Source organism: Arthrobacter sp. PGP41 (genome assembly GCF_002953935.1).
Classification (GTDB): Bacteria; Actinomycetota; Actinomycetes; order Actinomycetales; family Micrococcaceae; genus Arthrobacter.
Window position 1 is genome coordinate 2,917,932 of the sequence record NZ_CP026514.1, and the last position, 55,550, is coordinate 2,973,481.

Annotated in this window: 56 protein-coding genes and 1 riboswitch (2 of these 57 cut by a window edge); of the genes, 25 read left to right on the plus strand and 31 right to left on the minus strand. The window is 66.6% G+C overall.

Annotation, left to right across the window (positions count from 1 at the left end):
* On the plus strand, positions 1-312 hold the end of the coding sequence (locus C3B78_RS13250) for a macrolide 2'-phosphotransferase (RefSeq protein WP_104999787.1). It extends 921 nt beyond the left edge of the window; 312 of the gene's 1,233 nt are visible here — the last part of the coding sequence; its start codon lies beyond the left edge, outside the window; its stop codon occupies positions 310-312.
* Here C3B78_RS13250 and C3B78_RS13255 read toward each other — a convergent pair.
* The 3 genes from C3B78_RS13255 to C3B78_RS13265 form a co-directional block, all read right to left on the minus strand.
* Complete coding sequence (locus C3B78_RS13255; RefSeq protein WP_104999788.1) at positions 290-3,841, minus strand: ATP-dependent DNA helicase; 3,552 nt, start codon at positions 3,839-3,841, stop codon at positions 290-292. The genes C3B78_RS13250 and C3B78_RS13255 overlap by 23 nt on opposite strands.
* 38 nt (positions 3,842-3,879) lie before the next feature.
* Entirely contained in the window at positions 3,880-7,080 is a 3,201-nt protein-coding gene (locus C3B78_RS13260; RefSeq protein WP_234005607.1) for an ATP-dependent helicase, read from the minus strand.
* A gap of 164 nt (positions 7,081-7,244) precedes the next feature.
* The gene (locus C3B78_RS13265) at positions 7,245-7,661 is read right to left on the minus strand and encodes an MGMT family protein (protein WP_104998482.1); all 417 of its coding nucleotides are present in this window, start codon (positions 7,659-7,661) and stop codon (positions 7,245-7,247) included.
* 63 nt (positions 7,662-7,724) lie between these two features.
* Here C3B78_RS13265 and C3B78_RS13270 point away from each other — a divergent pair, with 63 nt between their 5' ends.
* The 4 genes from C3B78_RS13270 (at position 7,725) to C3B78_RS13285 (ending at position 11,218) form a co-directional block, all read left to right on the plus strand.
* Positions 7,725-8,435, plus strand: a complete 711-nt coding sequence (locus tag C3B78_RS13270; RefSeq protein WP_104998483.1) for a 3'-5' exonuclease — start codon at positions 7,725-7,727, stop codon at positions 8,433-8,435.
* Positions 8,436-8,767: 332 nt separating this feature from the next.
* Positions 8,768-9,703 (plus strand): substrate-binding periplasmic protein, encoded by a 936-nt coding sequence (locus tag C3B78_RS13275; protein WP_104998484.1) that lies wholly within the window; start codon positions 8,768-8,770, stop codon positions 9,701-9,703.
* Positions 9,704-9,719: 16 nt separating this feature from the next.
* Positions 9,720-10,484, plus strand: coding sequence for an amino acid ABC transporter permease (locus C3B78_RS13280; RefSeq protein WP_104998485.1), 765 nt, complete (start codon positions 9,720-9,722; stop codon positions 10,482-10,484).
* Positions 10,481-11,218: an amino acid ABC transporter ATP-binding protein gene (locus tag C3B78_RS13285; protein WP_104998486.1), complete on the plus strand. Its 738-nt coding sequence runs from the start codon at positions 10,481-10,483 to the stop codon at positions 11,216-11,218. The genes C3B78_RS13280 and C3B78_RS13285 overlap by 4 nt, the downstream gene beginning before the upstream one ends.
* Before the next feature lie 81 nt (positions 11,219-11,299).
* Here the strand turns inward: C3B78_RS13285 and hemL are convergent, their stop codons facing one another.
* From hemL to hemE, 10 genes are all read right to left on the minus strand, one after another.
* Entirely contained in the window at positions 11,300-12,631 is a 1,332-nt protein-coding gene (gene hemL, locus C3B78_RS13290; protein WP_104998487.1) for a glutamate-1-semialdehyde 2,1-aminomutase, read from the minus strand.
* A gap of 36 nt (positions 12,632-12,667) precedes the next feature.
* On the minus strand, positions 12,668-13,765 hold the full coding sequence (locus tag C3B78_RS13295; RefSeq protein WP_104998488.1) for an LLM class flavin-dependent oxidoreductase: 1,098 nt from the start codon (positions 13,763-13,765) through the stop codon (positions 12,668-12,670).
* A complete protein-coding gene (gene hemB, locus C3B78_RS13300; protein WP_104998489.1) occupies positions 13,765-14,745 on the minus strand; it encodes a porphobilinogen synthase in 981 nt (326 codons plus the stop codon). The genes C3B78_RS13295 and hemB overlap by 1 nt, the downstream gene beginning before the upstream one ends.
* A gap of 60 nt (positions 14,746-14,805) precedes the next feature.
* Positions 14,806-15,675, minus strand: a complete 870-nt coding sequence (locus C3B78_RS13305; protein ID WP_104998490.1) for a uroporphyrinogen-III synthase — start codon at positions 15,673-15,675, stop codon at positions 14,806-14,808.
* Between the two features lie 8 nt (positions 15,676-15,683).
* The gene (gene hemC, locus C3B78_RS13310) at positions 15,684-16,682 is read right to left on the minus strand and encodes a hydroxymethylbilane synthase (RefSeq protein WP_104998491.1); all 999 of its coding nucleotides are present in this window, start codon (positions 16,680-16,682) and stop codon (positions 15,684-15,686) included.
* Positions 16,679-17,887 carry a ferrochelatase gene (locus C3B78_RS13315; protein ID WP_199775420.1) on the minus strand — a complete coding sequence of 403 codons (1,209 nt, stop codon included), beginning with the start codon at positions 17,885-17,887 and terminating at the stop codon, positions 16,679-16,681. The genes hemC and C3B78_RS13315 overlap by 4 nt, the downstream gene beginning before the upstream one ends.
* 56 nt (positions 17,888-17,943) lie before the next feature.
* On the minus strand, positions 17,944-18,645 hold the full coding sequence (gene hemQ / locus C3B78_RS13320; RefSeq protein WP_104998493.1) for a hydrogen peroxide-dependent heme synthase: 702 nt from the start codon (positions 18,643-18,645) through the stop codon (positions 17,944-17,946).
* Positions 18,646-18,760: 115 nt separating this feature from the next.
* Positions 18,761-19,669: a hypothetical protein gene (locus tag C3B78_RS19710; protein WP_158677249.1), complete on the minus strand. Its 909-nt coding sequence runs from the start codon at positions 19,667-19,669 to the stop codon at positions 18,761-18,763.
* A 106-nt stretch (positions 19,670-19,775) separates the two neighbouring features.
* A complete protein-coding gene (gene hemG, locus C3B78_RS13335; protein ID WP_104998495.1) occupies positions 19,776-21,230 on the minus strand; it encodes a protoporphyrinogen oxidase in 1,455 nt (484 codons plus the stop codon).
* 4 nt (positions 21,231-21,234) lie between these two features.
* Positions 21,235-22,329: a uroporphyrinogen decarboxylase gene (hemE, locus tag C3B78_RS13340; RefSeq protein ID WP_104999791.1), complete on the minus strand. Its 1,095-nt coding sequence runs from the start codon at positions 22,327-22,329 to the stop codon at positions 21,235-21,237.
* A 158-nt stretch (positions 22,330-22,487) separates the two neighbouring features.
* Between hemE and C3B78_RS13345 the strand changes: the two genes are divergently transcribed.
* Positions 22,488-23,804, plus strand: coding sequence for a glutamyl-tRNA reductase (locus C3B78_RS13345; RefSeq protein WP_104998496.1), 1,317 nt, complete (start codon positions 22,488-22,490; stop codon positions 23,802-23,804).
* Positions 23,805-24,025: 221 nt separating this feature from the next.
* On the opposite strand, the gene moeB is transcribed toward C3B78_RS13345, so the two are convergent.
* Positions 24,026-25,225, minus strand: a complete 1,200-nt coding sequence (moeB, locus tag C3B78_RS13350) for a molybdopterin-synthase adenylyltransferase MoeB (RefSeq protein ID WP_104998497.1) — start codon at positions 25,223-25,225, stop codon at positions 24,026-24,028.
* 83 nt (positions 25,226-25,308) lie between these two features.
* Between moeB and C3B78_RS13355 the strand changes: the two genes are divergently transcribed.
* The 3 genes from C3B78_RS13355 to C3B78_RS13365 all read left to right on the plus strand — a co-directional run bounded on the left by C3B78_RS13355 (position 25,309) and on the right by C3B78_RS13365 (position 26,605).
* Positions 25,309-25,974: a TetR/AcrR family transcriptional regulator gene (locus C3B78_RS13355; RefSeq protein ID WP_104998498.1), complete on the plus strand. Its 666-nt coding sequence runs from the start codon at positions 25,309-25,311 to the stop codon at positions 25,972-25,974.
* Positions 25,975-26,037: 63 nt separating this feature from the next.
* A complete protein-coding gene (locus tag C3B78_RS13360; protein ID WP_104998499.1) occupies positions 26,038-26,262 on the plus strand; it encodes a DUF3107 domain-containing protein in 225 nt (74 codons plus the stop codon).
* A 40-nt stretch (positions 26,263-26,302) separates the two neighbouring features.
* Positions 26,303-26,605, plus strand: a complete 303-nt coding sequence (locus C3B78_RS13365) for a hypothetical protein (RefSeq protein ID WP_104998500.1) — start codon at positions 26,303-26,305, stop codon at positions 26,603-26,605.
* A gap of 89 nt (positions 26,606-26,694) precedes the next feature.
* Here the strand turns inward: C3B78_RS13365 and C3B78_RS13370 are convergent, their stop codons facing one another.
* The 4 genes from C3B78_RS13370 to thiO form a co-directional block, all read right to left on the minus strand.
* Positions 26,695-27,036, minus strand: a complete 342-nt coding sequence (locus C3B78_RS13370) for a 4a-hydroxytetrahydrobiopterin dehydratase (protein ID WP_234005392.1) — start codon at positions 27,034-27,036, stop codon at positions 26,695-26,697.
* Between the two features lie 43 nt (positions 27,037-27,079).
* A complete protein-coding gene (locus tag C3B78_RS13375; protein ID WP_104999792.1) occupies positions 27,080-27,892 on the minus strand; it encodes a thiazole synthase in 813 nt (270 codons plus the stop codon).
* 8 nt (positions 27,893-27,900) lie between these two features.
* Complete coding sequence (gene thiS, locus C3B78_RS13380; RefSeq protein WP_104998502.1) at positions 27,901-28,137, minus strand: sulfur carrier protein ThiS; 237 nt, start codon at positions 28,135-28,137, stop codon at positions 27,901-27,903.
* Positions 28,134-29,462, minus strand: a complete 1,329-nt coding sequence (thiO, locus tag C3B78_RS13385; RefSeq protein WP_104998503.1) for a glycine oxidase ThiO — start codon at positions 29,460-29,462, stop codon at positions 28,134-28,136. Before thiO ends, thiS begins: the two co-directional genes overlap by 4 nt.
* Positions 29,457-29,574, minus strand: a riboswitch (TPP riboswitch). It overlaps the preceding gene by 6 nt.
* 28 nt (positions 29,575-29,602) lie before the next feature.
* Between thiO and thiE the strand changes: the two genes are divergently transcribed.
* Together thiE and C3B78_RS13395 are read left to right on the plus strand one after the other, a co-directional pair.
* A complete protein-coding gene (gene thiE, locus C3B78_RS13390) occupies positions 29,603-30,358 on the plus strand; it encodes a thiamine phosphate synthase (RefSeq protein ID WP_104998504.1) in 756 nt (251 codons plus the stop codon).
* A gap of 75 nt (positions 30,359-30,433) precedes the next feature.
* Complete coding sequence (locus tag C3B78_RS13395) at positions 30,434-31,939, plus strand: RNB domain-containing ribonuclease (protein WP_104998505.1); 1,506 nt, start codon at positions 30,434-30,436, stop codon at positions 31,937-31,939.
* Between the two features lie 137 nt (positions 31,940-32,076).
* Here C3B78_RS13395 and C3B78_RS19715 read toward each other — a convergent pair whose 3' ends face one another.
* Positions 32,077-32,217: a hypothetical protein gene (locus tag C3B78_RS19715; RefSeq protein ID WP_157241710.1), complete on the minus strand. Its 141-nt coding sequence runs from the start codon at positions 32,215-32,217 to the stop codon at positions 32,077-32,079.
* 26 nt (positions 32,218-32,243) lie between these two features.
* Here C3B78_RS19715 and C3B78_RS13400 point away from each other — a divergent pair, with 26 nt between their 5' ends.
* Together C3B78_RS13400 and C3B78_RS13405 are read left to right on the plus strand one after the other, a co-directional pair.
* Positions 32,244-33,947, plus strand: coding sequence for a DEAD/DEAH box helicase (locus C3B78_RS13400; RefSeq protein ID WP_104998506.1), 1,704 nt, complete (start codon positions 32,244-32,246; stop codon positions 33,945-33,947).
* Positions 33,948-33,955: 8 nt separating this feature from the next.
* On the plus strand, positions 33,956-34,828 hold the full coding sequence (locus tag C3B78_RS13405) for a DNA-methyltransferase (RefSeq protein ID WP_104998507.1): 873 nt from the start codon (positions 33,956-33,958) through the stop codon (positions 34,826-34,828).
* An 82-nt stretch (positions 34,829-34,910) separates the two neighbouring features.
* Here the strand turns inward: C3B78_RS13405 and C3B78_RS13410 are convergent, their stop codons facing one another.
* Positions 34,911-35,765: a PHP domain-containing protein gene (locus tag C3B78_RS13410; protein ID WP_104998508.1), complete on the minus strand. Its 855-nt coding sequence runs from the start codon at positions 35,763-35,765 to the stop codon at positions 34,911-34,913.
* A 140-nt stretch (positions 35,766-35,905) separates the two neighbouring features.
* Here C3B78_RS13410 and C3B78_RS13415 point away from each other — a divergent pair, with 140 nt between their 5' ends.
* Positions 35,906-37,492, plus strand: coding sequence for an aminopeptidase P family protein (locus C3B78_RS13415; protein WP_104998509.1), 1,587 nt, complete (start codon positions 35,906-35,908; stop codon positions 37,490-37,492).
* 71 nt (positions 37,493-37,563) lie between these two features.
* On the opposite strand, the gene C3B78_RS13420 is transcribed toward C3B78_RS13415, so the two are convergent.
* Positions 37,564-38,469 carry a general stress protein gene (locus C3B78_RS13420; protein ID WP_104998510.1) on the minus strand — a complete coding sequence of 302 codons (906 nt, stop codon included), beginning with the start codon at positions 38,467-38,469 and terminating at the stop codon, positions 37,564-37,566.
* A gap of 77 nt (positions 38,470-38,546) precedes the next feature.
* Here C3B78_RS13420 and C3B78_RS13425 point away from each other — a divergent pair, with 77 nt between their 5' ends.
* From C3B78_RS13425 to C3B78_RS13435, 3 genes are read left to right on the plus strand one after another with little or no spacing between them, the layout of a single operon-like run.
* Positions 38,547-39,830 (plus strand): magnesium transporter MgtE N-terminal domain-containing protein, encoded by a 1,284-nt coding sequence (locus C3B78_RS13425; RefSeq protein WP_104998511.1) that lies wholly within the window; start codon positions 38,547-38,549, stop codon positions 39,828-39,830.
* Positions 39,814-40,512, plus strand: coding sequence for a DUF1003 domain-containing protein (locus C3B78_RS13430; protein WP_442778244.1), 699 nt, complete (start codon positions 39,814-39,816; stop codon positions 40,510-40,512). The genes C3B78_RS13425 and C3B78_RS13430 overlap by 17 nt, the downstream gene beginning before the upstream one ends.
* Complete coding sequence (locus C3B78_RS13435; protein ID WP_104998513.1) at positions 40,512-41,654, plus strand: Mrp/NBP35 family ATP-binding protein; 1,143 nt, start codon at positions 40,512-40,514, stop codon at positions 41,652-41,654. Before C3B78_RS13430 ends, C3B78_RS13435 begins: the two co-directional genes overlap by 1 nt.
* Before the next feature lie 7 nt (positions 41,655-41,661).
* Here C3B78_RS13435 and C3B78_RS13440 read toward each other — a convergent pair whose 3' ends face one another.
* The 3 genes from C3B78_RS13440 to sigE form a co-directional block, all read right to left on the minus strand.
* The gene (locus C3B78_RS13440) at positions 41,662-42,069 is read right to left on the minus strand and encodes a Sec-independent protein translocase TatB (RefSeq protein ID WP_104998514.1); all 408 of its coding nucleotides are present in this window, start codon (positions 42,067-42,069) and stop codon (positions 41,662-41,664) included.
* A gap of 69 nt (positions 42,070-42,138) precedes the next feature.
* Entirely contained in the window at positions 42,139-42,912 is a 774-nt protein-coding gene (locus tag C3B78_RS13445; RefSeq protein WP_104998515.1) for an anti-sigma factor, read from the minus strand.
* Positions 42,913-43,000: 88 nt separating this feature from the next.
* Complete coding sequence (gene sigE / locus C3B78_RS13450; RefSeq protein WP_104998516.1) at positions 43,001-43,615, minus strand: RNA polymerase sigma factor SigE; 615 nt, start codon at positions 43,613-43,615, stop codon at positions 43,001-43,003.
* A gap of 226 nt (positions 43,616-43,841) precedes the next feature.
* Here sigE and C3B78_RS13455 point away from each other — a divergent pair, with 226 nt between their 5' ends.
* Positions 43,842-44,474, plus strand: a complete 633-nt coding sequence (locus C3B78_RS13455) for an O-methyltransferase (protein ID WP_104998517.1) — start codon at positions 43,842-43,844, stop codon at positions 44,472-44,474.
* A 57-nt stretch (positions 44,475-44,531) separates the two neighbouring features.
* Here the strand turns inward: C3B78_RS13455 and C3B78_RS13460 are convergent, their stop codons facing one another.
* From C3B78_RS13460 to C3B78_RS13475, 4 genes are all read right to left on the minus strand, one after another.
* Complete coding sequence (locus C3B78_RS13460) at positions 44,532-44,699, minus strand: DUF3117 domain-containing protein (RefSeq protein WP_009357720.1); 168 nt, start codon at positions 44,697-44,699, stop codon at positions 44,532-44,534.
* Positions 44,700-44,932: 233 nt separating this feature from the next.
* A complete protein-coding gene (locus tag C3B78_RS13465; RefSeq protein WP_199775253.1) occupies positions 44,933-46,198 on the minus strand; it encodes a hypothetical protein in 1,266 nt (421 codons plus the stop codon).
* Positions 46,195-46,578, minus strand: a complete 384-nt coding sequence (locus C3B78_RS13470; RefSeq protein ID WP_104998518.1) for a DivIVA domain-containing protein — start codon at positions 46,576-46,578, stop codon at positions 46,195-46,197. Before C3B78_RS13470 ends, C3B78_RS13465 begins: the two co-directional genes overlap by 4 nt.
* Before the next feature lie 49 nt (positions 46,579-46,627).
* Positions 46,628-47,410, minus strand: a complete 783-nt coding sequence (locus C3B78_RS13475; RefSeq protein ID WP_104998519.1) for a TIGR00730 family Rossman fold protein — start codon at positions 47,408-47,410, stop codon at positions 46,628-46,630.
* Between the two features lie 104 nt (positions 47,411-47,514).
* Between C3B78_RS13475 and C3B78_RS13480 the strand changes: the two genes are divergently transcribed.
* The 4 genes from C3B78_RS13480 (at position 47,515) to C3B78_RS13495 (ending at position 50,801) form a co-directional block, all read left to right on the plus strand.
* Positions 47,515-48,270, plus strand: coding sequence for an amino acid ABC transporter ATP-binding protein (locus C3B78_RS13480; protein ID WP_104998520.1), 756 nt, complete (start codon positions 47,515-47,517; stop codon positions 48,268-48,270).
* Between the two features lie 70 nt (positions 48,271-48,340).
* Complete coding sequence (locus tag C3B78_RS13485; RefSeq protein WP_104998521.1) at positions 48,341-49,228, plus strand: glutamate ABC transporter substrate-binding protein; 888 nt, start codon at positions 48,341-48,343, stop codon at positions 49,226-49,228.
* Positions 49,229-49,314: 86 nt separating this feature from the next.
* Positions 49,315-49,965, plus strand: a complete 651-nt coding sequence (locus C3B78_RS13490; RefSeq protein ID WP_104998522.1) for an amino acid ABC transporter permease — start codon at positions 49,315-49,317, stop codon at positions 49,963-49,965.
* Positions 49,962-50,801 (plus strand): amino acid ABC transporter permease, encoded by an 840-nt coding sequence (locus tag C3B78_RS13495; protein ID WP_104998523.1) that lies wholly within the window; start codon positions 49,962-49,964, stop codon positions 50,799-50,801. The genes C3B78_RS13490 and C3B78_RS13495 overlap by 4 nt, the downstream gene beginning before the upstream one ends.
* A 64-nt stretch (positions 50,802-50,865) precedes the next feature.
* On the opposite strand, the gene dapE is transcribed toward C3B78_RS13495, so the two are convergent.
* Positions 50,866-52,002: a succinyl-diaminopimelate desuccinylase gene (gene dapE, locus C3B78_RS13500; protein WP_104998524.1), complete on the minus strand. Its 1,137-nt coding sequence runs from the start codon at positions 52,000-52,002 to the stop codon at positions 50,866-50,868.
* A gap of 50 nt (positions 52,003-52,052) precedes the next feature.
* On the opposite strand from dapE, the gene dapD reads away from it, so the two are divergent.
* Together dapD and C3B78_RS13510 are read left to right on the plus strand one after the other, a co-directional pair.
* Positions 52,053-53,075 carry a 2,3,4,5-tetrahydropyridine-2,6-dicarboxylate N-succinyltransferase gene (gene dapD / locus C3B78_RS13505; protein ID WP_104998525.1) on the plus strand — a complete coding sequence of 341 codons (1,023 nt, stop codon included), beginning with the start codon at positions 52,053-52,055 and terminating at the stop codon, positions 53,073-53,075.
* Positions 53,076-53,082: 7 nt separating this feature from the next.
* Complete coding sequence (locus tag C3B78_RS13510) at positions 53,083-53,940, plus strand: hypothetical protein (protein ID WP_104998526.1); 858 nt, start codon at positions 53,083-53,085, stop codon at positions 53,938-53,940.
* 37 nt (positions 53,941-53,977) lie between these two features.
* Here the strand turns inward: C3B78_RS13510 and C3B78_RS13515 are convergent, their stop codons facing one another.
* Both C3B78_RS13515 and C3B78_RS13520 read right to left on the minus strand, forming a co-directional pair.
* Positions 53,978-54,589: a hypothetical protein gene (locus tag C3B78_RS13515; protein WP_104998527.1), complete on the minus strand. Its 612-nt coding sequence runs from the start codon at positions 54,587-54,589 to the stop codon at positions 53,978-53,980.
* 101 nt (positions 54,590-54,690) lie between these two features.
* Positions 54,691-55,293: a TetR/AcrR family transcriptional regulator gene (locus C3B78_RS13520; protein WP_104998528.1), complete on the minus strand. Its 603-nt coding sequence runs from the start codon at positions 55,291-55,293 to the stop codon at positions 54,691-54,693.
* A gap of 134 nt (positions 55,294-55,427) precedes the next feature.
* Between C3B78_RS13520 and galE the strand changes: the two genes are divergently transcribed.
* Positions 55,428-55,550 carry the 5' end (the start) of a UDP-glucose 4-epimerase GalE gene (gene galE, locus C3B78_RS13525; RefSeq protein ID WP_104998529.1) on the plus strand. Its footprint extends 891 nt past the window's final position, so the window shows 123 of its 1,014 coding nt (coding positions 1-123); its start codon is at positions 55,428-55,430; its stop codon lies beyond the right edge, outside the window.

The window sequence follows — 55,550 nt, forward strand, 5'->3', positions numbered from 1 at the left end:
CCCATCAGTGTTGAGCCCCTGCCGCCAGCGGCAGCTGCCGGGGGGCCTGACTCCGTGGCGCGTGAGGCCGTTGCGCCCGACGCCGTCCCAAGCATCCGGGCGGCCGACGACGACGTGCCGGCGGCCGTGCCACCGGTCACCGTCCTGCCCGTCCCGGCCCAGCCCGCTGTCGTCGTGACTCCAATCCCAGTGGCCGCGTCTCCCGTTCGGGTGGAGCCAGTGCCCGCGCCTGAGCCTTCCGCCGGCGGACCGGACGACACATCCACCGCGGCGCTCTCGATCGTCGACGTCAAGAAGGACCAGGGGAACTGAGGGCTGCCGCCACGATCTCCTCCAACTGGCTTGCTGTTCCCAGGTCGTGGGGCCGCACTACTTCGTTATCAGCAACGTAGAAGAACGCCGCACGCACGTCCTCCAGCGGCACGCCCTTCAGCCTCGACCAGGCCAGCCGGTACACCGCCAGCTGGACGGCCTTGGTCCGAAGCAGGTTCCCGGAGGGCCGTCGGCCGGTCTTCCAGTCCACCAGGTCCCAGCGTCCGTCAGGATCCTGGAACACCGCGTCAACACGGCCACGAACCACCACGTCCCCGACTCGGGTCTCCACCGGAACTTCAATGAAGGCCGGAGAGCGGTGGGCCCAGGGGGACGACCGGAAGGTGGCCACCATGGCGTCGAGGTCGTACGCCGCATCGATGTGATCATCCGAGCCCGGCGCTTCACCGAGGTCCAGCAGGCCTGCGGTGCCAAAGTACTCTTCCACCCACGCGTGGAAAGCCGTGCCCTTCCTTGCCGACATGCCCGGTTCCCGTGGCACGGGCCTGCGCAGCCGCCAGGCCACGGCTGAAGGGTCCTCGCCCAGATCAACAAGGGTGGACGCCGAAATGTGGGTGGGGAGGTGGACGTCCCGGGCTGAAGACCTCCTGGCCCGGCGTTCGAGCAGCAACGCCGCTTCCCGGGCCCAGCCGGCGGCAACCCCTGGAAGTTCAGATTCCCGGGCGGCAGCCCGCCCGCGGCGGGAGTCCTCCATCGCCGCCATGACCCGGGCAGCAGCGGTTTCCATCGCGTGCCTCCGGCCGCCCGCCAGGCGCAGGCGCTCCCCCGTGCGCGGGTCCACCGGCCCCTCCAGGGGATCGTACGGCCAGCCGGCCACCTCGGTATCGAGGGTAAGCGGGCTGGTCTCAGGCAGGGAGGGCTCCTCCACGGAGCGGGGATGGATGACCGCCCGCGCCGGGCCCCCGCTGGCCCCGGCGGTCAGGGTTTCAAGCTCTGCCAGGAATGGCGACATTTCCGCCCGTCCCGACCTGGATCCCACCCAGGCGGCGCTGGACGCCCACAGGACATGCTTGGCCCGGGTGTACGCCACGTAGGCAAGGCGGCGCTCCTCAGATTCCCCGTGGGCCTGGACAGCTGCCTTGAAGTCCTTCTCCGCATCCAGCCAGCCTTTTTGGTCAGGCTGGTCGAGGTCCCATTGGGGAAGGTCTGCCCGGTCACCGCGCAGCGGCCAGGGCAAGGCCGCGGACCCGCTGCTCCAGCGCGAGTCGCGGTCGCTGGGGAAGTCCTTGGCGTTCAGTCCCGGCACGAAAACGACATCCCATTCCAGCCCCTTGGAAGCATGGACCGTAAGCAGCTGCACAGCTTCCCGGTTGACGTCGCCGGGTGGTGCTTCCAGTCCGTTTTCTTCTGCTGAGGCAGCCTCCAGCCAGGACAGGAAGGCGAGGATGTCCACGCGCTGGGACGTTCGCAGGAACCCGGCAGCGGCATCCTGGAAGGCATCGAGGTTCCGGCGCGCCTGATGGATGCTGATGCCGGGCCTGGCGGCAACCTCGATATCAAGGAGCATGGCCCTTTCCACCTCCCCGAGCAGGGTGGTGAGGTCGTCCCCAAGGTAGCCCCGGAGCTGACGCAGCTCTGTGGAGAGCCGGACCATCCGCTCCCGCGCAGCGGGGGTCAGGGACCTGCCGTTCGATGAGGTCCATCCTTCCCGCGGCAGCCAGTCCAATGCCTCCACCAGGCTGGCGGCATCAGTAAGGTCGCTTTCGAGGACGGCCGGTCCGTCATCCGGAAGCTGGTCATCGCCCCGTCCGGCCTGGCCCCGACGCCGGGCAAGCTGGCTGGACCAGTCCCGCAAGGCCATCAGATCTGCGGGTCCGATCCGCCAACGGGCCCCCGCCAGCAGGCGCATCAGCGCGTCGGAACGGCCGGGGTCGGCCAGGACACGCAGGGTTGCAACAAGATCCACGATTTCGGGAGTATCAAGGAGCCCGCCAAGACCAACAATCTCGTAGGGAATGCCACGGGCTTCCAGCTGCCGCCGGATGGGCTCCATTTGTGCGCGCCGCCGGCAAAGGACAGCGACGGCGGGCGGAACCGGCGACCCGTCGGGCTTCAGCTCAAAATCCGTCACCCGGTACTTCAGGACGTCATCGGCCAGCGCTGAGGCTTCATCCACATCGCTTCCGAACCGCCCCAGCACCACTGATCCCGCTGCAGCATGAGGGCTCGGCTGCAGCGGCGGCACCTTTGGTGCGGCCGGCCCTCCCCCGCCCGCCGGTCCGCGCTGCGCGGCTGCCCGGGCCAAGGATTCAGACATCACGTTGGCAGCGGCCAGGATGGAGCGTCCGTTCCGCCACGCCGTTGTCAGGTACGAGGTCGGCGCGGGAGCCCAGTTGTCCCCGCTTTCCGCCATGCCCCGTCCCGCCGTCCCATCCGTACCGGTTGGCGCTGTCCCATGTCGTGGCGTCCCTGTCCGCACGGGGAACTCCCGCACGAAATGGAACAACTGGCCTGCCGACGCGCCGCGGAAGCCGTAAATCGACTGGTTGGGGTCGCCAACGGCGGTCACCGCGTGCCCGCCGCCGAAGAGCCGGGAGAACAGGACCAGTTGGGCGTGGGAAGTGTCCTGGAACTCGTCGAGCAGGACCACCTTGTAGCGCTGCCGTTCCATCTGGGCAGCCAAGGGCACGTCCTGCGCCACGCGGGCGGCAAGGGCCACCAGATCGCCAAAATCAAGTGCCCCCCGGGCCCGCTTCGCCGCCGCGTACCGGCCAACCATGTCCGCCACGCTGGCCCTGGTCCTCAACATGCCGGCGAGATCGGCCGCTGCCTGCGGGGGGTTCTTCTTTTTGTCGGCTAGGTAAGGGAGTGACTCGAAGTCGGACAACCGGGCCATCAGCCAGGCTTCGACGTCCTCGGGTTCCTGGAGGTGCTCGGCGCATTCACCGGCCAGCTGGATAACTGCCTTCACCAGCGTGGACTTGGCAGCCCGGAAATGCCCGTATTCGCCGTCATAACCCTCCACCACCTCGGTGGCCAGCTGCCAGGCCTGCGCACCGCCCAGCAGGACCACGTCCCGCTCCACTCCCAGGCGCAGCCCATAGTCAGAGACGATGCCGCTGGCGAAGGAGTGGTAGGTGGAAACTTTCGGTTCGAGTGCATCGCTGCTGAGCAGCCCGTCCTGGAAAACCTTGCCCCCGCTGTCCGCTTCGGCGCTGTCCCGGACACCTCTGTCCTTGATAACCAAGCGCTGGAGGGCGGCCAGTTTTCCCCGGATACGGGTGGCAAGTTCACCTGCTGCCTTGCGGGTGAAAGTCACGCCCAGGACTTCCTCGGGGCGGACCCAGCCGTTGGCGACGAGCCACACCACCCGGTCCGCCATAGTGGCTGTCTTGCCGGACCCCGCCCCCGCAATGACCAGCCTCGGCGCGAGAGGCGACGAAATGATGGCCGACTGCTCAGGGGTTGGAACGTTCTTCTCCCCCAGGAGCACAGAAAGCTCCTCCGGGCTGAAGCGGGGCTGCGGGAGTGGCTCCGCATCCGGGCCTGGCCCGGAAATCGGGGTCATGGCGGAAAGGGGAGTCAAAGACTGTTGCACGTCCGGCCTCATTCGGTCACTTGCCTTCCGCGCACACACAAAGGACATACCTCGGGGAGCCTGCAGCCGTGGCCACCGTGGCTTCCCTTCGAGGGATCGTGCCGTGCTTCAAACGTGCTGCCTCCCATTACGGCGGCTGCATCCTTCACCATGTCCATGGCCCAGTTCTCCTGCGGGTCTATGGCGTCCTGATGCTGGACGGCGGGGTTCTTTGCCCCGGTTCCGAGCTGGGCCAGGACGGCGCCGCCGGGGACCGGCGCGGCGGGGCTGTCCTTACTGCTCTGGAAGCCCCCGGCGAGCACCGCTGCCTGGTATGCGCCGAGCTGCGGATGCCGCGACAGTTCCCCTTTACCGGGCTGGCGTTTTCCGGTTTTGAGGTCCACGATGACCAGCCTGCCTTCGGCGTCTATTTCGAGTCGGTCCACCTGCCCGCGCAGGACGGCGTCCCGGGCGGGAGCGTCATCGACGGGAACCTTTCCGAGTGCGACGTCGAAATCCTGTTCCACTCCAAGCAGGCTTCGGCCCTCGCTTCGCATGAGGAGCACATACTGTGCCAGCTTGCGCACCATGGACTCGGCACGCTGGAAATCCAGCCTGCCCTCCCAGTTGTCCTTCATTCCCAATGCCGGCCAGCGCCGGACCAGCTCGGCGACATACTCACTGCCGGACGCATCCGGGAGCTCCTGGGCAATGGCGTGGACCAGGGTGCCAAGGCTGCGGGCGAAATCAGTGGCAGCTTCGCCTCCCGCGGCCTGGATAAACCAGTCAAGCGGAGATTTCTGCACGGTCTCGACTTTTGACGGTGACACAAAGACCGTTCCGCCAGGCGGAACCACCGCTGCCGCCGTGGTCAGAGGAAGGAGGCCCCACCAGCTCTGTGGATGCGCGCCGGGGACCGGTGGGTCAGCCTTTGCCAGCTGGGCAAGCACCCTGGCCGCTTCATCCGCCTGCGGAGCGTCCCGGCCGTCCAGCTGCGCATGCTGCCGGAGTTCGGCAACAAGGGGCCGCAGCGCCATGGGGCGCTCAACTGCAGTGAAGCCGCGGGCTTCCTGCCCAGGCGCCAAGGGCGCCACATAGTCGAGGAAGGAGGAAGGCTGGTCGTCTTCGGAGGATACGGCGGTGCAGACCAGCAGTTCGCGGGCGCGGGACACTGCAGTGGAGAAGCTCCGGAGCTCGTCATACCGGATGTCGCGGAGCCGGCTCAGGGGATCCCGTTGCAGGGCGTAGCCTGCCCCGTGTTCCACCGCATCGCTGTACAGCGTGCTTCCAAGCAGCTCGCCGCGGAGCCGGGTATTGGGCCACACACCTTCCTGGAGGCCCGCCACTATCACCACCGGCCACTCCCGTCCGGCTGCACTGGCTGGAGTCAACAGTTCCACGGCGTCGTCCACCTGGGCACGGGCGGCAAGGGTGTCCATGGGAAGCTCCTGGTTCAGGAGATACTCAAGGAACTGCTCGGGGCCGGCACCGGGCATCTGGTCCACGTAACGCTCCGCGGTGTGGAAGAGGGCCATCATGGCGTCCAGGTCGCGGTCCGCCCGCGCGCCGTGCGGACCGCCGGCAAGGGCGGTTTCCGTCCAGTTATCGGCGAGCCCGGTGGAGTCCCAGAGGGCCCAGAGGACTGACTCAGCGTTGGCGCCGGGTTCCGCTGCGGCGTGGCGGCCTGCCTGGATCATGCGTGCTGCCCGGCGTGCGGCACGGCCTTCGATGCCGAGCGTAGCCAGTGCGCCGGGTTCCAGTAATGCTTCAACCAGCAGGGAGTCGCTGGTCCGGCCTCCGCCCCCCAGGATCTCCTCCCTCCTCAGGGACTGCCGCAGCCGGCGGAGCTCGATCGATGTGGCACCGCCGATCCGGGAGGTCAGGAGGGAGACTGCGGCTTCCGGGGTGAGCAGTGCGGGATCCAGTGCAATCGCGAAGGCGTCAAGGAGCGGGCGGACGGCCACCTCGTCCCGGACAGCGGACTCTGCCACGGGGACCCGCACAGTAATCCCCTGGCCCGACAGGTAACGCTGGAACTCGCTCACCTGGGCGCCGCTGCGCACAATCACCGCGAGTTCGGCAAGGTCCCGTCCATGGGTGATGTGCTGGTCCAGGATGCGCTGGGCAACATAGCGCAGTTCATGCACGGCGGACGGAACGAGGTGTGCTTCCACTACCCCTTGGCGCCTGTCGCCGTCGGGTTGATCAGGGTCGCGTGGATCAAGCCGCCGGGCCAGTTGCCCGCCCGCGCGCTGTGAAATCCGCCCGGCCACTCCGAGCCAGGCTTCGGCCACTGCGGGCGCCTGCCGGTGGGCGTACCGCAGTGGACGCTCCACCACAGGTGCTCCGGACGACAGCAGCCCGGGCAGTTCTGCCACCAGGTCGGGCCTGGCACCGCGGAAGCCCTGCACCACAGTGTCCGGAGAAAATGCCACGTAGCAGTCCTTCCCGCCGGCGATGTCAGCCAGCAGCTCAAAGACTGCGGGGTTGGCTTCCTGGATGTCGTCCACCAGGATCACCTGCAGCCGGTCCCGTTCCGCTGCCAGGAAGCCGGGAGAATCCTGGAAGACCTGCCGTGCCGCGGTGATGATGCCGGCCGGATCGAAAGCCTCAGGCATCCGCAGGTCCAGGACATCCCGGTACTCGGCGTACAGGGCCGCAGCGGCGATCCAATCGGGCCTGCGGCACTCCTGTCCGAGGCGCACCAGGTCGCCGGGGGTTCGGCCCGACTCGATGATGCGGTCGAACAGCTGCCGGACTTCCTGCCGGAAGCCCCGGGTTTCCAGGGCACCTTCGATATCGGCGGGCCAGGGAAGCTCCAGGCCGGGCAGTCGATGGCCTTCAAGGAGCTCCTTGATGATGAGGTCCTGTTCCGGGCCCGAGAGGAGCCTGGGGGGCCGGGACAGGGGCAGGATCCCTTCCGCCTTGGCGCGCCGGATCACGTCAAAGGCGTAGGAGGCCCAGGTCCGCGCGGGGGTTGTGCTCAGGCTCCTGTCCAGCCGGGCCGTGAAGCGGTCACGCATGGCATCGGCAGCCAGGCGGCTGGGCGCCAGGATCAGTATCCGCTCAGGATCCGCACCGTCCCGGGTGACCCTGCTGACGGCGGCCTCCACGAGGACGGTGGTCTTGCCTGTCCCGGGAGCGCCGGGCAGCAACACCGGCCCTGTTCCTTGGGGGACGTCGACGGCCGCCTGCTGGTCGGCAGAGAGCAGGGGCTCCACGGCGTGCATCTGGCGGGGCGGCAGCAGCCGCAGGCCGGTTACTGCAGCTCCGGCCTGCCGCCCGGGGGTACGGCCGCCTCCCGGGCCGGCGGGTTCACCAAACTGACGGACATGGCCGTCCGTGGAGCCGTCCGGGGCTTCGTCGAGCGGGCCGGTGAGGGGCATGGTGACTGTCACAGGGACATTCCATCATCGGCCACCGACATTCTGTGCAGCCGCCGCACCAACACCCCGGCGACCGCGTCAATCCTGTCGAACTGGGCCTCGCTCGGCACCCAGCGCGCGGCCGGAAGATCCACCCGCCAGCGCCCCTCGCCGGTCCGCTGGAACTCAAGGTACGCCCCCAGCAGGGGTGTGCCTTCAGCAAGGTAGCGGCGGAGGGCATCAGCTTCGTGACCGTCCGGTGCGTGGCCGCTCGCCTTGAGGACCCGCCACCAGGGGACTCCGCTTCCGTAGCTGCTCATGACCGCGCCGACCTGCCTGGGCCCGCCTGAACCCAGCAGCTCGGCGACATCGCCATAGGCCACCGCGGATCCGGCGGGAACCAGCTCCACAACGGCAAGCACCGCCTCCACATACTCAATCCGCATTGATCCAATCTAGCCGCAGTGGCGTTCCACGGAATTGTCGGTGGTGGCCTTTAGCGTTGAAGCATGAGCACCTGGAACACCCTCCCCCGCGCCGCCTTCGACCTCGAAACCACAGGGCGCAACTCCCGGGCCGCACGTATCGTCACGGCCTCGGTGACGGTGGTGGACCACAACGGCGACGTCGTCCAGGAATACGAGTGGCTGGCAGATCCGGGAGTGGAAATACCCACCGAGACCAGTGAGGTGCACGGCATCACCACTGAACAGGCACGCCGTGATGGCAGGCCTGCCCACGAGGTGACCCGGGAGGTTGCCGCCGTGCTGCAGGGACTGTTCGACGACGGGACTCCCGTCATCGCCTTCAATGCCAGCTATGACTTCACGGTGCTGGCGGCCGAGTCGGCCCGGTACGGGGTCCCCCAGCTGACCCGTTTCCCGGTCCTGGACCCATACATCATGAACAAGCAGGTGGACCGCTTCCGTAAGGGCAAGCGGACCCTCACGGCGTTGTGCGAGGAGTACGGCGTGGTCCTGGACAACGCTCACACGTCGGCCGCTGATGCACTGGCCACCTTGAGGGTGCTGGACGCCATGGCCGGCAAGTTTCCTAAACTCAGCATGCCGGCCAGCCAACTGCACCAGCTGCAGGTTGACTGGGCAGTGAGCCAGGCAGCCGATTTCCAGGACTACCTCCGTAAGACGAAGCCTGCTGCCGTCATTGAAGGTGACTGGCCCGTGCTTCCACCGCAGGATGCCAGTACGGCTGGTTTCTGACGGGAACGTCTCCGGCACGGCCGGGACGAGAGCTATTTCACAGTCGCGCTGTGTATCACGGCTGGGCTGATGACGCACTAAGGATTCGCCTGCACGGGCACTCAAGGCTCCAGCACAAGGACCATTACCGCCCACACGGAATTTCCTTCGATCATCTGTGGCCAAGTCCGAGCATTTGTTCGCCCAACCGCCGCGAAACGCTGAAGTGAGACAATAAAGTTTTGCGGTCACCCCTGCCTTGCAGTGCTTGAACAGCATCGGGCAGGTGCCAGGCGCCACCAGCGCAGCCTTGCGGCCCGGTTGACTTATGACTCAATGAAAGCGACAGACTGATGAAAATCAAAGCGATGAAGTGGCTGACAACCGCTCCCGTGGCAATCGCCCTCGCGGTTTCCCTGGCAGCGTGCGGCTCAGGATCAGCCCAGCCGAGCGGCACGCCCACGGATGCCCTCGCCGGCAGCGACCAGCAGACGCTGGACAAGTACACCACCGCTGACGTCACCCCGATTGACCAGATCGACAAGACCAAGCTTGGCCTGAACACCGAAGGCAAGCTTGAGGTGGGCACCCTGTCGGACGCCCCGCCGAACATCTTCATTGACCCCTCGGGCAAGTTCACCGGCTACGACAACGAGCTGCTGCGGGCCATCGCCGGCAAGCTCGGCCTTGAGGTCGAGTTCGTTGCCACGGACTTCTCCGCCCTGCTTTCCCAGGTTTCCACCAAGCAGTTCGACGTCGGATCCTCCTCCATCTCCACCACGGACGCGCGCCGCCAGAACGTCGGCTTCACCAACGGCTACGACTTCGGCTTCATGGCCGTGGTTGCCAAGACCGACAGCGGCATCAAGGGCTTTGCCGACCTGAAGGGCGATCTCCGCATCGGCGTCGTGCAGGGCACCGTCCAGGACGACTACGTGACCAACACCCTGAAGATGGAACCCATCCGCTTCCCGGATTACGCCACGGTTTACGCCAACGTGCGCAACGGCCAGGTGGACGCCTGGGTGGCTCCGTCGCAGCAGGCCAGCGGCCAGGTGAAGGAAGGCGACGGCACCGCCATCGTCGAATCCGTCGTCAATACGCAGAACTTCACTGCCTACGCGGTGGCCAAGGACAACCAGCCGCTGATCGACGCACTGAACTCCGGCCTTGACGCTGTCATCGCGGACGGGACCTGGACCAAGCTGACCAAGGAATGGTACCCGGACCGCGAAATGCCGAGTGACTGGAAGCCGGGCAGCAAGGCCGCCACGGTTCCCCAGAGCTGATTGAGCCGGGACGTTCATGGATCTCTTGGACCAGCTGGCTGACACCTTCTTCAACTGGGAGGAAATGGCCAAAGTCATTCCCGCCCTGTTCATGGTGGGCCTCCCCAACACCCTGATATTGGCCGTCGCTTCGGGAATCCTCGGCTCCCTGCTGGGGCTGGGGCTCGCCATGATGGGGATTTCCCGCAACGCGGGCGCCCGGTGGGTGGCGCGCATCTACACCGATATCTTCCGTGGCCTTCCCGCCATCCTGGTGATCCTGGTCATCGGCATTGGCCTCAGCCCCATCGCCCGGGAAATCACCGGGTCCAGGAACCCGTACCCCCTGGGCATCCTGGCGTTGACTCTGATCGCGGCCGCCTACATCGGTGAGATCTTCCGCTCGGGCATCCAGAGTGTGGAGAAGGGCCAGCTGGAGGCCTCCCGGGCGCTCGGGTTCAGCTACGGCAGTTCCATGCGCCTCGTGGTGGTGCCACAGGGAATCCGGCGGGTCCTTCCCGCCCTGGTGAACCAATTCATCTCGCTGCTGAAGGATTCCTCGCTTGTGTTTATGCTCGGGCTCGCCGCCTCGGACCGGGAGATTTTCCGGATCGGTAACGACGCGATGGCCAACACCGGAAACCTGTCTCCGCTGGTGGCCGCCGGTGTTCTGTACCTGATCCTGACCGTCCCGCTCACCCACTTCGTGAACTTCATCGACCACCGGCTGCGTACCGGCAAGCCGGAAAAGAAGGAACCGGACGAGCTGGCAGCACCTATCGGCAAGGGAGCACAGGCATGACGGAATTCGCGTCCGGAACCCTGACCGGCAAGAACCTGCATCTCTCCTTCGGCCACAACCATGTGCTCCGCGGCATCGACCTGCACGTGGAGAAGGGCACCACCGCCTCGGTGATCGGCCCCTCGGGGTCTGGCAAGTCCACCCTCCTGCGGGTCATGAACCGGCTGATCGAGCCGGACCAGGGAGACATCCTCCTGGATGGCCGTTCGGTCCTGAAGGACAACCCGGACGAGCTCCGGCAGCGGATCGGCATGGTGTTCCAGCAGTTCAACCTGTTCCCGCACAAGACCGTGGTGGACAACGTGTCCCTGGCCCTGCGGAAGCTTCGCAAGCTCTCCAAGGAGCAGGCACGCGCCGAGGCCCTGGAGCAGTTGGACCTGGTGGGCCTGAGGCACAAGGCCGATGCCCGCCCGGCAAACCTTTCCGGGGGGCAGCAGCAGCGCGTTGCGATCGCCCGGGCACTTGCCATGAAGCCCGAGGTGATGTTCTTTGACGAGGCCACGTCCGCGCTGGACCCCGAACTCGTCAAGGGAGTCCTGGCACTGATGACCGACCTTGCGAAGGGCGGCATGACCATGGTGGTGGTCACCCACGAAATGGGCTTCTCGCGCAACGTGTCCGACACCGTGACCTTCATGGATGCCGGAGTGGTTGTGGAATCCGGGCCGCCGGAGCAGATCTTCACCGCACCGGCAACGGACCGCCTCAAGGGCTTCCTCTCGGACGTCCTGTAGTTCCCGAAGCACATAAGAAATCCCCGGCTGCAGCCCGCAGCCGGGGATTTCTTTGTGTACGGCATGGATGCCCGGGTATTTTTAGCCCCGGGCCGCAGCCGCCGCCCTGGCTGCGGCCGGCAGTGCATCATAGATCCGGTTCATGGCGGCGTCGTCGTGCGCGGCGGACAGGAACCACGCCTCAAAGACCGACGGCGGCAAATACACCCCGGACTCCAGCATCGAGTGGAAGAACGGCGCGTAGCGGAAGCTCTCCTGCGCCTGGGCGTCAGCATAGTTGTGGACGCCATTGGCTGAGGTGCCGAAGGCCACCGAGAAGAGGTTGCCGGCAAACTGGATCGAGTGGTCCACCCCGGCGGCGTCCAGGGCACCTGACAGGGCAGAGGAGAGTTCCAGCGAGCGGACGTCAATGAAGGAGTAGACATCGCGGGTGGCATGCGTCAGCGTGGCCACGCCGGCCGCCATCGCTACCGGGTTTCCGGACAGTGTTCCTGCCTGGTACACCGGGCCGGTGGGCGCGAGGTAGTCCATGACGTCGGCACGCCCGCCGAGGGCCGCCGTCGGCATCCCTCCGCCGATGACTTTGCCGAAGGTGAGCAGGTCCGGCGTCCACGGCTCTGCTGCGTCCGGCGCCCCGCCGGTCAGGCCCCAGTAGCCGGAGTAGCCGGTGCGGAACCCGGTGAGCACTTCGTCCAGGATGAGCAGCGCCCCGTGCTCGCTGGTGATGCGGGACAGGCCAAGGTTAAAGCCTTCCTCGGGTGTCACCACGCCCATGTTCGCCGGCGCTGCCTCCGTGATGACAGCGGCGATGTTGGGCCCGTGGGCGGCGAAGGCTTCCTTGACGGCGGCGAGGTCGTTGTACGGCAGCACCAGCGTTTCGGCAGCCGTGGCCTCGGTGACGCCGGCGGAACCCGGCAGGGCGAGGGTGGCGACCCCGGACCCGGCGGCTGCGAGGAGCCCGTCCAGGTGGCCGTGGTAGCAGCCGGCAAACTTGATGATGAGGTTGCGTCCGGTGAAGCCGCGGGCCAGGCGCACGGCGGTCATGGTGGCTTCGGTGCCGGTGGACACCATCCGGAGGCGTTCGACGGCGGGAACGCGGTCCTTTACGATTTCCGCCAGGTTGGCCTCGTCCGGGGTGGACGCTCCGAAGGACAGGCCGCGGTCCACGGCGGCGTGGACGGCCTCCAGCACAGCAGGGTGGGCGTGGCCCAGCAGCGCCGGACCCCAGGAGCAGACCAGGTCTACGTATTCCTTGCCGTCGGCGTCCGTGAGGTACGGTCCCTTGGCGGAGACCATGAAGCGCGGGGTACCGCCCACGGACCCGAAGGCGCGGACCGGTGAGTTGACCCCGCCCGGCATCAGCTGGCGGGCGCGGTCGAAGAGTTCCTCGTTGCGAGGGTTGCTGGCAGTCATGGTTCCTATTCTCTCAGTTGGCCGGCGCCGGGTGCGTCAGGTGCCGAGCAGTTCAGCCACGCGCGGCGCCACGGCCGTGCCCAGCAGCTCGATGGAGCGCATCATGGCGGAGTGCGGCAGCGGCCCGTTGCTGTATTTAAGGTCGAAGCGGTCCACGCCCAGGTTCTGCTTGAGCAGCACGATCTTGCGCGCCACCGTTTCCGGGGAGCCGACATACAACGCCCCTTCCGGAGCGCACAGCGCCTCAAACTCGCCCCGTCCGGCAGGCCCCCAGCCCCGTTCAGCGCCGAGCTTGTTCCGCAGCTTCAGCCAGTGCGGGAAGAGTTCCTCCCTGGCCTGCTCGTCGGTCTCCGCCACGTGTCCGGGAGAATGCGTGGCAACCTGCTGCATCGGGTGGCCGTACTTGGCCATGGCCTCGCGGTACAGGTCCACCAGCGGCCGGAAGCCACGCGGCTGCCCGCCGATGATCGCGAAGATGATGGGATAGCCGTATTGGGCGCACCTCAGCACGGACTCGGGGGTGCCTCCGACGCCGATCCAGGTGGGCAGCAGGTGCCGCTCGAGGGGCGGGTACACGCTCAGCCCGGCCACGGGCGGCCTGGTACGGCCCTGCCAGTGCACTGGTTTCTGTGCCCGCACCTTGTCAAAGAGCTCGAGTTTTTCCTCGAACAGGAGCTCGTAGTCAGCGAGGTCCAGTCCGAACAGCGGGAACGACTCGATGAAGGAGCCGCGGCCCAGCATGACTTCAGCGCGGCCGTTGGAAAGGGCATCCACGGTGGAAAAGCGCTGGAACACGCGGATGGGGTCATCGGAGCTCAGGACCGTGACGGCTGAGCCCAGCCGGATCCGGGTGGTCCGGGCGGCAGCGGCGGCGAGGAAGACTTCCGGCGCGGAAACCGCATAGTCCTTGCGGTGGTGCTCGCCCACGCCAAAGGCATGGAGTCCTACAGCATCCGCCATCTGGGCCTCTTCAAGCAGTTGGCGCAGCACCCGGGCATGCGGCTGAGGGCTTCCGTCCGCATTCTCGCCGACGTCGCCGAACGTGTTCAGGCCCAGGAGTATCCGGTCCGGTGCCACTGGGGCGGTGGGACTCTCCGGAACAGAGACGGACCGGGGCGTCGCGGAGCCAGCCATCAGGACTCCTTCAGCCAGCCGGCCAGTTCGGCGGCCCAGTAGGTCAGGACCATGTGGGCGCCGGCGCGGCGGATGCCCAGTACCGATTCGGTGATGGCGGCGCGCCGGTCGATCCAGCCGTTGGCGGCCGCGGCCTCGATCATCGCGTACTCTCCGGAGATCTGGTAGGCGGCCACCGGCACCGGACTCATGGCGGCGACGTCTGCGACGATGTCCAGGTAGCTCATGGCGGGCTTGACCATGACGACGTCGGCACCCTCGGCGAGGTCCAGTTCCACTTCGCGCAGGGCCTCGGTGCGGTTGCCGGCGTCCATCTGGTAGGTCCGCCTGTCACCCTTCAGCTGGGAATCAACGGCTTCGCGGAACGGGCCGTAGAACGCCGACGCGTACTTGGCTGCGTAGGCGATGACGGAGGTGTTGGTGTGCCCGGCCTGGTCAAGGGCGGACCGGATCGCGGCAACCTGGCCGTCCATCATTCCGGAGGGCCCCAGCATGTGGGCGCCGGCGTCTGCCTGGGCCACGGCCATCCGTGCATAGATCCCAACCGTGCGGTCGTTGTCCACGTAGCCGTCGGCGTCGAGCACTCCGCAGTGCCCGTGGTCCGTGAACTCGTCCAGGCACACATCGCTCATGACCACCAGGCTGTCCCCGACCTCGGCACGCACGTCCCGGATGGCCTTGTTCAGCACCCCGTCCGGGTCAAGCGATGCCGTTCCCTCGGCGTCGCGGGTTTCCGGGATGCCGAACAGCATGATTCCGCCGAGCCCCAACTCCACGGCCTCCGCCGCGGCGCGCTTCAGGGTGTCGGTGGTGTGCTGGACAACCCCGGGCATGGAGGTGATCGGGTTGGGTTCGGCCAGGCCTTCCCGGATGAAGGCCGGAAGAATCAACTCGGCGGGGGCCAGGCGGGTTTCGGCGGTAAGCCGGCGCATGGCCGGCGTGGTGCGGAGGCGGCGGGGGCGGTCGCTGGGAAAAGTCATGATCCTGTCCTTTGGCTTTGGTTCAAGCGGTAGTGGGTGTCCGTGGTGGGCATCCCCGGGTCAGGGCGGCTTCCCGCCTGCGTCTTGTTCCGGCTGGAGGGCTGCCGCCACGGCAGCAACAAGCCCGGCCGGCGTAGGCCGGGCCGCCGTGGCAGCCACCGGCAAGCCAAGCGCGGAAGCCTGGTCCGCCGTCGGCCGTCCGATCGCCACGAAACGGCAGCGGCCCAGGGGAAACAGCTCATGGAAGCGCCGCGCGGCGCTGGGCGAAGCGGCGATCACGGCGTCGATGCGTCCCGCGGCGAGTTCGGCGGCGGCGGTTGCAGGGGTCAACAAGGCGTACGACGGCGGCTGATTCTCCCCTGCTCCGTCCTCCGCCGGGATGGCGAGCCTGCGCTCCGCTGCCGCCGGGTAGTCCACCGTGCGGTAGGCCATGACGGCGGTGACGCTGCCGCCGGCCCCTGAAAGTCCCTCCGCCAGGCGCGGCGACGCGATGTCCGCCTGCGGCAGCAGGACCTTGCCGCCCCCGTCCGGCCACACGGACAGCAGGCCGGCGGCGGACTGATCCTCCTCCGGCGCCAGGGCCACAGCAACGCCATGAGCCTCCAGGAGCCTGCGGGTCGCAGCGCCCACGGCTGCGATGCGGGTGGCAGCCGGGATCCAGCGGGCCAGCGCCAGGCCGCGTTCGGCGGCCTTGGCAGCGAGCACATGGACCGTGGTGGCGCTGCTGACTACCAGCCAGTCGAAGGCCCCGGCGGCCAGGGCATCGCAGGCAACGTCAAGGGAATGCTGGTCCGGAGCCCGTTCGAAGTCGATCAAGGGCAGCAGCAATGCGTCGGCTCCAGCCTTCCGCAGCGCCTCCACGAGGGGCAGCGAGCGCTCCGGGCTGCGGGTGATGAGTACCCGCGCCCCCGCCAACGGTGCCTTGGGCATGGCCGGGATCAGGAAGCCTGGAGGTCCGCTATGTCAGCGGCGCCGGCGGCCAGGAGTGCCTCGGCGAGTTCGATGCCGAGCAGTGTGGCACCCACCTCTGTCAGTCCGTCGGTGGCGCGCTTGTCCCGGACGGAGGCGGTGCCGTCCACGGCACACACCACTGCCTCCAGGTGGAGCAGGCTGCCCTTGCGGTAGGCGTAGGCGCCGACGGGCGCCGCGCATCCGGCCTCGAGCCGTGCGAGCAGGGCCCGTTCAGCAGTGACGGCCAGCCTGGTATCCGGATCATCCAGCGCGGCCAGCGCCTGCGCCAGGACTTCCTTCGAACCTTCCGTGGAGCCGGGCCTCGGCGGAGCGTCCGCAGTGCGGCACTCGATGGCGAGCGAGCCCTGGCCCGCAGCGGGCAGCATGACGTCCGTTTCGAGGAACTCGCTGACCGTATCCAGGCGGCTGATGCGTTCCAGGCCTGCGGCTGCGAGAACCACGGCGTCCAGGTCGCAGGACTTGCCCGGAACCACGTCGCTGACGGTGTTGCCCGGCAACCCGGGAACCCGCCCCAGGCGGGTGTCCACGTTGCCGCGGATGTCCACGATCTCCAGGTCCGGGCGGGCGGTGCGGAGCTGGGCTGCGCGCCGCGGCGAACCGGTACCCACCCTGGCGCCGGCGGGGAGGTCGGCCAGTTTCAGCCCGTCGCGGGCACACAGGACGTCGCGGACATCGACGCGCCGCGGGGTGGCCGCGAGGCTGAGCCCCACTGCCGCTCCGGTGGGCAGGTCCTTGAGCGAGTGGATCGCGACGTCGCATTCGTTCCGCAGGAGCGCATCACGCAGGGCGGCAACGAAGACGCCGGTGCCTCCCATCTGCGAGAGCGAGCCGGTGAGGACGTCGCCGTCGGTCCTGATGTGGACGAGTTCCACCGGAAAGCCTCCAACGGCGGCAAGCTGGTCCGCCGTCTGCTGCGTCTGGGTGAGCGCCAGCTTGCTGGCACGGGTGCCGATGCGGACCGTCACTGCTGCGGCGCTCCCCCGGAAGAGGCCGGCTGCCCCGCCCCGGCTTCGCCGGGATAGGGGTCGTGCCCCGTGCCAACGGTGGTGTCTGCTCCGGCGATGGTGGGCTTCTCGCCACGGAAGTTCGCGCAGCAGCCCGGCCGGCAGACGTCGTACCAGGGGCCCAGCTCCGTTACGGCCGGACGGTCGCTGATGTTGTTCGCCACGGTGCGTTCGGAGACCAGGTCCACCAGGCCGCTGACGAATTTGCGGTGCGTGCCCGGCGTGGGGACGCGGGTAGCGGCAAGTCCAAGGTTGGCGCAGGTTTCCAGGGCTTCGGTGTCAAGGTCCCAGACAACTTCCATGTGGTCGCTGACGAACCCCAGCGGCACGATGACGATGCCCTTGACGCCCTGGCCGGCCAGTTCCTCGATGGCGTCGTTGATGTCAGGCTCAAGCCATGGCACGTGCGGGGCGCCGGATCGTGACTGGTACACCAGGGACCAGGGGGCGGCCAGGCCCGATTCCTCTTCCACACGCCGGACGACTGCAGCCGCGGTGGCAAGGTGCTGGGCCACGTAGGCTGAGCCTTCCTCGAACTCGCGGGGTTCTCCTTCGGACCGGCCTGCCGCTTCCGCGTCCCGGGTGGGAATGGAGTGGGTGGCGAACAGGATCTGGACGGGCGCATCGGGAGTGCCGGCCGCGGCGAGCTTTTCCCGGACGTCGGCGAGGCCTTCAGCGGTGCCCTCAATGAAGGGCTCCACGAAGCCGGGGTGATCGAAGTACTGGCGCACCTTGTCCACTTCCAGCCGGCCGTCCAGGCCGGTTTCCGTCAGGGCCATGCCGATGTCCTCGCGGTACTGGCGGCAGCTGGAGTAACAGGAGTAGGCACTCGTGGTGATCATCAGCAGGCGGCGGTGGCCGGCGTCGTACGCGTCCTGCAGGGCCTGGGCGATGTACGGCGCCCAGTTGCGGTTGCCCCACAGGACGGGCAGGTCGATCCCCCGGGCGGCGAGTTCCACCTCCAGGGCAGCCTTGAGCTCGCGGTTCTGCTGGTTGATGGGACTGATGCCGCCGTTGGCGCGGTAGTGGTGCGAGACCTCTTCCAGCCGCTCGTCCGGGATGCCACGGCCGCGGGTGACGTTGCGGAGGAACGGGATGACGTCCTCCTGGCCTTCCGGCCCGCCGAAGGAGGCGAGGAGCACGGCGTCGTAGTTCTTCGGCGCCATCCGTCCGGCTTCGGTGACCGGATTGACGGCGGCGGCGCTGCTGGAAACTGGCAGGTTCACGCGAGGACCTCCGCCACTTCGGCCGGGGAAATCCGGCGTCCGGTGTAGAACGGGACTTCCTCACGGACGTGGTTGCGGGCCTCGGTGTTGCGCAGGTGGCGCATCAGGTCCACCAGGTCCACCAGCTCCGGGGCCTCAAGTCCCAGGATCCATTCCCAGTCGCCCAGGGCGAACGAAGAAACGGTGTTGGAGATGACCTGGGGGAACTCCCGGCCCAGGAGGCCGTGTTCGCGAAGCATGGCGCCCCGCTCTTCCTCGGGCAGGATGTACCACTCGTAGGACCGGACGAACGGGTAGACGCACAGCCACTCCGCGGGAGCCACGCCGCGGGAGAACGCCGGGGTGTGGTTCTTGGCAAACTCGGCCTCGCGGTGCACGCCCATGGCGGACCATACAATCTCGGTGCCGGCGAACAGGCTGCAGCGGCGGATGTCCCGGATGGCCTGCTGCAGGGCTTCCGGTTTGGGGCCGTGGAGCCACACCATGACGTCGGCGTCAGCCCGCATGGCGGAGACGTCGTAGCTTCCGCGGTGGGTCACCCCGGCCTGTGCAAGCCGGTCCAGGAGGGTCTCGAAGTCAGCGGCGGCGTCGGCGCTGCGGATCAGGTGTTCGGAGCGCTTGAATACCGTCCAGAGGGTGAAAAACTGCTCGGCTGATTCTTCGGTTTTAGTGACAGATTCGGCAGAAGTGTGGCTCATGGTTACAAGTTTGCCTCCTTCTGCCCACCAAGGCGAAACCAACGACTTCTACAGGCGGTAGAAGTGGTTAATGTCACAGTCCGCCCGGGGCCGCGTGCGGCATCGCCGGTTCCGGCTACGGCTTCCGCATCCGGAAGTAGGCTGCACCGGCCGCGGCAGCAAGGCCCACCAGGCCAACACCGAGCCCGATCATCACGGCTTCCAGTTCCGGCTGCGGCCTGACGATGGCGCCAGCGCTCTGCGCTGCACTGCGGGGAACGCCCGCGGCCTGCGGAACAGGGCCTCCGGCTTCCTGCGCTGCGGCGGCGGCAGCATGCGTAGCGGCCGCGGGAACTGGCGCTTCGGGTCCGGCCGCGGGTTCCCCTCCGGGCCCGGGCTGGCCGGCCCCGCCTTCGCCGGCCGGCAGTTCAATTCCGGACGGGTTTCCGCCGGCCGTCCCTGCCGCAGCGCCGTTCAGCTGTCCGCCGGGTTCCGACGCCGGCACGGGCACGGGCACCGCGCCGGAAGGCGCGCCCTGGGCGGCGGTTTCCGGGATGGGGGCGGCAGGTGCCGCGGCTCCGGGAAGTTGCTGGGCCTGGAGGTCCGGCGATGGCGAGGATGGGACCGGAACGGTTGCCGCCGGAGCCGTCGCGGCAGGGAGAAGCGGAACGTCCGACGGCGTCGGGAAGGGTATCGACGGCAAAGGTGTCGCAAGTGCCACGGAACCGGTGGCGGGAGCCGTGGTCACGGCCGGCGCCAGGGAAGTACTGACCGCCGGAAGAAGCGCCGTGGGGACTGACAGTATCGACGGGGCGGCTGCCTGCCGCGCTTCCTTCCCGCCCCGGTTCCGGCCGGGAGCGTTTTGGCCCGCGGCGGCGGCATCGCCGCCGGGCTGCGGAATGCCCTCATCACCTTGGGACGCGGGAACGCCTGTTGTAAGGACCAGTACCGCTCCGACTGCCGCAGCCGCAGTGCCGCGCCGGAGTCCCCCATGGATACCGGTCCGGGACGTGAAAAGTTCGGACCTGTTGTAAACCATAGTCATCGACCCTAGCCACATCGGAAGCGGAAAAGAAAACCGGCGAAGTACCCGGCCGCCACGCCTGGGCGGCGCCGTGATGCCCTGCTGCGCCGCTGACCAGTGGCAACACCTAGCGGACCAGGCTCCGGATCTGTTCGTTCGTGTCGGAGACCACTGCGGCAAGCCCGTTGCCGGCCACCCAGCCCCCCACCACGGCCAGGTTCCCCGCCGACGCGCAGGCTGCCCGGATATCGGCTACCCGCGCTTTATGGCCTACGGCGGCGAAGGGCAGCGACCCGCGCCAGCGGACCACGTCCCAGTCCAGCAGGTTTTCCCTGGTGATGGGGGCGCCCAGCAGGGCACGGGCATCGCGCAGCGATGCTGCCAGGAGTCCTTCGTCCGTGTCAGGGCCACCGGACTGTTCCCCGGCCCCGTCCACGCGCCCGTACGAGAGCCGGACCACGTGTCGCCCCGGACCGGCGGCGTCAGCCAGCCAGTCCCACTTTCCGGTCGCGTGCGTCAGCGCCTTCGCTTCAATACCGGGAGTCTGCGGTGCCACCAGAACGCCCGTGCCGCGCGGCCGGCGGTCCAGATCATGGCTTGCCAGGACCAGCGTGACAAGTTTGACGTCCGGGCCTGCCGGCGGCCGCTTCCCTGCAAGGCCGGGCACTGCGTCTTCAAGCAGTCCGACGGCGGCCGGACCGTCCACTGCCACTACCAGCAGGCCGGCGTCGAACGTTGCCCCTGCCGACCTGACGCGCCAGCCTTCAGGGGTGCGGGTCACTGACTCGGCCGGATTGTCCAGGAGCAGCGTGACTCGCCTGCGGCGGAGGTCGGAGACCAGGGCGGAAATGAGCGTGTGCATGCCGCCCACCAGCCCCGCAACGGCGGAGCCTGCCTTGGCCGGGCCGGCAGGTGCCGGCCTGTCGCCCTGCGCGGCAGGACCAGCCCCCATGCGGCGCTGGGCGGAGACGGCGGCGGCCAGGGATCCGTGGCGCCGCAGCCCCTCACGCAGCCCGGGTGCCACCATGTCGACGTCGAGCATCCCGGGGTCCGCCGAGTGGACGCCGCCCACCACCGGCGCCACCAGCCGCTCCAGGACGCGGTTGCCCATGCGGGCCTTGACCAGTGCGGAGACGCTGACAACGTCCTCTGTGGTCCCGACGGAAGCCGGAAGGAATTTATCGAGGGAGGCACGGAGGGTGCCGATGAGCCCCAGCGAACGCCGGACTTCGGGATCCCACGGGTTGGCCGGAATTCCCAGCACGCCTGTCTTGGGCAACTCACGCGGGCCGTCCGGGAGCTGGACCCAGGCTCCCCCCGGGCGGGGCGGCACGATTTTGGCGGACAGGCCCAGTTCAGCGGCCAGCCCGGACACAGCGTCGGACCGGGTCGCGAAGGATTCGGCACCGCTGTCCAGGGTCAGGCCGGCAACGGTGTGGCTGCCCACGCAGCCGCCCCATTCAGCTCCGGCTTCAAGGAGCGTTACCTGGTACCCGGCGGACGCCAGCCCGCGGGCGGACAGCAGTCCTGAGATGCCGCCTCCCAGCACCAGTGCCGTCCCGGTTGCCGGCGCACTGCCCACTGCCCTACTCCGGGGAGATGGAGTGGATGAGTTCAACCACCCGGGTGAGGACGGCCGGGTCCGTCTCCGGCGGAACTCCGTGCCCCAGGTTGACCACGTGCCCGGGAGCAGCCGCGCCCGCGGCTATGACATCGCGGACGTGGGCCTCAAGGATTTCCCACGGAGCAGGGAGCAGGGCGGGGTCGATGTTTCCCTGCAGCGGCACTGTGCCGCCCAGCCGGCGGTTCGCCTCATCGAGCGGAAGCCGGTAGTCCACGCCCACAACATCCACACCCACGTCCCGCATTGCCACCAGGAGCTCTGACGTTCCGGTGCCGAAGTGGATCAGCGGCGCCCCGAGGTGCCGGACATGGTCCAGGGCGCGGCCCGAGGCCGGTGCCACGTACTTGGTGTAATCCGCCAGGCCCAGGGAACCGGCCCAGGAATCAAAGAGCTGGGCCGCCGAGGCACCGGCCTCAAGCTGTGCCTGCAGGAACATTCCAGAGGCGTCCGCGGCCCAGTTGGCAAGGGCGTGCCACGTTTCCGGGTCAGCGTGCATCATGGTGCGCGGACCAAGGTGGTCGCGGGACGGCTTTCCCTCCACCATGTAGGCGGCAAGGGTAAATGGTGCACCGGCAAAGCCGATCAACGGTGTCTGGCCGAGCTCGGCCACGGTGAGGCGGACGGCTTCACGGATGGGTTCCAGCGATTCCCAGGTGAGCTGCGGCAGCGCTGCCACGTCCGCGGCAGTGCGGACCGGGGTGTCCAGGACCGGTCCCACGCCCGGAACGATATCCACTCCAACGCCGGCGAGCTTCAGGGGAATGACGATGTCGGAGAAGAAAATGCCGGCATCAACGTCATGGCGGCGGACGGGCTGGAGGGTAATCTCAGAAGCCAGTTCGGGGCGCAGGCAGGAGTCCAGCATGGCGACCCCTTCGCGGACCTTCAGGTACTCCGGCAGTGAACGTCCGGCCTGTCGCATGAACCAGACGGGACGCCGGGAGGGCTTGCCTCCGCGGTAGGCCGTGATGAGGGGTGAGTCTGCGGTGCGGCCATCCACCAGCGGGTGGTCTGCGGCGAGGGCGCCGGCAGCGGACGTGGCGGGGCTGGAAGTCATGCCTTTGATTGTGCCCAAAAATAGCTGCAAAAGATAACGACAAAGTGTCATGCGGGGGCCCTGCCGCCGCGCCGTGGCAGGAATCACAGCCCGCGCTCCCGTCCGGCAGCCCGGGGAGTTGTTCTACCGAGTAACGAAAAAGCTATGATTGACCTGCTGTGGTTCTTTTTTCATTGGTGGCTACACACGCCGACATCGATCTTGAGACCGTTGCTCAGTTGAGCAACGGTTCTTCGGAGATCGCCACATCCGCCCTCTCCGGATCGACGGCAGTGACGGGTGCGATAGTCCTTGCCACCTGCAACCGCTACGAAATCTACGGCGAAGCCGCCCGGCCTGATGATGTGGAGGCGGCCCGCGCCGCCCTGGTGGCCAAGATCAGCGAAACCAGCGGACTGAGCGAGCCGCTCGTCTCACGCTCCTTCAGCACGCGCACGGGCCCTGAAGTCAGCCAGCACCTCTTTGCCGTCAGCGCCGGCCTGGACTCCGCAGTGGTTGGAGAGCGGGAGATCGCCGGACAGGTGCGGCGAGCGCTGATCACCGCGCAGCATGAAGGCACGGCAAGCTCCGGTTTGGTCCGGCTTTTCCAGGCGGCGTCCAAGACCGCCAAGGACGTGGGAGCACAGACCGCCCTCGGTTCACGGGGCCTCTCGATCGTTTCCGTCGCACTGGACCTGGCCACTGATCTTTCCGAAAACCCGGACTGGTCCAGCAAGAAGGTTGTCGTTTTCGGAACCGGCGCCTACGCCGGAGCCACCATGGCGCTCCTTCGTGAACGCGGCTGCACCGACATCTCGGTTTTCTCCTCCTCCGGCCGCGCCGAAGGATTTGTTGCCACCCGCGGCGGTACGGCACTGGACGCCGATTCACTGCGGCCGGCGGTTGCGGCAGCAGACGTCATGATCGGCTGCAGCGGTTCCGACACCCGGGTGGAGGCCGACGAACTGGCCGAAGTCCGGGCCGACTCCCCGCAGCCCCTGATCGCCATCGACCTTGCGCTCACCCACGACTTCGATCCGGGCGTCGGCGAGCTTGACGGCGTCGAACTGCTCACCCTGGAATCGGTGCGCCTCGCCGCACCCCAGGAGCAGGCCGAGTCGCTGGCCCAGGCCAGCGGAATCGTCAGTGGCGCTGCCAAGGCGTTCGAGCAGGAACGCGAGGCCCGGTCCGTGGATTCCGCCATTGTCGCGCTGCGCCGCCACACCATGAGCGTCCTGGACTCCGAGATGGAAAAGGTCCGGGCCCGGCACGGCTGCACCGCCGCTGCCGAGGAAGTGGAGTTCGCACTCCGCCGCATGGTCAAGCAGCTTCTCCATGTGCCCACGGTGCGGGCCCGCGAACTTGCCGCCAACGGCCAGCAGGACGACTACGTGGCCGCCTTGGAAGCCCTCTACGGCATCACCGTGGAGCAGCCGGCAGTGGCAGCGCCGCAGGCTGAGTGCCCGGTGGACCACCGGGGCCTCGAAACCGCCTGACCCGCGCCCCCGGACAACCCCCTCTCACTTAATGCGCCTTCTCCGGCGATGCACTCTCACTTGATGCGCCTTCTCCGGCGATGCTCTCTCACTTGCCTGAGGAAAGTGAGAGAGCATAGTGCTGGAAGGCACATTAAGCGAGAGAGCGTCCATCAAAACGGCGCGTTAAGTGAGAGAGCGTCCTGCCAAAAGGCACGTCAAGTGAGAGAGCGTCTGGGGGTTTAGTAGACGGGCTTGTGGGGTTCCACCTCGCGCACCCAGGCGAGGATGCCGCCGTCGAGATGGCTCACCCGCTGGTAGCCTGCCTTCCGCGCCGCGGCAAGGACGTTGGCCGAACGCGACCCCGCCTTGCAGTGGAACACGATGTCCCTGTCCCGGGGGAGCTCATTCCACGCCTCGCCGGCAAGGATCCGGCCCTGCGGGATGAGCTTCGCGCCGTCGATCCGGACGATGTCGTACTCCCCCGATTCGCGGACATCCACCAGTTCAAAGTCCTTCAGCCCCGCCTTGCGCGCGGCGAGCATGGTAGCCAGCTGGGCGGCCGTGACAGTGTGCTCCGTGCCGGAGGGGACCGCCGGCGTAACGCCGCAGAACGCCTCGTAGTCGGCCAGCCCCGTGATGGGCGCGGCCGCGGGGTCCTTTGAAACACGGATCTCGCGCCAGCTTCCGCCCAAGGCGTCGAACAGCGCCACACGGCCCAACAGGGAACGTCCGACGCCGGTAATCAGCTTGACTGCCTCCGTCACCATGAGCGATCCAACGGCAGCGCACAGCATGCCGAACACGCCGCCCTCGCCGCACGAGGGCACCGAGCCTGCCGGCGGCGCCTCAGGGTAGAGGTCCCGGTAGGTGGGCCCGTGCTTTTCCCAGAAGACACTCACCTGGCCGTCGAACCGGAAGATGGAACCCCAGACGTAGGGTTTGCCCAGGATGGCGGCGGCGTCGTTGACCAGGTAGCGGGTGGCGAAGTTGTCCGCGCCGTCGAGGATCAGGTCGTACCCGGCAAACAGTTCAAGGGCGTTGGACGCGTCGAGCCGGACATTGTGCAGCCGCACGTCCACCAAGGGGTTGAGGGCGGCGATGGCGTCGCGGGCGGACTCGATCTTGGGGCGGCCCACATCCGCCACCCCATGGATGACCTGGCGCTGCAGGTTGCTGAGGTCAACGGCGTCGTCGTCGATAATTCCCAGCGTCCCGACGCCGGCAGCGGCAAGGTACAGGAGCGCCGGGGAGCCGAGCCCGCCGGCGCCGATCACCAGCACTTTGGCATTCTTGAGCCGCCGCTGACCCAGCGAGCCGATCTCAGGGATGATGAGGTGCCGCGAATAGCGTTCCACCTCGTCCGGGGTAAGGTCCGGGCCCGGTTCCACCAGCGGATCCAATGACACAGGTGAAACATTTGCGGTGAATGTCGAAGCCATACTTCAATGTATCCCCCGGATACTGCCGGGTCATATTACCCCGCAGTAAAGTGGAAGTAACAGCAACGGAAAGTAGGACAACTGTGGTCCATGAAGCACGGGCTGACCGCCCGTCAGCCGCCGAACCGCAAACTCCCCCGCGTCCCGCAGGGCAGCGGTCCGCCCGGCTTCCGCGTGACGAGCGGCGCGCGCAGCTCCTCAACGCAGCCCAGGAAGTGTTCGTGGCCAATGGGTACCACGGTGCGGCCATGGACGAGATCGCCGAGACGGCGCACGTCAGCAAACCTGTCCTGTACCAGCACTTTCCGTCAAAGCGCGAGCTGTACCTCGCCTTGCTGGAAAGCCATCTGGCCTCGCTTACCGAACTGATGCTGGGCGCCCTGAACTCCACCACCGATAATGACGAGCGCGTGCAGGCCGTCATGCGTGCCTACTTCCAGTTCATCGCCAGCGATGACCAGGCCCACCGGCTGGTGTTTGAATCCGACCTGATCAACGACCCCGACGTCAGCTCGCGGCTGGAGACTTTCAACAGGACGTTCGCCGATGCCATCGCACGCGTCATCGCCGAGGACACCAAGCTCCCCCATCTCGAGGCACAGCTGCTGGGCCGGGGGCTGGCAGGGATGGCCCAGGTCAGCGCCAGGTACTGGCTGGAAACTGACGGCAACCTGGACATCAATGTGGCCAGCGACCTCATCTACCGTTTAGCTTGGCGCGGAATCTCTCGCTTCCCCAAAGAGTCCTAGACTACAAATAAGACAACACCTCGTAGAGAAGCACGAGAAACTTTGACTGGCTGGGAGGCCCCTGTGGAGATTAAGATCGGCGTTCAGAACGTTGCCCGCGAAATTGTGCTCGAATCAACCGAGGACGCGGATTCTGTGGCCAAGGTCGTGGGGGAAGCGATCACAACGGGCAACGAACTGCGACTGAAAGATGAAAAGGGACGCCTGATCATTGTTCCCGGCGGCGCGCTTGGCTACGTGGAAATCGGTGCAGAAGAGGCACGGCGCGTAGGTTTCGGCCAGTTCTAGCGCCCGGCCACAGAACCCCGTCCGCAGCTCGAGGAGAACCATGCTTTCGCTGACCATCGTTGTACTGGCCGCCGCCGCGGCAGGCTTCATTGTCTGGGCCAACGACAAGCGGCATGCCAAGTATGGTGCAGGCCTGCCCGCCGGGGTCGCCGTGGGAGTGGCGGCCTTGAGCTGGACCATCCTGGTGGCGGCCGGGTTCGGCTACCTGCCGGGGCTGACGTGGATGCCGTGGGTCCTGCCAATCGTGCTGGGCGCAGGCGCCGCAACAGGGGCAGCGGTGTACCTCGGCCGCACGCGTGCGCGCCGGGACGCGGAAAGGCTTACGGCGATCCTCCGGGCGTAGGGCCGGCGCAAGGCAACCGGCAGCAGTGGCCGCCATCCCGTAAGGGGTGGCGGCCACTGCTCCTTAGGGACCAGTTGTTGGTGACGAGGCTACTGGCGCCCGGGCACGTACTTCGCCGGCTCGGCAACGGCCCCCGACGCTGCCGCAGCTTCACTTGCTCCCGCAGCTGCCGCGATGTCCCGGTCAGTCACCTGTCCCCCTGCGTCGTGGGACGTGTAGCGGATAAAGACGCGGTTGTAACGCCAGTCGAGGTCGGGATGGTGGTTTTGTTCCTCGGCCAGACGTCCGACGGCGGCAATCAGCTCAAGTGCGGCAACCGCCGTCGGCATCTTGAAGACAGTGACCAATCCGCCATTGTCGGCCCGCCAATCAGGCAGTCCAGCCAAGGCTTCGTCGACTCGTTCCGGGGGAAGGGCGTCTTTGCCGGCCACTGCTGCTCCTTGAGTCAAGGCGCCAGCCGGTGGACAGCGGGGCCTACAAGAACTCGGCCCGGCCTTCCATCGCCGACGACGCCAGCGCATGTTCACGGCGAGGTATGCGACCTGCCGCTTTCGCCAGCCTACCTGCGATGACGGCATGCTTGAAGGCCGCGCCCATCATGGCCGGATCCTGTGCCCGGGTCACCGCCGTGGCCAGGAGCACGGCGTCACATCCGAGTTCCATCGCCAGGGCGGCGTCGGATGCGGTACCGATGCCCGCATCCAGCACCACCGGAACCGAGGCCCGGGACACGATGAGCTCGATGTTGTGCGGGTTAAGGATGCCCAGGCCGGTGCCAATGGGCGAGCCGAGCGGCATGACCGCGGTGGCTCCCAGGTTCTCGAGCCGAAGCGCCAGGACGGGGTCGTCATTGGTGTAGGCGAAAACCTTGAATCCCCGGCTGACCAGCTGCTCGGTGGCGTCCACGAGTTCCACGGCATCCGGCAGGAGGGTGTGTTCATCAGCGATGACTTCCAGCTTCACCCAGTCGGTTTCCAAGGCCTCCCTGGCAAGCTCCGCGGTGAGGACAGCGTCCCGGGCAGTGAAGCACCCCGCCGTGTTGGGGAGGACCTTGATGCCGTGGTCCACGAGCAGCTGGAAAAGCGAGCCGGCCTCATGGGGTGAATAGCGCCGCATGGCCACGGTGGTGAGCGAGGTGCCGGAAGCCAGGAGCGCGGCGCCAAGGCCCTCCAGGCTGGGCGCGCCGCCGGTGCCCATGATGAGCCGGGATCCGAGCGCGACGCCGTCGATCACCAGGGGGTCATGAAGGTCCGGCCGGGTGCCGGCGAGGGTGCTGCGGGTTTCCATCATGGTGGTCAGCCTCCCTGTACTGCCGTGACAAGTTCGACGTCGTCACCCTCGGTGAGCGCGGTGGCAAACCACTGGCTCCGTGGCACCACGTGGGCGTTGCGCGCCACGGCGACGCCCAGCTTCCGGCCATCGGTGGCCTGGCCGTCAGCCGCCAGTGCGCGGCCGGTGACCTCGGTGACGAGCGTGGTGATGGATGCGCCGTCGGCGACTGTATGTCCGGTTCCGTTCAGGGTGATGTTCATGCTGTCTCCTTGGGGTTGGGTGGGGTGGCCGCTGCAGCAGGCCGAACAGCGGCGCCGGAAAAGCGGCCGGGGTTGAAGGGGGCCCAGCGGGGGTCCGCCCTGCCTTCGAGCAGGTCCCGGCATATCGCGGCCGCTGCCGGGGTGAGGAGGACGCCGTGGCGGAAGAAGCCGGTGGCAATGATCAGCCCTTCCACGTGGCTTTGACCTGCAGGGCCGTCCTCCAAGGGGACCCGCCCGAGCAGCGGGGCGTTGTCAGGTGTGCCGGGACGGGCCCGGGCTGTGCATTCCAGCAGCTCAAGTTCTGCGACCGCAGGCACCAGGACCTGGGCGTCGCGCAGCAGCTGGTAGACGCTCCCTGCCGACACTGCCCCGGCGCTGGTTCCGCTGTCCTTCTTCCCCAGTGCGTCCTCACGCTGCGTTGCCCCGATCACCACGGTGCCGTCCTGCCGGGGGACGATGTACACAGGGATCCCGCGGACCAGTCCGCGCACGGTGGAAGTCAGCAGCGGCTGGAGGTGGGAGGGGACGGCGAGGCGAAGAATGTCGCCGTGGACCGGGCGCAAGGGCAAGTGCAGGTTTTCCGGCAGCCCGGTGAGGGCCGCGGCGTGCAGTCCGTTGGCCACCACCGTCTCCCTGGCCGCCACCGTTCCTCCGCCCTCCAGCGTGACGCCGGCGACGGCTCCGTCCCGCCAGAGCAGGCCCGCTGCCCGGTCCGGAACGGCGTAGCCCTCGGCGGCGCCGGCCACGAAGCTTCCGCCGCTCCCGGTTCCGCCGGTGTGCCGGGCCAGGGCACGGCGGAGGCAGGCCACCAGCAGCCGGGGATCCACCTGGTGGTCCGCCGGTGTATCCAGCGCCGAGGCAATGGCCGGGCTCAACAGCGGCTCCCGGCGCCGGGCTTCACGGATGGTGAGGGGCTCAACCGTCAGCCCGTTGGCCTGCTGCACCCCGCGCAGGTCCAGCAGCGCCTGCCGGTCCGCGGCGTCGGCACCCAGGGCGAGGGTCGGCGTCGTAAGATAACCGGGATCCGAACCGGCGGCCGCGGCGAGGCCTGCGGCAAAACCCGGCCAGCGCCCGGAGGCCTCCAGCATGAGTTCCAGGAGGTCCTCCTCCTGGTAGTGCAGCTCGCTCACCGGGGCAAGCATCCCCGCCGCGGCCCAGCTGGCACCGGATCCGGGGGCGTCATCGATGACCACCGCTGAATGCCCGGACCTTCTCACCTCCCAGGCGATGCCGTGGCCGATGACTCCCCCGCCGATGACCGCAACGTCGGCCTCCAGTGAAGAGCCGGGCGCGGGCCGGTACGGGGCTTCGAGCGCATTGGGCATGAGTGTCTCCTTCCCTACGCCGGTATTAGCCGGATCAGGTCAAGCGGTCGGCTCTGACGCCCTCTCAGCCCGGCGCTTTATGACAGCTGCCGCGGCTCCCGCAGTACGAGGCCAAGTGTAGAGGAACTAGGCTGGCACCCATGAATGTGTCCCGCCCTCCTGCCGCTGCATCCCCCGTCCCTGCTACAAACGCCTTTCTCAACGCCGGAGGCGGTTCCGGCGTGCAGGCCGCGCGCCTTTACCTCTGCACGGACGCGCGCCGGGAACAGGGCGATTTCGGGCAGTTCGTCGATGCCGCCTTCGCAGGCGGGGTGGACATCATCCAGCTGCGGGACAAGTCCATCGAAGCCGCCGAGGAGCTGGAGCTCCTGGCCGTACTCAAGGAATCGGCGGTGCGCCACGGCCGGCTGTGGGCGGTGAATGACAGGGCGGACGTCGCAGTGTTGTCCGGAGCCCCGGTATTCCACATCGGCCAAAAGGACCTGCCCCTCAAGGCGGCCCGGACGCTGTTGAACGGCAACGCGGCCATCGGCCTGTCAAGCCACAGCCCGGAGCAGGTGGACGCCGCCCTGGCTGCCGCCGCCGGCCCCTCGGCGCTGGACTACTTCTGCGTGGGGCCGCTCTGGGCAACTCCCACCAAGCCCGGACGGGCCGCCGTCGGGCTTGACCTGGTGAGGTACGCCGCCGCTGCTGTTGCAGGGGCGGAAGGGCAGGAGGACACGTTTGACAGCGGTGTGCCCTGGTTCGCGATCGGCGGCATCGACCACTCCAATGTTGAAGAGGTGGTGGAAGCCGGCGCACGCCGGATCGTGGTGGTCCGGGCCATTACTGAGGCTGATGATCCGGCCGCGGCCGCTGCCTCGCTCCGCAGCGCCCTGGACGGCGCCCGCCCATAACCCCGCACCGGACGGCTGTGCCTCTCCCGGCCGCTTCCGTGCACTATTGACGAAATTCGGGCTACGCTGATTTTCGTGTCACATCATCGGCTGGCCCCCAGTGTCCACGAGCACACCAATGCCCTCGAAGCGGCGCTGGGCGCGCTCCGGAGTGAGCTTGAGCTGCCGGGCGCGTACCCTGACGATGCCGTGAAGGACGCCGAGGCCGCCGTGTCCGCATTGCAGCTGCCGTCCCATGACCTGACGTCCGTTGAATTCATCACCATCGATCCGGCGTCGTCCACCGACCTGGACCAGGCGCTGTTCATCGAGCGCGACGGCGGCGGCTACCACGTTCTCTACGCCATCGCCGACGTGCCGGCGTTCGTTGCCCCGGGCGGCCCGCTGGACGCTGAGACGCGGCGCCGGGGACAGACCTTTTACACGCCGGACGGCCGCATCCCGCTGCATCCGGAAGTGATCAGCGAGGGGGCGGGAAGCCTCCTTCCGGGACAGGACTGTTCCGCGTTCGTGTGGGACTTCCGTCTTGACGGTGATGCGCAGGTCACTGCCGTCACGGTGCGGCGTGCCCGGATGCGCAGCCGCGCCAAGCTCAGCTACAAGGGCGCCCAGGCGGAACTTGACGGCGGCAGCCCCTCCCCTGTGCTGCTCCTCCTCAAAGAAGTGGGCCTCAAGCGCGTGGAACTGGAGCGTGCCCGGGATGGTGCCAGCCTGAACATGCCGGACCAGGAGATTGTCCAGCTTCCCGACGGCGGCTACCGGATTGCCGCCGCACCGCAGCTGCCCGTGGAGGACTGGAACGCCCAGATATCGCTGATGACCGGCATGGCAGCCGCGCAGCTCATGCTGGCCGGAAAAGTGGGCATCCTGCGCACCATGCCCGCCCCGGATGAGCGTTCCCTGAACCATTTCCGACTGCAGACAGAGGCCCTCGGAAAGCCGTGGGACGGCGAAGTCAGCTACGGCGAATACCTCCGCAGCCTGGACCCCACCCATCCCCGCCAGCTCGCAATCCTCCACTCCGCGGGGATGCTTTTCCGCGGGGCCGCCTATACGGCCTTCGACGGCACCGTCCCGGATGACGCCGTGCAGTCCGCCATCGGCGCAGCGTACGCCCATACCACCGCCCCGCTTCGCCGCCTGGTGGACCGCTTTGTGCTGGTCACCTGCGAGGCCTTGAGTAATGGCGGAGAGGTGCCCGGGTGGGTGCGGGATGCACTGCCGTCGCTTCCCGAGATCATGGCCGGCTCGGACCAGCTGGCATCCCGGATGGAGCGCATGGCGCTGGACACCGTGGAGGCGGCGCTGCTGATCAACCACGTCGGACAGGAGTTCGACGCGATCGTCATTTCAGGGTCGAAGCCCCAGAAGGAGAACGGGAACGGCGGCATAAGCCGGAACGGCAACGGCAAGGGCAAGAACGGCAACGGCGGCTCCGGGATCATCCAGATCGCCGAACCTGCAGTGACGGCGCGCTGCGCCGGAGAACTGGAGGCCGGAACCAAGGTCCGGGTGCGCCTCATATCCTCGGACATCGCCACGCGTGATGTGCATTTCGAACTGGTGCCGAAGGTGCCGTGAACCGGGGCGGTTTTGCGGCATAACCGGGCCGCAGCGCGGGCAAAAGCCGGATTTCCATGCCCTTGCGGCTAGACTGAAGGAGTAGAAATGGATGCCCGGTCGTTGATTTCCTTGATTTGAAACCAACAAGCCCGCCCCTACGCGATCTTGAGAACCACCCGCTGGTCACCAGTGCCAGCATAAAGATAGCCCGCGATCGGCTTCCACTGGAATTGCTTGCGCGCCTGAGCGTGCTCCGGAACGGCCTGCCGGCCGGCCCGTTGAGCAGGCAGCGCCATTGCCCAAATGAATAAGGAAACTCCCCGTGAGTGAATTGCATACCCACCAGCTTTTGACGGACGACTCCGGCACCGAAACGCTTGAGCCCGAAGAAACCATCATCTCCGACGAGAAGCCGCACGAGATTGAGGAGAAGTCCTTTGCGGACTTCAACGTCCGCGCCGACATCGTGGAGTCCCTGGCCGACGCCGGCATCACCCACCCCTTCCCCATCCAGGCCATGACCCTGCCGGTGGCACTCTCCGGACACGACATCATCGGCCAGGCCAAGACCGGCACCGGCAAGACCCTGGGTTTCGGTATCCCGGCCCTCCAGCGGGTTGTAGGCCGGGACGACGCCGGCTACGAAAAGCTTGCCGTCCCAGGCGCACCGCAGGCATTGGTCATTGTTCCCACCCGTGAACTGGCGGTTCAGGTCGCCAACGACCTGCAGACTGCATCCCGCAAGCGGAATGCACGCATCGCCACCATCTACGGCGGCCGCGCCTACGAGCCGCAGGTGGAGGCGCTGAAGAACGGTGTGGAAGTTGTGGTGGGAACCCCCGGGCGCCTCATCGACCTCTACAAGCAGAAGCACCTGAGCCTGAAAAACGTAAAGATCGTCATCCTGGACGAGGCTGACGAAATGCTTGACCTCGGCTTCCTGCCCGACGTCGAAACCCTGATCGCAGCAACACCGGCCGTCCGCCAGACCCTGCTGTTCTCCGCTACCATGCCGGGCCCGGTCATCGCCATGGCCCGGCGCTACATGACCCAGCCCACCCACATCCGTGCGGCGGATCCGGATGATGAAGGCCTCACCAAGCGCGATATCCGCCAGCTCATCTACCGTGCGCACAGCATGGACAAGATCGAGGTCGTCTCCCGCATCCTGCAGGCCCGGGGCCGCGGCCGGACCATCATCTTCACCAAGACCAAACGCACTGCCGCCAAGGTTTCCGAGGAACTCGTGGACCGGGGCTTCGCGGCCGCCGCCATCCACGGCGACCTCGGCCAGGGTGCCCGCGAGCAGGCCCTCCGGGCCTTCCGCAACAACAAGGTGGACGTCCTGGTGGCAACCGACGTCGCCGCGCGCGGCATCGACGTCGACGACGTCACACACGTCATCAACTACCAGTGCGTGGAAGACGAGAAAATCTACCTGCACCGCGTGGGCCGCACCGGCCGCGCCGGCAACAAGGGCACCGCCGTCACCTTCGTGGACTGGGACGACATGCCCCGCTGGGGACTGATCAACAAGGCCCTGGGCCTGAGCGTGCCGGAGCCCGTGGAGACCTATTCGTCGTCCCCGCACCTCTTTGAAGACCTGGACATTCCCGAAGGCACCAAGGGACGGCTCCCGCGCGACAAGCGCACCCTGGCCGGAGTTGACGCCGAAGTCCTGGAAGACCTGGGCGAAACGGGCAAGAAGAACGCCCGCGGGGGCCGCGACGCAGGCCGTGACGCCGGCCGCTCCGGCGGCCGTGACAGCCGCGACCGGGACAACCGGGAACGCGGCGGCAGGCGCGAAGGCGGGCGCAGCGGCGACTCCGCTGCCCGCACAGGCGAGCGCCGCCGTCGTACGTCCGAGCCTGCCGCAGCTCCCGTTGCTGCCGGTGATGGCAACGCCGCTGCAGGCGAAGCAGAGCAGCCCTCCCGCACCCGCCGCCCCCGCACGCGCACCCGGCGCCGCAACGGCGAGGTAGTGGGCGGCGACAAGGCCACGCAGCCCGGCAGCAGCGAGGCCTAAAACCCTCCATGACTGACACTGTCTGGGCGCCGGACGGCAGCAGCCTGGTGGTCCACGCAGACAACGCGGACTTCCTTCCCTCGCTGCCGGACGGCGCCTTCACGCTGATATATGTGGATCCGCCGTTCAACACCGGCAGGGCCCAACGGCGCCAGCAGACCACCATGGTGGCCAATGCGGACGGCGCCGGCGACCGCGTCGGATTCAAGGGGCGCTCCTACGACACCATCAAGGGAGCGCTCCACCGGTATGACGATGCGTTCAGCGACTACTGGTCCTTCCTGGAGCCCCGGCTCGTGGAAGCGTGGCGCCTGCTGGCGGAGGACGGCACCCTGTACCTGCACCTCGATTACCGCGAGGTGCATTACGCCAAGGTGATGCTGGATGCGATCTTCGGCCGGGAGTGCTTCCTGAACGAGATCATCTGGGCGTACGACTATGGGGCCCGCGCCAAGAACCGCTGGCCCACCAAGCACGACAACATCCTGGTGTATGTCAAGAACCCGGCGAAGTACCACTTCGACAGCGCCGAGGTGGACCGCGAGCCGTACATGGCACCGGGCCTTGTGACGCCCGCCAAGCGCGAGCTGGGGAAACTGCCCACGGACGTCTGGTGGCACACCATCGTCTCCCCCACCGGCAGGGAGAAAACCGGATACCCGACGCAAAAGCCCGAGGGCCTGGTCCGCCGGGTGGTTGCTGCCTCAAGCCGTCCCGGCGACTGGTGCCTGGACTTCTTTGCCGGCTCCGGGACCCTGGGTGCAGTGGCGGCCAAGATGGACCGGAAGTTTGTGTGCGTGGACCAGAACCAGCCGGCGATCGACATCATGGCCAAGCGCCTGGGTGCCCATGCGGAGCTCGCCGCGTTCCCGCCCAACTAGGTAGCGCTAAGTGTCGTTTTGACCCCTCAAAACGACACTTGGCGCGACTTACTTCACCTCAGCGCGGGCCCTCGCACCAGGGTTACTCCCCCGCGCGCACCACCCTGGTACCCGTCCCCAGTTCCTCAATCCGGGCGAGGACGTCCGGTGAGGTGAGGTTCTCCCCCAGCACGTTGGGCTTGCCGGTGCCGTGGTAGTCCGACGAGCCGGTAATGAGAAGGTCATGCTTGGCCGCGAGCCGCCGCAGGAAGCCGCGCCCCTCCTCCGGATTGTCCCGATGGTCGATCTCCAGGCCCGCCAGGCCGGCGTCGATCATCTCCTGGTAGACGCGCTCCCCCACGATGCGTCCCCGGGAGGACGCCACGGGGTGGGCGAAGACGGGCACTCCGCCGGCAGCGCGGACCAGTTCGACGGCGATGGCAGGCGCGGGTGCGTAGTGCTGGATGAAGTAGCGCGACCGTGAGGTGAGAATGGAGGCAAACGCCTCCGAACGGTCCTCCACGACGCCCGCAGCCACGAGGGCGTCTGCGATGTGGGGCCGGCCGAGGGTAGCGCCCGGGGCCACATGATGGATGACGTCATCCCAGGTGAGGGGGTAGTCCTCGGCAAGGAGGGTGACCATCCGCTCGGCTCGGGTGTGCCGGGCGTCCTTGGCCTTGGTGATTTCCTCAAGGAGCCCCGGATGCTTCGGATCGTGGAGGTAGCTCAGGAGGTGCACGCTGATGCCCTCCTCCGTCCGGCAGGAAACCTCCATCCCCGGTACCAGGGCAACACCGTGCTCAACAACTGCCAGGGAGGCTTCGTCCCAGCCGGCAGTGGAGTCATGGTCCGTCAGCGCTATCACGTCCAGGCCGGCGCGGGCAGCGGACGCCATGACGTCTGCCGGATTCTCGGTACCGTCGGAAACATTGGAGTGGGCATGCAGGTCGATCCTCACCTGTCCAGACTAGTTGACCTTGAGTTCACCCCGCGTATGCCCGGCCGCAACCCATGTCGGCGGACACACCTCCTGGGGAACCGGCCCAGCCGGTGCTCCGCCTGTTCGCGCAGCCGCGGAGCTGGTGAGACGATGGTCCCGTGAACGATGCCGAAAACACCCCGAACTCTGCTTCCCAGCCCTTGGACGAGCGCGTCAACAACCGCTCCCAGCGGCCCAGTTCCGACGCCTTCAAGGCCTTTATGGCCAGCAACTGGGCACCCTCCCACCAGGAACTCCCCGAGCGCGACGCCGTGGCCGGCTACGCCGCGGCCCGGCGCAAGGCCATCTCCAGCCAGTTCAAAGGTGAACGCCTGGTCATCCCCGCTGGCCCGCTGAAGGTCCGCTCCAACGACTGCGATTACCGTTTCCGCCCCCACTCCGGTTTTGCCCACCTCACCGGGCTGGGCCTGGACCACGAGCCTGACGCGGTGTTGATCCTGGAGCCGGCGGAGGAAGGAAAGGGCGACGACGGCGGCAACCACCGTGCCACACTGTACTTCCGGCCCTTGGCGGGGAGGGACACAGAGCAGTTCTATGCAGACTCCCGTTCGGGTGAATTCTGGATCGGCGCCCGCCCCACACTGGCTGAGTTCGAAGCACGCCTGGGCCTCGCGACGGCCCACATCGACCAGCTCGAGACGGCAATCACCAAGGATGTGGGCGCCCCGGAGATCGGCGGCGTTTCCATCCGCCTGGTCCGGAAAGTGGACGAGAACATCGATGCACTGGTGGACACCGCCCGCTACAACACGGCAAAGGACCCGGAGAACCTGGACCTCGAGGTCCTCGATGCCCTCGACGAGAAGCTGAGCGAAGCCCTCTCCGAACTGCGCCTGCTCAAGGACAGCTGGGAGATCGAGCAGATGAAACTCGCCGTGGCCGCCACCGTTGAAGGTTTCGAGGTAGTGGTCAAGGTCCTTCCCCGCGCCCTCACTCATGCCCGCGGTGAGCGGGTGGTGGAAGGCGCGTTCTTTGCCCGTGCGCGCGAAGTCGGGAACGAACTCGGATACGACACGATCGCCGCTTCAGGCAACAACGCAACCGTGCTGCACTGGACGCGCAACACCGGGAAGATCCACGCCGGCGAGCTCCTGCTGCTGGACGCCGGAGTGGAAGCGGATTCCCTGTACACGGCAGACATCACGCGGACCCTTCCCGCCAGTGGCGTGTTCAGCGACATCCAGCGCAAGGTCTACGAAGCAGTGCTGGATGCTGCCGACGCCGGTTTTGCCGCCGCGCAGCCCGGCGTCAAGTTCCGCGACATCCACACAGCGGCAACGACGGTATTGGCTGAACGGCTTGCCGAGTGGGGCCTCCTGCCCGTCACGGTAAAGGAAGCCATCAGCCCCGAGGGCCAGCAGCACCGCCGGTGGATGCCGCACGGCACCAGCCACCACCTGGGGCTCGATGTCCACGACTGTGCCCAGGCCAAGCGTGAACTCTACCTTGACGGCATCCTCACAGAAGGCATGGTGTTCACCATCGAACCCGGCCTGTACTTCAAGAACGAGGACCTGGCCATTCCGGAGGAATACCGCGGGATCGGTGTCCGGATCGAAGACGACATCCTCATGACGGCCAACGGGCCGGTCAACCTGAGCGCCGCCCTGCCGCGCAAGGCCGGGGACGTGGAGGACTGGATGGCCGGGATCTACCGTGAAGCCGACGGAACCAAAGAGTCCTAGCCGGAGAAGAAAAAGCGGGGCTACCGGAAGAATTTTCCGGTAGCCCCGCTTTTGCCTTTGGCCGGTGTGCGCTACTGGCGCGTCTCGCCCGGGTGCTGCTGCTTGTCTGCGTCCAGCTGCCCGTCGGCGGGTTGCCCGTGGTCCGCGTGCTCTTCATTTTGGGGTTGGGCGGGGCCTGCAGCAGGACCCTGCGGCAGCCGGACACCATACTGGGGCCGGCCGTCCGGCAGGTCCGGGTAGCGCACAGCCCGTGCCGGGGCCGGCTGCTCCTGGACGGCGGCGTCCTGGCGCGGCCCGGCACCGGCGTGGTCACCGGGCTGCTCCTGCACGGATGAACCGGCGGACGACTGGCCGTAGGGGTCACTCCATCCTGAGGGACGGGCCGGAGCCTGGCCCGGCTGCGGGGGCTGGTACGGCTGGCCCTGGTAGTCACGCTGGGTATACGGCCCCCCGCCGGCAGCCGCGTCCGAGCGCGTCATCGGCAGCTGCTGAAGGAGCCGGCGCGCCTCGTGTGCGGCTTCCGGCGACACCACGACGTCGTAGCTGGTGGCCACCACCTGGCTGGTGGAGGTGAAGTCGCGCTTGCCCCGCTGCATCGCGTAGGTGACGATGCCGAAGAGCATAAAGAACGCTGCGCCCATCAGCACCGACGCGAGGATGGAAAAGTACCCCGGTGACGGTGCGAAGAAGGAGAGCATGACGCCAACGAACAGGCCGAACCACATGCCGCTCAGCGCTCCGGACAGGGCGACCCGGGGATAGCTCAGGCGCCCCGTGACCCGCTCCACCATCTTCAGCTCGTTGCCCACGATGGACACCATGTGCACCGGGAACTGCTGGTCCGCGAGGTAATCCACGGCCTTCTGGGCATCCAGGTAGGAGGTGTAGGAACCCACGGTGTCGCCGGCGGGGACGGCCCGGGCCTCGTCCATTCCGCCGGGCCCGCCGGCCTTGGGAGCACCAAATATGTTTGCCATACCCCCATTCTTGCCCATGAGCATGTGTGCCGCCTGTAAATTCAGCTAAAAGAGAGCAGACTCGGTAGCCTGTAGGAGTGAGCACAACTCCTACCCGCGTCTTCGTGGCGCGCCTTCTGGGCCTCGACGTCTTCGACCCGCTGGGCGACCGGCTGGGCCGGCTGCGCGATGTTGTTGTGCTGTCCCGTGGAACCCAGGGCGCCCCGCACGTGGTGGGCATCGTCGTCGAAGTTCCCGGTAAGAAGCGCGTGTTCGTGCCCATGACCCGGATCACCTCCATCGACCAGACGCAGATCATCTGCACCGGGCTGGTCAACCTCCGCCGCTTTGAGCAGCGCGGCGCCGAAACCCTGGTGGTGGCCGAAATGTTCGACCGCCGCGTCACGCTCCGGGACGGAAGCGGCGATGCCACAATCGAGGACATTGCCATGGACCAGACCCGTTCCGGGGACTGGTTCGTCAGCAAGCTCTTTGTCCGGCGCGGCCACTCCCTTTCCCCCTTGAGCCGGCTTCGCCGCAATGAAACGCTGATCATCGACTGGGCTGACGCCCTCCAGGGCGCGCGCACCGAGCCGCAGGCCGCCACCCAGTTCGTGGCCAACCATGAAGACCTCAAGCCCGCGGACTTCGCGGAGGCCCTGCAGGAAATGAGCGATAAACGCCGTTTCGAAGTGGCGAGCGAACTGCAGGATGAGCGCCTCGCGGACGTCCTGCAGGAGCTCCCGGAGGACGACCAGGTGGAGATCCTGTCTGCCCTGGACGTCCAGCGCGCCGCGGATGTCCTGGAGGAGATGGATCCGGATGACGCCGCCGACCTCCTCGGCGAGCTCCCTTCCGCCCAGGCCGAAGAGCTGCTCCAGCTGATGGAGCCCGAAGGCGCAGAGGACGTCCGGCGCCTGCTGGAGTATGACGAGGACACCGCCGGCGGCCTCATGACCCCGGTGCCTGTCATCCTGCCGCCCGAAGCCACAGTGGCCGAGGCGCTGGCGCATGTCCGGCGCGAGGAACTCTCCCCCGCGCTGGCCTCCTCCATCTTCATTGCCAGGCCCCCGCTGGAGACGCCCACGGGCCGTTTCCTGGGCGTGGTCCACATCCAGCAGCTGCTCAGGTTCCCGCCGTTCGAACCGCTCGGCAACCTGGTGGACAAGAACCTTGAGCCGCTGTCGGACCAGGCGCACATCAGCGAAGTCGCCAGGACCCTGGCTACCTACAACCTGAACTCCCTGCCCGTGGTCAATGACGCCGGCCGGCTCGTGGGGGCGGTGACTGTTGATGACGTTTTGGATCATCTGTTGCCGGATGACTGGCGAGCCCATGACGGCGAAGCCCCGATAAGAAGGCTTGGTGGCCGTATTGGCTGACAGCAGCGCTCCCAAGAACCCCAACCAGCGGATGCCGGCCAAGGCCGCGGCGAAGGGCAGCCTGGACACGCCGCTCAGCGGCCGCCAGCGGATCCTGCCCAAGTTCTCCCCGGACCCCGATGCCTTCGGCCATGCCACGGAAGGCTTCGCCCGCTTCATGGGCACCCCGCAGTTCCTTGTCTACATGACCGTTTTCGTGGTCATCTGGCTGGCCTGGAATACGTGGGCTCCCCTTGCCTGGCAGTTCGATTCCCGCGACCTCGGTTTTACCCTGCTGACCCTGATGCTGTCCCTGCAGGCCTCCTACGCGGCACCGCTGCTGCTGCTGGCGCAGAACCGCCAGGACGACCGCGACCGCGTCTCGCTCCAGCAGGACCGCCAGCGGGCTGAACGCAACCTGTCAGACACCGAGTACCTGACCCGGGAGCTCGCGTCCCTGCGGATTGCGCTCCGTGAGGTTGCCACGCGCGACTACGTCCGTGCCGAGCTGCGCTCCCTGCTGGAAGACATGCTGGAAGCCCAGGAAGAGCTCCGGACCCATGATCCTGCCGGGCAGGCGCAGCACGAATCCCCGCGCGACAAGATCAGGGAAAAGCTGAAGGAACAGCGTGACCGCCAGCGGAATCCCCGCACCCAACAGATTCCCCGGGTTAAGCCCGGCCACTCCGCCCAGGACCGTTAATGAACGCATCGACCGCCAACCCCGCGTTGGCTGACGCCGTCGCCGCTGCCCTGGCCACGGTCATTGATCCCGAGCTCCGCCGCCCCATCACCGAGCTGGGCATGGTTGAGTCCGTCGACATTTCCGACGACGGCAGGGTCAGCCTTGCTGTCCTGCTCACCATTGCCGGCTGCCCGCTCCGGGACACCATTACGGCCGATGCCACAAAGGCGCTGCTGGCCGTCCCGGGAGTGGCCGCCGTCGACGTTGAGCTCAAGGTGATGACGCAGGAACAACGCGATGCCCTCAAGGAGCTGCTCCGCGGCGCCGGCGGCCAGCGCGGCATCCCGTTCAACCAGCCGGAGTCCCTCACCAGGGTCTATGCCGTGGCGAGCGGCAAGGGCGGCGTGGGAAAGTCCTCCGTGACCGTCAACCTTGCCTGCGCCCTCGCCGCCCAGGGCCTGCGGGTCGGGATCGTGGACGCGGATGTGTACGGCTTTTCGGTTCCTGGCCTCATGGGCATCACCCAACCGCCCACCCGCGTGGATGACATGATCCTTCCCCCGGTCGCCTATGGCGTGAAGGTGATCTCGATCGGGATGTTCGTCAGCGGCAACCAGCCCGTGGCCTGGCGCGGACCGATGCTCCACCGCGCCCTTGAGCAGTTCCTGACGGACGTCTACTTCGGCGACCTCGACGCCCTTTTCCTGGACCTGCCGCCCGGCACCGGTGACATTGCGATCTCAGTGGCCCAGCTCTTGCCGAAAGCCGAAATCCTGGTGGTCACCACACCGCAGGCTGCCGCTGCCGACGTCGCGGAGCGCGCCGGCGCCATAGCCACGCAGACTGGCCAGAAAGTGGCCGGCGTCATCGAGAACATGTCCTACCTGGAAATGCCCGACGGCGGCAGGATGGAACTGTTCGGAAGCGGCGGCGGGTCAGTCCTCGCCGAGCGGCTGACGGCAACGGTAGGCGCAGAGGTGCCGCTCCTGGGGCAGATACCGCTTGATATCCGGCTGCGGGAGGGCGGCGATTCCGGTGTCCCGATTGTCCTCGGGCAGGCGGATACACCCGCTGCCGCGGCGCTGTCCGGCATCGCCGGCCGGCTGGCGGCAAAGCCGCGCGGCCTGGCCGGGATGAAACTGGGGCTGCAGCCCCGCTAGGAAGCGGCTACGTGGCCTCGGTGTCGAAGGGCGCGGCCTCGCCGGGGGGCAAGGACTGGAGCACCCGTTCCGGCCGCCGCGGCGCAGCCTCCGCCGCCACAGCCGCGGCGCCGGAGACGGCAGCCACTGCAGCGGGCGCGCCGGCGCTCACCGGTTTGGAGTCGTCGTCCAGGAGCGCCTCTTTGATGATGCGCCGCGGATCGTACTGGCGGGGGTCGTACTTCTTCCAGTCGACATCATCGATGTCGATGCCCACTTCTTCCTTGATCTGCTCACGGGCACCGGACGCCATGCGCCGGACTTCCTTGACCAGATTGGCCAGTTTCTGGGTGTATTCGGGCAGCCGCTGGGGACCGATCACCAGAACCCCAATGATCAGCAGAAGAAAGAACTCCGGGCCGTTGATTCCAAACACTTTAGGAAGATTACCCTCTCCGGGCTGCCAGTGACGATTTCCGCCCGGGGGCCCGGGTGACTGTGCGTTCTACGGGGTGAAAAAGGCAACGATGCGGTTAACTCCACGTTGCAGCCGCGTGCTGATTGGTTCCTCCGCCGCTTCCGGGGAGGCACCCGCGATACCTGCCGCGACGCCTTCCTCAGCCTGGGTGCCGAGCCGCTGCAGGATAGGCAGGGCATCGTCAGCCTCCTCGGCGGGCAAGTCGGACTCGTAGAGAAAGGTGTGGCCGGGCGTCCGGTAGGTTGCCGACCACGGCGAGGACCGCCACACCCGCAGGGGGCCGCTGTCCTGGCTGGTTATGGCCTGCGGGACGATCCGCTGTTCGGTCACCGTTGCATGGTGGGTTCCGTCGGTCAGCCGCAGCTCCACTGCCGGCTGGCCATTGAGCACGGTGGCCCTCGCGGACTCAAGCCGGAAGCCCATCGCTCCAAGCTCGGGGCATGCCCATCCTTCAGAACGCAACTGGGTGAGCTGTTCCCCGGTCAGCTGCCTGCCGTCCGCAGGTGTCCGGGACGAGACGTGGGAGAGTGCGGCCTGGTTGCCTGTGGCGTCCCCCGGAAGGGGATCTCCTGCCGCGGCAAAAGCACCGGCGGCCAGCACGCCCGCAGCTGCCACACTGCCGCCTGCAGCCAGGGCAAGGACACGGACGGCGCTCCGGGACGACGCCGGCCGGTGAGAGTCTGCAGGAGGCATGGCGGCCAGCTCCTGCGTTCGGGCCAGCAGGCGGGCCGTCAGGTCGTCACTGGCCGGAGGGATGGGAGCATCCCGGAGCCGCTCCAGATACTGGCGCTCCCGCCGCACGGCTGAATGGCATTCGTGGCAGGACTGAAGGTGGCTGCGGGTGCGCTGATGCCTGCGTCCGAATGGGGAACGGGACCTCATGCGCCGTTCAGAGGATACCGGCGATGCGCGGCATGGACAGTTTCCGGCGCGACTGCTGCGGACGCGGATCCCGGTGGGCCAGCTTCTCCCGCAGCATGGTCCGGCCGCGGTGGATCCGGGAACGGACGGTGCCCAGCTTCACGCCCAGGGCTTCCGCCACTTCGTCGTAGGACAGCCCTTCAAGGTCGCACAGAACGACGGCGGCGCGGAAGTCAGGCGGCAGTTCCTCCAGCGCGGCCTGGACGTCCACATCGAGGTTGTTCAGCTCAAAGCTCTGTTCGGGGCCCGGTTCACGGCCGGGAAGCCGCGACTCAGCGTCCTCGGCAAGGGCATCGAACCTGATCCGGGTCTTCCTCCGTGCCTGGTCCAGGAAGAGGTTGGTGGTAATCCGGTGCAGCCAGCCGTCCAGGGTGCCGGGCTTGAAATTCTCCAGTGAGCGGAAGACGCGGACGAACACTTCCTGGGTGAGGTCCTCGGCGTCGTACTTGTTGCCGGTCAGGCGGTAGGCGAGCCGGTAGACTTTCGCCGAGTGGTTGGTGACCACTTCTTCCCAGGTGGGACGGACCCACTCCGGATCAGGATGACTTGCTGCAGGGACAGGTGCCACTACTGAAGATGACATCGTCCACTCCCCTCGTGGAATGCTAACGCCCGGATACTGTTGACATCACTGATTCGGCGCCGGTCACCTTTTGGATGAGCGGATAATAATCATTTCAAACTTGTCTGGGAATTTCCTGATTGTCCGGAAGTTCAGCCGTGGGCGCAACCGCCCGCCTCCGCAGCTGTTGCCACCGGACACAGTAGGCTGTAAAGGACATTCCCCTGCCGCCCAGAAAGCGAAACCCATGAGCGCCGACAAGTCCACCAGCTGGTCCTATGCAGAAGATCTGCCCGCTGAGGATGAGGTCATGCTTCGGGCCCGGGAGCGCTCCTTCGAGCTGGGTGTCACACCGGTTGGACCGGGGGTGGGCGCAGTCCTGACCGTGCTGGCGGCCGCGTCCAAAGCCCAGACCGCCGTCGAAATCGGGACCGGCGCCGGGGTCTCCGGCGTCTGCCTGCTCCGTGGCCTCGGCCCGCAGTCCGTCCTCACCACCATCGATGTGGACGTGGAGCACCTCAAGGCCGCCCGCGAGGCATTTTCCGAGGCAGGCAGCCCGGCCAACCGCACCCGCACCATTTCCGGAAGGGCCGGTGACGTCCTGCCGCGCCTGACCGACAACGCCTACGACCTGGTGTTCATCGACGCCGACAAACCAGGGCTCCCGGGCTATGTTGAGCAGGCCATCCGGCTCCTGAAGCCCTCCGGCCTATTGATCATCAATGACGCGCTGGACAAGGACAAGGTTGCCAACCCCGCCGGCCGTGAAGCTACCACAGTGGTCTTGCGCCAAATCGGTAAGGCAATCCGCGACGACGAGAGGCTTGCGTCCGCCATGCTTCCCACCGGTGACGGGCTGCTGGTAGCGGTCAAGAAGTAGGCACGAAGATACGCTCAGGGCCCGCAGCCTGCCGGCTGCGGGCCCTGAGCGGCACGATTATTCGGTAACGCCGACGAGGCATTCCTTGAGGTTTGCTGCTTCGGCAGCGTTCAGCTCGACCACCAGGCGCCCGCCGCCCTCGAGCGGGACGCGCATGATCAGGCTGCGGCCCTCCTTGGTGACTTCCATTGGGCCGTCGCCGGTGCGTGGTTTCATAGCCGCCATGAGGAATTCCCCTCCATTTTGTCCCAGGACTGATCAGCCCGGGCGGGCTGTGTCCGCATGTCGATCAAGCCGCTATGGCGGAGTGGATGGACACCGCCAAGGCTGAGCGTACTCTGAATGCTTTTTGTCCTTGCTTACTTACCATTATCGCGGAATTACCCGCACGTAGCTAATCGATGGACATTTCCAACGTCTTGCTATTTGAGTCCTGACCTGCACGAAAGTCCAAAAGGCTAGGGTGGATAATCCCCGCCGCCGGGCAATTGGGCCCAGGCCCACAACCACACGATCCAGACAATCTGCAGCAGCAGGAACATGATGACCATGGTCCACCGGTAGGCCCGCGAGCCGGATACCAAAACCGCACCCAGCGCGAGCGGAAACAGCGGCAGGAGCATGCGGAAGGTACTGGTCTGCGGATGCAGGAACACCACCAGGTAGCCCATGTAGCAGGCGCACCACAGCCGGAGCTCAACGCCGAGCTGCCGCACGGGCGGCAGGAACAGCATGGCGCCGAAAAGTGCCACGAAGACGAACGGCGCCAGCAGGCCCAGGACCGGGCCAAAGAGGTCGACGCCGGTATCGAACCAAGGCTTGAACGGCACCAGGTCGTGGCCCCGCCACACGGTTTCCGTCTTTGTATACGCCTGGATATCGCCTGTTGCTGCCCAGGCGGCGGCGGGCCAGGCAAGCGCCATCGCCCCGCCGACGGCGGTGAGGGCGGCCAGCGCCGCGAGGTCGCCGTTTGAGTGGGTTCCTTTCCGCTGCCCGTTGACGGCCGGGCGGGACCCGAACCGCTCCCACAGGTGGCGCAGGAGGAGCAGCCCGAGCATGGCCGCGAACGGGACACCCACCGGACGGGACAGGCACAGGAGCACCACCACCGGGATGGACCACAGGTACTGCCTGCGGACCACCAGCAGCAATGCTGCCGCGAGCAGCAGCAGCGACAAGGACTCGGCGTAAGGCACCTGGAGGATGGCGGACACCGGGAAGGTGGCAAAGAAGGCCACTCCCCATAAGGCGGAAGCATGGGCGGCCTTGTGCCGGAAGAGGATGTAGACAACCAGGGCCGCTCCCCACCCGGCCAGCATGGCGATGATGGTCAGCGAGGCAGCGGGGACAAGTCCGGTCAGTCCGCTGAGGCCTCCGGCCAGCGCAGGAAACAACGGATAGAAGGCCCACGCGTTTTCCTGGACATTGCCGGCAGCATCAGTCGGCAGGACGGAGGGATAGCCCCTGGCGATGACCTGGCCGTACCAGCGCGCATCCCAGATGTTGATGAAGTTCCAGTAATCCGGCTTGGCGGGGAACCATGGATTGGGCCCCTGGTGCAAAGCGGCAGCCATGAAGATGCCGGCGCTGACCAGCCGGGCTGCGAAGTAGATAGCGGTAACCTGCAGCCACCATGTCCAGCCTTGGATGGCCCGCCAGGCCTGTGCGGCCAACGCCTGAAGGGTCGGGACAAATCCTGCCTGGCGCCGTGCCACCGTGCTCACAGCGGGTCCTCATGAGGCGCAGTGCTGTGTCCGTCGGATTCCGGTCCACGCGGAGCTGCCATAGCCACCAGCGCTGCCCGAAGCCCGTCGATTTCCTGCTGTTTGGAGGCGAGCTGGTCCCGCAGCTCATCCAGGACCTGGTCCACCTGGTCCATCCGGTAGCCACGGAGGCCAAGGGAGAAACGCACGCGGTCAATGTCCTCCGGGGCTGCCTGTGCGGGCAGCAGGACCGGAGGAAGGTTGGCTGGCGGCTGCTCGAAACCGGCGCCGGGCAATCCGGGCAGGAGTCCTGCGCCCGTCTTGCCGGAACGCAGCCCCAGGCCGATCCAGAAGACCACCCCAATCAGCGCCATGGCCAGGAAAACCAGAAAAAAGCTCACCGTTCCATCGTGCCAGACGGGATGGGGCGTCGCCGTCCGGACGCTCGGGCTACTCCGGCCGCTGCTCCCCGTTAAGCGAGGGGGTGATGGCAACGTGGAGCACCCGGTCCACCGCTTCAGCTGGATCATCCACCACCTGGATCAGGTCCAGGTCCTTTTCGGAGACCATGCCTTCCGCCACCAGGGTTCCCCTGATCCACTCGATCATGGGACCCCAGAATTCGACGCCGAGCAGCACGATGGGGAACGACGTCACCTTTCGCGTCTGCACCAGCACCATTGCCTCAAAAAGTTCGTCGAGCGTGCCCAGGCCTCCGGGCAGGACGATGAACCCCTGCGCGTACTTGACGAACATGGTTTTGCGGGCAAAGAAATACCTGAAATTGATGCCCAGGTCCACCCACTGGTTCAGGCCCTGCTCAAAGGGAAGTTCGATGCCCAGGCCCACGGACACGCCATTGCCTTCAACAGTGCCGCGGTTGGCGGCTTCCATGGATCCGGGACCGCCGCCGGTGATGACGGCAACGCCCGCCTCGGCCAGTTTCCGCCCCACTTCCACACCCATTTCGTAGTAGGGGCTGCCGGGTTTGGTGCGCGCCGAACCGAAGACGCTTACGGCCTTACCGATGTCCGCCAGGGCACCGAAGCCTTCCACGAACTCGCTCTGGATGCGCAGGACACGCCAGGGGTCAGTGTGGACAAACTGCCCGGGACCCTTGGTGTCGAGCAGATGCTGGTCAGACATGTCCACGGCCGCCTGCTTGCGGCGAAGTTCAAGGGGGCCCTTACGGCGCGGCTGGGAATTTCTGGCCGGATCTGCGTTGATGCTCATTCACCAAGGCTAACCTCCCGCGGGAGGTATCTCTTGAATCACGATCCGCAGGAAGTTGCGGTGATTCGCGTCATAAACAGATGTTGTTCGCTAGATTCTTTCTTATGACTACTCATGTGCCCGGAGATGCCCTTGTCTCCCTGAACGGCGTAAATAAGCACTACGGCCAGCTGCATGTTTTGAAGGACATCAACCTGCAGGTCCGCAAGGGCGAGGTTGTTGTGGTCATCGGGCCCTCCGGCTCCGGTAAGTCCACCCTCTGCCGTGCCATCAACCGCCTGGAGACCATCGAGGCCGGAACCATCAGCATCGACGGGAAAGTGCTTCCGGAGGAAGGCAAGGAACTCGCCCAGCTCCGCGCCGACGTCGGAATGGTCTTCCAGTCCTTTAACCTCTTTGCCCACAAAACCATCCTGGAGAACGTGACGCTCGGACCCATTAAGGTCAAGGGCGTCGCCAAGGCCACGGCGGACAAGGACGCCATGGCCTTGCTTGAACGCGTCGGCGTAGGCCACCAGGCCCCCAAACTGCCGGCGCAGCTCTCGGGCGGCCAGCAGCAGCGCGTGGCCATCGCACGGGCTTTGGCAATGAAGCCGAAGGTCATGCTGTTTGATGAGCCCACTTCGGCTCTGGACCCGGAAATGATCAACGAGGTCCTGGACGTCATGGTCCAACTGGCCAAGGAGGGCATGACCATGATTGTGGTCACGCACGAGATGGGCTTTGCCCGCAAGGCCGCGGACCGCGTCGTCTTTATGGCCGACGGCCAGATTGTCGAAGACGCCACCCCGGAAGAATTCTTCACCAACCCGAAGAGCGAACGTGCCAAGGACTTTCTCTCCAAGCTCCTGACGCACTGATTCGCACCTGAACAAGCACTCCCAGTTCGCACCGAGGCCGTGACCCACGGCCATCAATGAAAGGAATGTCATGAAGGCATTTATGACCCGGCGGAAATCATTCTTCGTGGCGGCTACCGCTGCCCTCGCCCTGTCCCTGAGCGCCTGTGGCGGAGGCGGCACGGGCACCACGGCCGATCCCACTGTGGCCGAGAAGCCGTCCTTCGCTGCCGGCACCACCATGGAGAAGCTCTCCAAGGCCGGCAGCATCAAAATCGGAACCAAGTTCGACCAGCCGCTCTTCGGCCAGGTGGGCCTGGACGGCAAGCCGGTCGGGTTCGACGTCGAAATCGGCAAGCTGATCGCCGCCAAGCTGGGCATCGCCGCTGACAAGATCGAATGGTCCGAGACCGTCTCCGCCAACCGCGAACCCTTCATCGAGCAGGGCAAGGTGGACCTGGTGATCGCCACGTACACCATCAACGACAAGCGCAAGCAGGTAGTCAGCTTCGCCGGGCCGTACTACGAGGCCGGACAGGCCCTCATGGTGAACAAGGACAACGACTCCATCAAGAAGCCTGAAGACGTCAAGGGCAAGAAGGTCTGCTCCGTGACGGGTTCGACGCCGGCCGCCACCATCGTGGAGAAGTACGGGGCAGAGCTGGTCCCCGCCGCAACCTACTCCGCATGCCTGGAACCGCTGCGCAACAAGCAGGTTGAAGCAGTCACCACCGACAACGTCATCCTCGCCGGCTTCGTGGACAAGGAACCGGACGCCTTCAAGCTGGCCTCCGACGAAACGTTCACCAAGGAGCCCTACGGCATCGGCCTGAAGAAGGACGACACCGAGTTCCGCAACTGGATCAATGACCAGCTGGAGTCCTTCGAAAAGGACGGAAGCTACAAGAAGGCCTGGGAGGCAACCGCCGGCACTGTCATTAAGACTGCGCCCAGCCTGCCCGCAATCAACCGCTACTAGGCGGCCCGTTCGTTGCCGGGACCGGTCCGCCGGTCCCGGCAACGCCACGCCTTCCCTTCCGTCCACTCCCAGAGCCGAAGGATCACATGGACGTCATTCTTGAAAACCTGCCCCTGTACTGGAACGGTTTTCTCCGCACCCTCTTTCTTTCAGCCGTATCCGGGATCATCGCGCTCGTGCTGGGCACGCTCCTTGCGGCTGCCAGGGTTTCTCCGGTTGCTGCCCTGCGCGGCTTCAGCACCGTCTACGTCGAGGTTCTCCGGAACACACCCCTGACCATCGCCTTTTTCTTCGCGGCCGTCGTGCTCCCCCGCCTCGGGGTCAAATTTGAGCAGTTCGAGATTGCCGCGATCATTGCCCTCAGTACCTACACCGCAGCGTTCATCGCCGAAGCTGTCCGCTCTGGTGTCAACAGTGTTCCGGTGGGACAGGCTGAGGCCGCCCGCAGTATTGGCATGAAGTTCGGCCAGGTGCTGTCCCTCATCATCCTGCCGCAGGCCTTGAGGACGGTGATCCCGCCGCTGATCAACATCCTGATCGCCCTGGTGAAGAACTCGTCCGTGGCCGGCGCGTTCTTTGTCCTGGAACTCTTCGGCTACGGCCGGCAACTGGCCAACGCCAACGGTGACGCCGTCATCGCGGTGCTGCTGGGTACTGCGTTCTTCTATCTGCTCCTCACCGTTCCGCTGGGCATCCTGGCCAGCACGGTGGAACGAAAGGTGGCGATTGCCCGATGAGCTCAGTCCTTTATGACGTTCCCGGCCCCAAGGCCCGGCGCGTCTCCCTGATCGCTTCGATCGCCGGCTCCGTGCTGATCCTCGGGCTGCTGGCGTGGATTGTCATGACCCTCGCGCAGCAGGGCATTTTCGAAGGCCGGCGCTGGCAGATCTTCACCCGCGGCGACGTGTGGACGCTCCTGGCCAACGGCCTCGGCGCCACCCTGAGCGCAGCAGCCCTGGCGGCGGTTATCGCCTTCCCCCTGGGGCTGCTCCTCTGCCTGCTGCGCATCTCTGACGCGGCCTTCATCAGGATCCCCACCCGGGTGGTGCTGGAGTTCCTCCGCGGCATGCCCGTGGTCCTGATGATGCTGTTCGTCCTGCTGGGCTTCGGTACCTCGCCGTTCATTGCTGTTGTCACCGGCCTGGTGCTCTACAACTCAGCAGTGTTCGCCGAAATCATCCGGGCCGGCATCCAGTCGCTGCCGAAAGGGCAACGTGAAGCCGGGCTGGCCATCGGCCTGACGAGTTTCCAGTCCCGCATGCTGGTCGAGCTTCCGCAGGCGATCCGCCGCATGATGCCTTCCCTGGTGGCGCAGATGGTGGTCCTGCTGAAGGACACCTCGCTCGGCTACATCGTGGCGTACGGCGAGCTCCTGCGCGCTGTCCAGGTGATGGCGGACTTCCTGGGGACGCAGTTCCTGTTCCCCATCTTCTTTGTGGCGGCCGCAATCTACATCGCCATCAACATCTGCGTTTCCCGCCTCGCAGTGTGGATCGAGCGCCGCGGCTCCAAGAAGGCAGCCGGTGGTGTGGCCAAGGCTGAACCCGAAAAGGCCGAGGCACCGGTACCGTAAACAGTTCCAGTTTCCTACAACGATGGCCCGGACCTGCAGTGGTCCGGGCCATCGCCGTTTGAGATTAGTCGGACAACCAGTCCTGCAGTGCCCGCAGGCAGGTCCGAATGGCTTCAGCGTCCACGTGCTCGTTGTCCTTATGCGCCAGCAGCGGGTCGCCGGGGCCGAAGTTCACTGCCGGGATCCCCAGTTCGCTGAAGCGAGCGACGTCGGTCCAGCCGTACTTGGGCTTAGGCTCGGCCCCAACCGCCGCAACGAAGGATGCCGCGGCGGGGTGGTGGAGGCCGGGCCGCGCCCCGGCGGCGGCATCGGTACGGACCACGTCGAATCCCTCAAGGAGTTCCCGCACCACGGCTTCGGCCTGGTCCGGCGTCTTGTCCGGGGCGAAGCGGTAGTTGATCTCCACAACGCAGCGGTCCGGAATGACGTTTCCGGCAGTGCCGCCGTTGATCTTTACGGCGTTGAGGCTTTCCCGGTACTCCAGTCCGTCCACGTTGACGGTTGCCGGCTGGTAGGCCGCAAGCCTCTCCAGGACGGGCGCTGCCGCGTGGATGGCATTGCTGCCCATCCACGCGCGAGCTGAATGGGCAGCTTCCCCCACCGTCGTTACCTCAAACCGGCTGGTGCCGTTGCAGCCGCCTTCCACCGTCCCGTGGGTTGGTTCCAGCAGGATCGCGAAGTCTCCGTCCAGCAGCTGGCCGTGGTTCCGCACCAGCCGCCCAAGGCCGCTCTTGACGGCCTCGACTTCCTCGTGATCGTAGAAGACAAAGGTGACGTCCCGCTTCGGCGAGGCGCCGTCGTCGAACATTGCGGCGGCCAGCGCAAGCTGCACCGCGACGCCGCCCTTCATGTCCGTCGCGCCGCGGCCGTACAGTATCCCTTTGCCGGGAACACCCGATGCCCAGGTGGAGGGTACGGTCCCTCTGGCACCGTCCGCCAGGGGCAGCGGAACGGTGTCCAGATGCCCCGCCAGGATAACCCGTTCCGGACAGCCCAACTCAGTACGGGCGATCATCGAATCCCCGTCCCGGAGCACGCTCAATTGGGGGATGCCCAGCAGCGCCGCTTCTATGGCGTCCGCCAGTTCCGTTTCATTCCCGGACACACTGTTGATGTCCATGATGGCGGCTGTAAGGAGCGCAACGTCCTGGCGGAGGTCGAGCGTCAGGGTGGAAGGGTCCGGAGTGGTTTCGGCAGTCACGAAGCCAGTCTAGTTCGGACCCTGCCGCTGCCCCTCGATAGACTGGGGCCATGACTGAGACTGCTTCTTCCGCCGTGCCCGAAACCTCGAACGCAACCACCGACGAACGCTCTGCCTACGGGTTCGGCGTGGCCACCATTTCCACTGGTGACGGCACCGTATTGGATGTGTGGTTTCCGGCACCGGCCCTGGGTGTTGCGGCCGAGAACCTGCGTTCCGTTGAAAACGCGGATGAGTCCCTCGCCCTGATCGCCGGGAACGGCGCCGACGAGGACCGCGGCACGGAACAGAAAGTGGTTTTTGTCCAGATCAACCTCGATGAGGCGCCGGCCGATACCGCCGATGCGTACCTGCGCCTGCACCTCCTCTCGCACCGCCTGGTCCAGCCCAACACCATCAACCTGGACGGCATCTTCGGCAACCTGCCCAACGTCGTGTGGACCAACTACGGCCCCGCCCCGGTGGAGGGGTTCGAGCTGACCCGCGCGCGGCTGCGGCGCCGTGGCGCCGTCACTGTTTACGGCATCGACAAGTTTCCGCGCATGGTGGACTACGTGGTGCCCACCGGTGTAAGGATTGCCGACGCCGACCGCGTGCGCCTGGGTGCCCACCTGGCCGAAGGCACCACCGTGATGCACGAAGGTTTCGTCAACTTCAACGCGGGAACCCTGGGCACCTCCATGGTGGAGGGCCGTATCTCTGCCGGCGTCGTGACCGGCAACGGCAGCGACGTCGGCGGCGGCGCGTCCATCATGGGCACCCTCTCCGGCGGGGGCAAGGAAAAAATCACCATCGGCGAGCGGGTCCTGCTGGGCGCCAACTCAGGCGTCGGCATCAGCATCGGTGACGACTCCGTGGTGGAGGCCGGGCTCTACGTGACGGCGGGAACCCGCGTCCGCATCCCGGGACCAAAGGATGAGGTGGGTGAAGACACCACCAAGATCGTCAAGGCCGCGGAACTGTCCGGCGTGCCCAACCTGCTGTTCCGCCGCAACTCCACCACGGGCGCGGTGGAGGTCCTCCCCCGCCAGGGCCAGACCGTGGAGCTGAACGACGCCCTGCACGCCAACTGATCCCTCCATGGCACGAAGACGCAGCCTGCGCACCCTCGCGGTACTGGTGCTCACCCTGGCACTGGTAGCCGGCGGCACCTACTCGGCCGTGTTTTTCCTGCAGCGTTCCGAAACCCTCGTTTCGGAACGCTGCAGGGCCGTCATCGGCGAACGGACATCCGAGCTGGCCCCGGACCAGGCCGTCTATGCCGCGCTGATCACCGCCGTTGCGGTGCAGCGCGGACTTCCGCCGCGGGCCGCGAGCATTGCGCTGGCCACCGCCATGCAGGAGTCCAAGCTGCGCAACATTGAGCATGGAGACAAGGCCGGCCCGGATTCCCGCGGGCTGTTCCAGCAGCGTCCTTCCCAAGGGTGGGGAACCGAGGCGCAGATCATGGATCCGTACTATGCGGCGAACGCCTTTTACGACGCCCTGGTAAAGATCCCCGGGTATGAGTCACTGGAAATTACCGAGGCAGCCCAGCGTGTGCAGCGCTCCGCCTATCCCGCGGCCTACGCGCAGCACGAGGAAATGGGACGGACTTTTGCCTCCGGCCTGACCGGCCAGACGCCCGAGGCCGTCCAATGCACCCTTCGGGCGGCCGGCACCGGCGGCGATGCCGCAGCAGTGTCCGCCGAGCTGGACCAGGCATATGGTCCGCTGGAAACAACTGTTGACGGTGAGACCCTGGTGGTCGAGGCCGCGGGAAGCCAGGCGTGGTCCGTGGCCCAATGGGCGGTCGCCAACGCCAAAGGCTTTGAGGTCACGCAGGTCGAGGTGGCGGGCAGAAGCTGGAACCGTGCAGCGCGGGACGGCTGGCAGGAAGCTGCGGGTTCGGAGGGCGGGGTGCGGATCACGGTGGCTGCGGGAGACGCCCGCAGCTGAGGACCGGCGGCTCGGCCAGGCGGGAGGTGGAGACTCCCTAAACCAGGATCTCCACCACTGGCTGCACGTAGCTGCGGAAAAGCTCCGGCTCGCCCATCAGCTTGTTGCTCATGAGGATTTTGTCCGGCTCCATGTACCAGGCCCGTTGTTCGTTCAACGGCAGCTCGATGATGGTCAGCTTGAAGTCACGGGAATCACGGCCCACCTCCATGAGCCTGTCATCCACCATGTCCTCAAGAAGCTGGTCAGCGCCGGTTGCAGCCCGCTCCGCCTCAATCTCGGCGTACTCACTCCTGCGCTCCCGCGCCCAGGTAAGGGCAGCCCCGAAGTGTGCCTGCAGCACCCGCTGCAGCGCGGGTGAATTGCCGAAGGCCTCGAAGTTGGGCGGGGACAGTTCCGGGGACGTCTGGGGATGGGCTTTGAGCAGCTGTTCCCACCAGGCTTCCCACTCTGTCTTCAGGGCACTCAAACCACCAACATCGGCGGTCAGGTGCGAATGGTCGGCGCGGCGGACCTTGGGCGCTGCATGGGACAAGGATGGCTGGCCTGCCCCGTCAAGCCCTGCCGTATCCCGGACGTACAGGGCTATCATCATGGGCCCTGACGTGTCCGTGGTGATTTGCCACCTGGTACCGCTTGTCTGGTGCATCCGATGTCCTTCCGTGGCGTGCTCTTACCGGGGTTGGGTGATCGGGCAGCGCCCCCTGCTAATCAGTGTATTCCCCCCAATGCCCACGTTAGTGGCTGTCATCACATCCCGTCGAGGTGCCTTTCCAGGACGTCAACGCACATTTCGTGCGTCATCCATCCGGGTTGCAGCAGTGCATGCATGCACAGCCCGTCGAGCGTTGCCAGCAGCCGCTCCGCCTCCAGCACAAGGCTTTCCTGCGGCTCGCCCTCCGGCATCAAGGCGCTGACCACGCTTCCCACAATGACCGCAACCTCCCGGTGGCTCCGGTCTGCCTCAGCGGCGAGGAACGGCCGGACCCTGGCAGCATTCTTGAACGCCATCCAGGCGCACGCCTCCAGCGCCCGCTGCTCATCCAGGGGCAGGATTCCGCACAGCAGGGTTAAAACTGCCCCGCGGTGCCCGGCGGAGCCGGGCACTGCATCGTGCACAGCGGGCAGAGATGCTTCAAGGCGGCCTACGATGCGGTCCACCACCGCAGTGAAGGAGAAGGAGAGCAGTTCCTCGCTCCCGGAGAAATAGTGCCGTACGGAACCGACAGCCAACCCGGCTTCATCGGCCACTTCCCGCAGCGAGGCCCGTTCCAGCCCGTCACCTGCAATGATCCGGAGAACTGCTTCAACCACGTCCTGGCGCCGGGCTTCGGCATCTACTATTTTGGGCACTACTTCTATTTAGCATGGATGTGCTCTATTGCGGGCCCCGGCATGCCGTGCATGCATGCATCGGACATGGCACCTGCTGCCCGGCATCCGGGACGAGGCGGCAGCGGCCGGTGATGTTGGGATAGCGTTGAGGCATGAAAATTCTGGTCACCGGAGGCACCGGCTACATTGGTTCCCACACTGTTTTGTCCCTGCAGGAAGCCGGCCATGACGTCGTGGTCATCGACAACCTGGTCAACTCCAGTGAAGAGTCCCTC

What these genes read in the sequence shown, in the direction of transcription:
- thiS (WP_104998502.1), bottom strand. Translation starts at nt 28,137, where the DNA reads ATGAACATCACCCTGAACGGAACCGGACATACAGTCGCCGACGGCGCA.
- C3B78_RS13255 (WP_104999788.1), bottom strand. Translation starts at nt 3,841, where the DNA reads ATGACCCCGATTTCCGGGCCAGGCCCGGATGCGGAGCCACTCCCGCAG.
- C3B78_RS13305 (WP_104998490.1), bottom strand. Translation starts at nt 15,675, where the DNA reads ATGCCCAAGGCACCGTTGGCGGGGGCGCGGGTACTCATCACCCGCAGC.
- C3B78_RS13490 (WP_104998522.1), top strand. Translation starts at nt 49,315, where the DNA reads ATGGACGTCATTCTTGAAAACCTGCCCCTGTACTGGAACGGTTTTCTC.
- hemQ (WP_104998493.1), bottom strand. Translation starts at nt 18,645, where the DNA reads ATGAGCCACACTTCTGCCGAATCTGTCACTAAAACCGAAGAATCAGCC.
- moeB (WP_104998497.1), bottom strand. Translation starts at nt 25,225, where the DNA reads ATGGCTTCGACATTCACCGCAAATGTTTCACCTGTGTCATTGGATCCG.
- C3B78_RS13280 (WP_104998485.1), top strand. Translation starts at nt 9,720, where the DNA reads ATGGATCTCTTGGACCAGCTGGCTGACACCTTCTTCAACTGGGAGGAA.
- hemL (WP_104998487.1), bottom strand. Translation starts at nt 12,631, where the DNA reads ATGACTGCCAGCAACCCTCGCAACGAGGAACTCTTCGACCGCGCCCGC.
- C3B78_RS13420 (WP_104998510.1), bottom strand. Translation starts at nt 38,469, where the DNA reads ATGGCAAACATATTTGGTGCTCCCAAGGCCGGCGGGCCCGGCGGAATG.
- C3B78_RS13275 (WP_104998484.1), top strand. Translation starts at nt 8,768, where the DNA reads ATGAAAATCAAAGCGATGAAGTGGCTGACAACCGCTCCCGTGGCAATC.
- C3B78_RS13365 (WP_104998500.1), top strand. Translation starts at nt 26,303, where the DNA reads ATGCTTTCGCTGACCATCGTTGTACTGGCCGCCGCCGCGGCAGGCTTC.
- thiO (WP_104998503.1), bottom strand. Translation starts at nt 29,462, where the DNA reads ATGCCCAATGCGCTCGAAGCCCCGTACCGGCCCGCGCCCGGCTCTTCA.
- C3B78_RS19715 (WP_157241710.1), bottom strand. Translation starts at nt 32,217, where the DNA reads ATGGCGCTGCCTGCTCAACGGGCCGGCCGGCAGGCCGTTCCGGAGCAC.
- C3B78_RS13285 (WP_104998486.1), top strand. Translation starts at nt 10,481, where the DNA reads ATGACGGAATTCGCGTCCGGAACCCTGACCGGCAAGAACCTGCATCTC.
- C3B78_RS13480 (WP_104998520.1), top strand. Translation starts at nt 47,515, where the DNA reads ATGACTACTCATGTGCCCGGAGATGCCCTTGTCTCCCTGAACGGCGTA.
- C3B78_RS13510 (WP_104998526.1), top strand. Translation starts at nt 53,083, where the DNA reads ATGGCACGAAGACGCAGCCTGCGCACCCTCGCGGTACTGGTGCTCACC.
- hemB (WP_104998489.1), bottom strand. Translation starts at nt 14,745, where the DNA reads ATGACTTTTCCCAGCGACCGCCCCCGCCGCCTCCGCACCACGCCGGCC.
- C3B78_RS13315 (WP_199775420.1), bottom strand. Translation starts at nt 17,887, where the DNA reads ATGGCGCCGAAGAACTACGACGCCGTGCTCCTCGCCTCCTTCGGCGGG.
- C3B78_RS13270 (WP_104998483.1), top strand. Translation starts at nt 7,725, where the DNA reads ATGAGCACCTGGAACACCCTCCCCCGCGCCGCCTTCGACCTCGAAACC.
- C3B78_RS13265 (WP_104998482.1), bottom strand. Translation starts at nt 7,661, where the DNA reads ATGCGGATTGAGTATGTGGAGGCGGTGCTTGCCGTTGTGGAGCTGGTT.
- dapD (WP_104998525.1), top strand. Translation starts at nt 52,053, where the DNA reads ATGACTGAGACTGCTTCTTCCGCCGTGCCCGAAACCTCGAACGCAACC.
- sigE (WP_104998516.1), bottom strand. Translation starts at nt 43,615, where the DNA reads ATGTCATCTTCAGTAGTGGCACCTGTCCCTGCAGCAAGTCATCCTGAT.
- C3B78_RS13375 (WP_104999792.1), bottom strand. Translation starts at nt 27,892, where the DNA reads ATGGAAACCCGCAGCACCCTCGCCGGCACCCGGCCGGACCTTCATGAC.
- C3B78_RS13515 (WP_104998527.1), bottom strand. Translation starts at nt 54,589, where the DNA reads ATGCACCAGACAAGCGGTACCAGGTGGCAAATCACCACGGACACGTCA.
- C3B78_RS13260 (WP_234005607.1), bottom strand. Translation starts at nt 7,080, where the DNA reads ATGCACGCCGTGGAGCCCCTGCTCTCTGCCGACCAGCAGGCGGCCGTC.
- thiE (WP_104998504.1), top strand. Translation starts at nt 29,603, where the DNA reads ATGAATGTGTCCCGCCCTCCTGCCGCTGCATCCCCCGTCCCTGCTACA.
- C3B78_RS13435 (WP_104998513.1), top strand. Translation starts at nt 40,512, where the DNA reads ATGAACGCATCGACCGCCAACCCCGCGTTGGCTGACGCCGTCGCCGCT.
- hemE (WP_104999791.1), bottom strand. Translation starts at nt 22,329, where the DNA reads ATGACTTCCAGCCCCGCCACGTCCGCTGCCGGCGCCCTCGCCGCAGAC.
- C3B78_RS13495 (WP_104998523.1), top strand. Translation starts at nt 49,962, where the DNA reads ATGAGCTCAGTCCTTTATGACGTTCCCGGCCCCAAGGCCCGGCGCGTC.
- C3B78_RS13295 (WP_104998488.1), bottom strand. Translation starts at nt 13,765, where the DNA reads ATGGCTGGCTCCGCGACGCCCCGGTCCGTCTCTGTTCCGGAGAGTCCC.
- C3B78_RS13485 (WP_104998521.1), top strand. Translation starts at nt 48,341, where the DNA reads ATGAAGGCATTTATGACCCGGCGGAAATCATTCTTCGTGGCGGCTACC.
- C3B78_RS13455 (WP_104998517.1), top strand. Translation starts at nt 43,842, where the DNA reads ATGAGCGCCGACAAGTCCACCAGCTGGTCCTATGCAGAAGATCTGCCC.
- C3B78_RS19710 (WP_158677249.1), bottom strand. Translation starts at nt 19,669, where the DNA reads ATGACTATGGTTTACAACAGGTCCGAACTTTTCACGTCCCGGACCGGT.
- C3B78_RS13460 (WP_009357720.1), bottom strand. Translation starts at nt 44,699, where the DNA reads ATGGCGGCTATGAAACCACGCACCGGCGACGGCCCAATGGAAGTCACC.
- C3B78_RS13475 (WP_104998519.1), bottom strand. Translation starts at nt 47,410, where the DNA reads ATGAGCATCAACGCAGATCCGGCCAGAAATTCCCAGCCGCGCCGTAAG.
- C3B78_RS13405 (WP_104998507.1), top strand. Translation starts at nt 33,956, where the DNA reads ATGACTGACACTGTCTGGGCGCCGGACGGCAGCAGCCTGGTGGTCCAC.